We start from the raw sequence: 56,551 nt of genomic DNA, 5'->3' as shown, positions 1-56,551 counted from the left end.
GCCCGCAGGTCACCGCCCTGAAACCCCCTTCACACGCACCTCGGCAGGGGGTGTCTTCGCCTCCCTGACCTCACCCCAGAAGGGATTCCGCATGTACCCCGAAACCCAACAGCGCGCGCCCGCGGAACGGGCCGTGACCGTCCACCAACCTACCCCGATCGTCCCGGCACAGGCTGCCCCGTTCGTGTCCGCCAACGGCCAGGTAGCGGCGGTGCAGTCCATCGTGCTGCCCGACGGCCGCGTGGTCACCGGGTATGCCATCGAGCTCGCCAAACCCGAACCCGCCGCCGCCAAACCGGTCGTCTCGCGGACAGCGGTGAACCTCGCGCTCGGAGGCATCGGGTTCGGCGCCGTCTGCGGCGGCCTGCTCCTGCTCACCACGTTCATCGCCGCACTCACCGCGCTGATCACACATCTCATCATCCTGGCCGCCGTTATCTTTGGCGGCTGGATCGCCGTCCAGATCCTCGGCCACGACGGGGGCGGCAACACCTTCCACATCCGCAAGGCCGGCATCAAGCGAAACCACTTCCACGGCTGATAGTCGGACGGAGGCGTCACGCGCTCAGGGGGAGTTACCCGACGGTGGTGTACGAGGTGCATCGCTGATACCTAGATCCGCGCGCATGGCACCCCGCATCGCATCCCAACGCTCCCAGAGCCAGTTCAGGTACACCTCGATTTCTTCGAAAGATCCGTCTGATTCTGGGTGACCCTCTTCCAGATTCTTCGTCCTGCGGTAGCTCTGCCCGAGAGCAATAGCCAGCTCATCTAGATAGCTCAAAACCGAGGCGGAAGCAATCATCTGGGCCTCGGCGAAAGCCGTGTGATGCGCTTGACGTGCTGCTTCAAGTTCCTGGCTGGCTTCTTCGGTCACCTGGCCACGGTGGACGAAGTACAGGAAGTTCATCAACTGAACCCGATACCTGCGGAAAGCAGCGTTCGTGTCCACGTAGCAAGTGCGCCGTTGCTCTAACCCCTCACGCTCCTGCTCGCGCCGCCATTGGGTTCGGTCCGCTTGCTGGTGTCTCTCAAAATCCGCTTCTAAAGCTCTGGCTTGCGAACCCTGGGAGAGGACCGGAGCTAGCAGCGTTCCCATCACACCGCACACCGCAACAACCAGAGCAATCACTGCACTATTCATAGCCCCCCTGACTCCCCCGACGGGGGCAACCGCCTTCTCGCCAAAGTCCGCGGCTGCCCCCCTATCCCAGCTCACGGGAACTGGAGAACCCAAGCATGACCCAACCCACGGACAACCCGCGAGACCCTTCCCCAAGCCGCCTGCAAGACGCTGCCCTGGAGGCCGCCGCTCGCGGCTGGCACGTCTTTCCCCTCCGTCCCGGCACCAAGCGCCCCGCCCTGCACGGCGAAGCCGCCTGCCCCCGCACCGGAGTCTGTGTTAGCGGGCACCGCAAGTGGGAGCAGCGCGCCACCACCGACGCGGACCGTATCCGCGCCGCCTGGTCGCACGGCGAGTTCAACGTCGGTATCGCCACCGGCCCTTCCAGGCTGCTGGTCATAGATCTCGACATGCCCAAGGACAGCAGCAATGGGGACACGCCTTGCCGCGTGACGACCTTCAAGGCGCTCTGCGAGCGCACCGGCCACACCGTCCCCGACACCTGCCGGACGCGGACTGCGAGCGGCGGTCAGCACCTGTACTTCGCTGCTCCACCCGGCGGACGGCTGACCAACACCGCAGGCACGATCGCCCCGTTGGTCGACACCCGCGCATGTGGCGGCTACGTCGTCGCAGCGGGCAGCACCCACCCCCGCCGGACCCTACGAAGCCGTAGGCGGCTCTGTGGCGACCTCACTGCCCGGATGGCTGTGAGCATCCTCAAGCCCGCCCCAGGGCGTCACTGGCTCCTTCAGTGGCCGAAACGGCACAATCCCGCTGATACGCTGACATCGCGCTCGCCAACGAGACTCGCAACGTCGCCGGATCTCAACACCGGGAGCGCGAGGCGAAGTTGTTCACGGCGGCGCGCGCCCTGGGGCGGTTCATCGCGTGGGGCGACCTCCCCCGATCGACGGTCGAGGATGCTCTTCAGGGAGCAGGCGAGGCGGCCGGACTGCCGACGTCTCAGTGCCGCGCGACCCTGCGCAGTGCACTGAACTGGTCCATCGCCCACAACCAGCGTCGCCAGGTAGCGGCATGAGCACCCCTCGCCGCCCCTCACTGAAGAGCATCACCCCCACCCCGACCGTCCCGTGCATCGCCGACCAGGCCGCGCCCCGGACGGCCGTGGGCGAGCCGAAAGACGTCTCGCCGAAGGCGTCCCCCCATTGCTGTTCGCCCTGACCCGCCACGCGGCGACGGACGGTCCCCCGTGGCATGGCTCCACATCGTGGCACCCAAGGGCGCCGTCCCCACCGCCAACAGCCAGTGCGAGTGCGGCAGGAACCGCAGCGCCGTCGGCAAGCCTCGCGTCCTGGCCTTGATCGAGGACCACACCGCCCACCGCGACCAATGCCTGTTGCGTACTCCCCAGGAAGGAAGGACGGCCGCATGACCGCCGAAGAACTACCCGCCCCGTCCAACCCGATGGCCGTCGCCCGCAGGGTAATCCCCGACTGGCAGGACCCGAACGGCAACCTGCTGTGCCGCCGCTGGCGCGGCTCCTGGATGCGCTGGACCGGCACGTGCTGGCGTGAGCTGGATGAGCACCAGATGCGCGCGTCCATGTACAAGCGGCTGGAGCACGCCACCTTCAAAGGCGGCGCAGACCGCGAGGGGCAGCCGGAAATCCGCGACTGGGCACCAACCAAACAGAAGATCAGCAACCTTCTCGATGCGCTCGGAGCCATCACGCTGCTGCCCACCGAGGCGGACGCACCTTCCTGGATCGAGACCAACGCGGACAGCGGTGACCGCATCCCGATCGTGGCGTGCGAGAACGGCCTGCTGCGGATCCGGGACCGGGCTCTGTTGCCGCACTCGCCAGGCTTTTTCAACCTGGTCTCGGTCCCTTTCGCCTACGACCCGCAAGCCAGTGCGCCGAGCTGGGAACGCTTCCTGCGGCAGATCTGGCCGGACGACCCGGCAGCCATCGCAGCGTTGCAGGAGTGGTTCGGTTACATCCTGTCCGGCCGCACCGACCAGCAAAAGATTCTCCTGATCAAAGGACCCCTCCCGCTCCGGGAAAGGCACCATCGCCCGCGTCCTTAAAGAGTTGGTCGGCCGGGAGAACCTCGCCGGGCCACCCTGGCCGGGCTCGGTAGCAACTTCGGTCTGTCGTCCCTGATCGGCAAGCCACTCGCGGTCATCTCCGATGCGCGCCTGTCCGGCAAGGACGGCGGGCAGGTCGTCGAACGGCTGCTGACCATTTCCGGGGAAGACACCATCGACATCGACCGAAAGTTCCGCGACCCGTGGACGGGCAAGCTGCCCACGCGCCTGATGGTGCTGCCCAACGAGCTGCCGAACTTCGGGGACTCATCCGGGTCATTGCCCGCCGCTTCGTGGTGCTGAGCATGACCGTCTCCTGGCTCGGCAAGGAGGACACCGGCCTGACCGACAAGCTCGCCGAGGAGACGCCCGGCATCCTCAACTGGGCTCTGGATGGCCTCGCCCGCTTGGAGCGTGGCGGACGCATCACCGATGTCTGAGTCGTCGCGGGAATCGGTCGTCATCATGCAGGACACCGCCTCGCCTACAAGCGCGTTCGTGCGCGAGTGCTGCATCACCGGGGCCGACACCACGGTGCCAGTCGACACCCTGTGGGCGGTATAGCGGGAGTGGGCCGAGGACAACGGCGTTCGCGCCGTCGGCACGAAGCAGATGTTCGGCCGCAACCTGCAATCCGTCGTCCCCCAGCTCCACCGGGCCCGCCCCCGCGACCAATTCGGCCGGCAGGTGCCCACCTACACCGGGATCACGCTCAACCTGTCTGACCTGCGATTGGCCGGGTCCGACCCTGGTTCCTCTGCATTTCCCCCGGGAAGTTCTCCGGGCTTCGCTATGCAGTGAGCACCAGCGCGGGAACAATGCTCCCATGGGCGTTTGGGGGACGTTGCTCGCGACAGCCGTCGGCGCTGCCATCGCGCTACTGGGGCAACGCCTCATGAAGCGTGCCGAGGACAGGGTGCGCCTGTCGGAGTTGCTCATGGAGCAATGCGCCTTGATCGCTGCCTCAGTAACAGACTTCGAGGATCGCATTTGGGAGGAGCGGGTCCTCGGCATGGACGATCGCGTCAGTGGCTACGACCTCCCCGCCCACGTGCTGGCGTCTGTTCGGCTACGGATCCTCACTCGGGACGCCGCCTTGCTTGCGGCACTTGCGGAGTTGAACACGGCCGGCAAGGAACTGGGGAGCTACTGGAGGCAGGGCCACGTGGACGATGAGTCGTACGCCCGGCTGTGGGAGCGGCACCACAAAGCCATACCAGCGTTCATCAACGCGAGCGGCGAGGCGGTCCGCCGCCGCCTCGCATCGGCCTAGCTCCACACCCTCCCACGGCCCAGGCACGGCCCAGCAAGCAGCAATTGGCCCCCTATCAGCGGCAAACGCACTGGTAGGGGGCCAATTCTCGTCTCTGACCTGCCAGTTCTCCGGGTACAGGCATGGTGATTCCAGTGTCTCAGACGGCGGGGGCCCGGCCAGGTCACGGCCGCTGCTTCGGCCCCACGTCGGCGTGGAGCAGGCTGTGGTCCGAGTACGGGGTGGGATGCACTCCGTGTTCGAGCCGGTCGAAGCCCCGCAGGAAGACGTAGTCGAACTTGGTGTGCCAATCGGTGGTCGTCTTGCAGATGCCGGTGGCCGCGGGTCCGCACTCGGGGTCCACGTCCGCGGCCAGGCCCCACATCCCCGTGAGCTCAGCGGCAGTCGGCACCGCGTTGAAGTCGCCGAGAACGATCGCGCGGTCGTGCCGGGCGACCTCCGCCGCCAGTACGCCGACCTGTGCGGCCCGGACCGCTTCTTGGTGGCGATGGGCCAGGTGCGTGTTGAAGACCCGGACGGGCCGGCCGTCCACGAGGGTGGTGACGGCCATGTACCCGCGGTCCTCGGATCCGCCGTCGGGATATTCCACGCTCGTACGGTCCGTCATCGGCGCCGCCGAGAGGACCGCCTGGCCAAAGGCGCCCGGACTCCACGGCAGTCCCCCGCAGCGGCCCCAGTTGCGCAGAACCGACCCATATTCGACGTGGTAGACCAGCCCGTACTGGTACTGCAGATGATCCCGGATGCTCTCGACGTCCCGGACACACGCTTCCTGCAGGCCGACGACCTGGGGCGCGTACGTCGCGATCTCCGCCGCCCGGCCGACGTTCTGCCCGCTCGCGTTGCAGGGGTTGCAGATGTTCCACGTCATGACCCGGTTCGGCACGACCTCTTCGGGACTGCCGGCCGGCAGTGGCTTGGCGATGTGCGCACCGTTCGGGGCACTGGGGCCGAGGAGCGCCGCGCAGGTCACGATCATGGCGCCCGCGAGTAACCGCGCCCCGGTTCCGCTCACCATCGCCTCCTCAGAGTGGAGACACAGACAGCATGTGAGGTCTCCTGAAACGAGGCTATGCCAGGACTGCGACCAAACCGCTGTCATGACCCTGCCATTGATCACTACAGTCTCCCCTGACAACATCAACTCCGCTGGAGGTAATCAGCACGTGTTGAATCAAACGGGGAAGGCGCTTCTGATCGGCGCCACCGCAGCGCTCGCCGTCACGACCGCCGCACCGGCCAACGCCCAGACCGGGGCCCAGGCCAAGGCCGCTGCGAGCGTGAGCAAGCACCAAGAGGTGCGCTGCGTGAAGCAGAGCGGCAGGACCTGCGTGTACTCGGTCCCTTCTTCTACTGGAACAAGAAGGGGTCCACCAAGCGTGGCCTGAACTATGTCCAGACAGCCAGGTCTCCGTACAAGGCCGGCAAGGCACGCTGGCTGTACAAGCAGCCGGGCGGCTCGACCCACGTCGGCAAGAGCTGGCGCCCGGCCCACTCGGTTCCGCACGGCAACGCCGCCGAGGTCGAGCGGGGCAAGACCGGGACCACCACGGGGCGCAAGTTCCGCAAGGGCACGCTGGTCTGCGTGCAGTGGAAGAACCTCTCGCAGAAGGCGTGCCACAAGCTGAAGTAAGTGGCGTACGAAAGCTGAAGAGGGCGTACGAAAAGGGGCTCGCCGTCCAGTGACGGCGAGCCCCTCTCGTACACAGACGCGGGTCAGCCGGAACCCACAAAGATGACGAGCAGCAGCCAGACGACCGGGGCCGTCGGCAGCAGCGAGTCGAGGCGGTCCATGATGCCGCCGTGGCCCGGGAGCAGCGTGCCCATGTCCTTGATCCCGAGGTCCCGCTTGATCATCGACTCGCCCAGGTCACCGAGCGTCGCGCTCGCGGCGACCGCGAGGCCGATGAGCAGCCCCTGCCACCAGGTGCCGTCGTCGATCAGGAACTCCATGCACAGCGCGCCGGCCGCCATCGCGAACGTCACCGCGCCCAGCAGGCCCTCGCGGGTCTTGCCGGGGCTGATGCGCGGCGCCAGCTTGTGCTTGCCGAAGCGCCAGCCGATCGCGTACGCCCCGGTGTCGCTGACCACGGTCAGGAGCAGGAACGTGAGCACCCGCTGCGGGCCGTCGTCCGCGGTGAGCATCAGCGCCACGAACGTGGCGAGGAACGGGACGTAGAACGCGGCGAAGACCCCCGCGGTGACGTCCTTCAGATAGCCCTCGGGCGGCTCGGTCATGCGCCAGACGAGCACCGCGAGCGCGGTGAGCGCCATCGCGACCCAGGCACCCTCGGCCCCGCGGACGTACCCGGCGACGACCATCGCCGCGCCGCCCACCGCGAGCGGCACGAGCGGCGCCTTGATGCCCTTGCGCTCCTCGAGCCGCGAGGTGAGCTCCCAGAGGCCGACCACCACGGCGACCGCTATGACGCCGATGAAGACGGCCTTCACGATGAAGAGCGACGCGACGATCACCGCGCCGAGCCCGACACCGACTCCTATGGCCGCCCCGAGGTCACGGCCCGCGCTCTTCTTCTGCGGCGCTTGAGGCGCACGAGGCGCTTCGGGGGCGGGCTGTGGTGCGCTGGACATGGGCTCCTGGGGTGCGTCAGGCACGTCGGGCACGATGGGCATGGGCTGCGTCTCTGCTGGATACAGGGCGTCATGCGCATCGTACGCGGGACCTGCCGGGGCAGCCCCTTGAGCAGGGCCCTGGTCGGGCGGCCCCCAGTACCCGGTGCTGGGAGGCGCCCCCCAGGAAGAGTCGTTCACGGATCGGATTCCTCAGTCCTCAGACCCGAGCACTCAGACCTCGAGCAGCTCGGCTTCCTTGTGCTTGAGCAGCTCGTCCACCTGGGCGACGTACTTCGCGGTGGTGTCGTCGAGCTCCTTCTCCGCGCGACGGCCCTCGTCCTCGCCGATGTCGCCGTCCTTGATCGCCTTGTCGATCGCTTCCTTGGCCTTGCGGCGGATGGAGCGGATCGAGATCTTGGAGTCCTCGGCCTTGGTCTTGGCGACCTTGATGTACTCCTTGCGGCGGTCCTGCGTCAGCTCGGGGAACGTCACTCGAATGATGTTGCCGTCATTGCTCGGGTTGACGCCGAGGTCGGAGTCGCGGATCGCCTGCTCGATGTTGCGCAGCGCGCTCTTGTCGAACGGGGTCACCACGGCCATCCGCGGCTCGGGCACCGAGAACGAGGCCAGTTGATTGATCGGCGTCAGGGCGCCGTAGTAGTCGGCCACGATCTTGTTGAACATCGCCGGGTGCGCACGGCCTGTGCGAATCGCGGCGAAGTCCTCCTTGGCGACCACGACGGCCTTCTCCATCTTCTCCTCGGCCTCGAGGAGGGTCTCTTCGATCACCACTTGCTCCTGCGTTTGTGAGTGGGCTGGGGGCGCCCCCACACGGTGAAGTAGGGGGAGTCCATGGGGCGTCGGCTGCGTCGCGTCTCTTTCCCTGCACCGTGTCCGACAGGCAGGGCTTTGTCCATCCCTCGGGGGACGTGCCTGGGTCAGACCCGGGTGCCGTGGTCACCCACGAGCGTGCCGATCTTCTCACCCTTGACGGCGCGCGCGATATTGCCTGCGGAGAGCAACTCGAAGACGAGGATGGGCAACTTGTTGTCCCGGCACAGCGTGATCGCGGTCATGTCGGCGACCTTCAGGTCGCGGGTGATGACCTCGCCGTAGCCGAGCGCGTCGTACTTCACCGCGTCCGGGTTGGTCTTCGGGTCGGAGTCGTAGACCCCGTCGACGCCGTTCTTGCCCATGAGCAGGGCCTCGGCGTCGATCTCCAGGGCGCGCTGCGCGGCCGTGGTGTCGGTGGAGAAGTACGGCATGCCCATACCGGCGCCGAAGATGACGACACGGCCCTTCTCCAGGTGCCGGACGGCGCGCAGCGGGATGTACGGCTCCGCGACCTGCCCCATCGTGATGGCGGTCTGCACGCGGCAGTCGATGCCTTCCTTCTCCAGGAAGTCCTGCAGGGCAAGGCAGTTCATGACCGTGCCGAGCATGCCCATGTAGTCGGAACGGGCCCGGTCCATGCCGCGCTGCTGCAGCTCGGCGCCGCGGAAGAAGTTGCCGCCGCCGATGACGGCAGCGATCTGGGCTCCGTCGCGCACGACGGCCGCGATCTCCTTGGCGATGGCGTGCACGACATCGGGGTCGACGCCAAGGCCTCCCCCGCCGGCGAATGCCTCGCCGGAGAGCTTCAGCAGGAAACGACCGGCGACTTTGCCGTCGTCGCTCTTCGTGTCGGCCTTGGTGGTCATGGAGTTCTCGCTTCTTTTTGCTCGGCGCACATACGAAGAAGGCCACTGCCGGTGGGGTGTTGTTCGCATCCCATGCTCGGCAATGGCCTCCTCGTCAGATCTGCGGTCGTACGTCGCGTACTGCGTGGGGTACGCGGGCGACCGCTGTCGACCCTAGCGGGGTCTACCGTCGATCGCGGTACGGACTCAGATGCCGACCTTGATGCGCGAGAAGCGCTTCAGGGTGACACCGGCCTCGTCCAGAACCTTCTGGACGGACTTCTTGTTGTCGAGCGCGTACGGCTGACCGAGGAGGGTGGCCTCCTTGAAGAAGCCGTTGACGCGACCCTCGACGATCTTGGGCAGCGCGGCCTCGGGCTTGCCCTCGGCGCGGGTGGTCTCCTCGGCGACGCGGCGCTCGGACTCGACGACCTCGGCCGGAACGTCCTCGCGGGAGAGGTACTTCGGCGCGAAGGCGGCGATGTGCTGGGCGATGCCCTTGGCCAGGTCGGCGTCGGCCTTGTCCAGCTCGACCAGAACACCGATCTGCGGGGGCAGGTCGGGCATGGTGCGGTGCATGTACGCGGTGACGAAGGCGCCCGAGAACTGCGCGAAGCGGTCCAGGACGATCTTCTCGCCGAGGTTGGCGTTGGCCTCGTCGACGTACGCCTGGACGGTCTTGCCGGCCTCGATCTCGGAGGCGAGCAGCGCCTCGATGTCGGCCGGGGACGTCTTGGCGATGTGCGCGGCCAGCGAGTTCGCGACGGCCTGGAACTTCTCGCCCTTGGCGACGAAGTCCGTCTCGCACTTCAGCTCGACGATCACGCCGGAGGTGTTGTCGTCGGCGATGAGGGAGACCACGGCGCCGTTCTCGGCGGAGCGGCCCTCGCGCTTGGCGACGCCCTTCTGGCCCTTGATGCGCAGGGCCTCGACGGCCTTGTCGACGCTGCCGTCGGCCTCGTCGAGCGCCTTCTTGCAGTCCATCATGCCGGCGCCCGTGAGCTCACGGAGCTTCTTGACGTCAGCGGCGGTGTAGTTCGCCATGATCGAAAATTTCTCTTTCGGAGTCTGAAAGATCTACGAAGGTCTACGGGTGAACGGCGGGGGCCGATCGGGCCCCCGCCGTCAACTACCGAACCGGTGAAGGCCAGGCCTTACCGAACCGGTGAAGGTCAGGCCTGCTCGGCGTCCGCGGCCGGAGCCTCGGCCGCGGCCTCGGCGGCCGGAACCTCGGCCTGCTCGGCGTCGGCGACCTTCTCCGTCTCGGCGGAGGTCTGGACCTCGGCCTCAGCGGCCTTCTCGTCCTTCTTGTCACCCTCGAGCAGGTCGCGCTCCCACTCGGCGAGCGGCTCGCCCTGGGCCTTCTCGCCCGGCTTCGAGTCACCGGTGGCGACACCGGAACGGGCGATGAGGCCCTCGGCGACGGCGTCGGCGATCACGCGGGTGAGCAGCGTGACGGAGCGGATCGCGTCGTCGTTGCCGGGGATCTTGTAGTCGACCTCGTCGGGGTCACAGTTCGTGTCGAGGATCGCGACGACCGGGATGTTGAGCTTCCGGGCCTCGCCGACAGCGATGTGCTCCTTCTTGGTGTCCACGATCCAGACGGCGCTGGGCACCTTGGACATCTCGCGGATACCGCCGAGGGTCTTCTCCAGCTTGGCCTTCTCGCGCGACAGCACGAGAAGCTCCTTCTTGGTGAGACCGGACGCGGCGACGTCCTCGAAGTCGATCTGCTCGAGCTCCTTGAGGCGCTGCAGACGCTTGTAGACGGTCGAGAAGTTGGTGAGCATGCCGCCCAGCCAGCGCTGGTTCACGTAGGGCATGCCGACGCGGGTCGCCTGCTCGGCGATGGCCTCCTGCGCCTGCTTCTTCGTGCCGACGAACATGACCGTGCCGCCGTGGGCGACGGTCTCCTTGACGAACTCGTAGGCGCGGTCGATGTACGACAGCGACTGGAGCAGGTCGATGATGTAGATGCCGTTGCGCTCCGTGAAGATGAAGCGCTTCATCTTCGGGTTCCAACGACGGGTCTGGTGACCGAAGTGGACGCCGCTTTCCAGCAGCTCCCGCATCGTGACGACGGCCATGGCCGTACTCCTTGGTGTTCTCGGTTGTGCCGCGTCCGCCGGACGGCGGTCGCGCCTGACGCCCGCGATGCGCCGTGCCGCAAAGGACCGAGAGGCGCTGGCACCTGGCTTTTCATGGCCTGGTGTCGGGGCGTGCGAAGTCGACCCGGTGACCCGGATCGCCACAAGAAGTGTACGGGACCCGCGAGGTAGCGGGTGACGCCGCTGTCCACAACCGGCTGGTAGTCCACAGATCCGGTCCAAGATCCCCGCGGAGGGGCCCGGCGCGGGACGGTTCTCGTATGTCTCACATGCGACGAGAGATGCGCCTGGTGGCGCTGTTGGCGGTACTGATCATGGCGGCGGCGCTCCCGGCCGCCGCCGGTGAGCCGGGCGGCAGCTGGCCCGTGGGAGTGCACCCCTTGGTGGTACGCGGCTGGGAGCCCCCGGCGACTGAGTACGGCCCGGGCCACCGGGGCGTGGACCTCGCCGCACCACCGGGGGCGGTGGTCCGCGCGGCAGCTTCGGGAACGGTGTCCTTCGCCGGGCGGGTGGCAGGCCGGGGCGTGATCTCGGTGGACCTGAAAGCCACGGGCGATCCCCCACTGCGTACGACCTATGAACCCGTACGGGCCAAGGTCAAAAAGGGCGACTCCATCACCACGGGCACCCCTCTGGGCACCCTGGAACTCCCAACGAACCACTGCCCCCAGAGCTGCCTGCACTGGGGCTTACGCAGAGGCGAGACCTACTTGAACCCACTGGGCCTACTGCCACCGTGGCTACTGGGAAGAGCTCCGTCGCGCTTGCTGCCGGTACTCCCGCAGCTACCGCTGCTGTCTCTGCGGGCAGGCGCTCCACCGGACGGCACCCCACCCGGGCCGCCCGCGTTGTGGGCAGGCGCTCCACGAGGCGGCACGCCACTCAGGCCGCCCGCGTTGTGGGTAAGCGCTCCATCGGGCAGCACCTCACCCGGGCCGCTCGCGTTGCGAGCAGGCACTCCACCGGGCGGCACACCACCCAGGCTGCCCCCGCTCTGAGCTGGCGCTCCACCAGGCAGCGCCCCACCCAGGCCGTCCCCGCTGTGGACAGCCGCTCCACCGGGCGCCATCCCGCCCAGGCCGCCCCCGTTGTGGGCAGGCGTTCCGCACGGCGGAACGGGTGGGCACAACGCACCGCTGCCGGGTCCCGATGACGCCGCGGTGCCCACCGGCACGCTGCCGGGTGCCGAGAAACCGGGCCTCAGCCCCGCACGCCCCGCAGGGCCATGGCGACCGCCGCCTCAGTGATGGCCGAGGGATCCTCCGCGGCGCCCAGCTCAATCCGCCGGACAGCCGCGTCCACCACACCCTGGAGCAGCATCGCCGCAAGCCGAGGCTCCGCATGCCCCAGCGAGGCCAACGCCTCGCCGATCATGGTGACAAGCCCGCCGTGCGCAGCACGGATCTTCTCCCGCGCCCCGGCGTCCAGCTCGGCAGCGGAGATCGCCACAACGGCCCGGTGCCGACGGTCCCCGACCAGATCCAGCTGCCGCCGCACATACGCCTCGACCTTGCCCTCGGCCGACTCCGCCCGCTCCATCGCCGCCGAAACTTCCGCCGCCCAGACGGGAAAGTCGACCTCGCAGAGCTCTTCGACGACCGCGGCCCGCGACCGGAAGTACTCGTACACGGAGGACCGGGCGAGCCCGGTGCGCTCGGCGAGGGCGGGGAAGGTCAACGCCTCCGTACCGCCTTCGGACAGCAGGGACCGCGCAGCGTCCAGCAGGGCGCCGCGCTGCATCGACCGGTGCTCGGCCACAGAGGCCGCTCGAATCCTTGGCACACGTCCACTCTACGGACGCGATCGCCGACACGGGAGTCGATACGCCCCCGAGCGCCCACCGCACGCCCCGCCCGGCGCAGCCGACGGCAGGACCGATTCAGCGGGCTCAGCGGCCAAAACTCGCCAGCTTCGCCCGCAGCTGCAGCACTGACTTCGTGTGGATCTGGCTCACCCGGCTCTCCGTCACGCCGAGCACATTGCCGATCTCCGCGAGGGTGAGCCCCTCGTAGTAGTAGAGCGTGACGACGGTCTTCTCCCGCTCCGGCAGCGTGTTGATCGCCCGCGCGAGAAGGCGCCGCAGCTCTCGGTCCTCCGCGACCTCGACGGGGTTGTCGGCCGCGGTGTCCTCGAGCGTGTCCATCAGGCTCAGCCGGTTGCCGCCCTCGCCGCCCACATGCAGCAGCTCTTCCAGGGCCACCACGTTCGCCAACGACAACTGGCTGAAAACCGCGTGCAGTTCCTCCAGCGCGATCCCCATCTCATGGGCGACTTCGCTCTCCGACGGCGTACGCCGCAACTGCGCCTCGAGCGTGGCGTAGGCCCGCTCGACATTGCGCGCCTTCTGCCGCACTGACCGGGGAATCCAGTCGAGCGCCCGGAGTTCGTCGATCATCGCGCCACGGATCCGCGTGATCGCGTACGTCTCGAACTTGATGGACCGCTCGATGTCGAACTTCTCGATCGCGTCGATGAGCCCGAACACCCCGGACGAGACGAAGTCCGCCTGCTCGACATTGGGCGGAAGCCCCACACTCACCCGACCCGCGACGTACTTCACCAGGGGTGAGTAGTGCAGGATCAGTTGCTCGCGCAGCCGGCCGTCCCCCGTCGCCTTGTACGACCGCCACAGCTCGTCCAGCGACGAGGGTGCGGGAGGCCGCTCCCGCTCGCCGCTACGGGCGGCGGGGGGAGCTGCCGCCCGGTCGGACCCTGAGGTGTGCTGGGGCATTCGTCGCCTTGAGCCGTTCTGCCGTGTACTGGTGGAGTCACTCGGACCCGTGAGGTGAACTTGCGTGAAGTGAATGAGGTTGTCCGTCTGATTGCCTGTCCGCGCCGGAATCCTTGTGAGCGTAGCGTGACTGGAGTGTTGCAGTGTGCGAAGAGTATGGGATCGCGCGTACGCAGATACGTTCCGCTTGACGCCCCGGAGAGTCCCCCTCATCGCAATGCGTGACGACCCCGGAGCGCCAACTGCGTGAATTCCCAAGGCCATCGGGGATTCATCCGGACGGCCGAACACGTTCCGTCACGACCCCCCTCTCTTCGAGAAGACCGACAGAATCGCCTGGCGTGTCAACTGCCAGCCATCGCCGTGTCGTTCGACGAACCCCAGTGAGCGCAACTCGTACAGCCGACCGACAACCTCGTCCACCGCCGTGCCTGCCCCCAGCGCGATCTCCCGCGCCCCCGCGCTCCCGCGGGCGGGCAGCGCGGCCAGGACGCGCGCGGCCTGAGGGGCGAGCAGATCGCGCGGCACCACCGGGCCTCGCCGCTGCGGCGCCACGTCGCCCATGTCCCCCACCAGCTCGACGACTTCCGCGGCGTCGGTCACCAGAACACCCTCGCCGCGCAGGAGTTCATGCACGCCCGCCGAGAGGCCGCTGGTGGCGGGGCCCGGCACCCCCATCGTGTAGCGGCCGAGGTCCTGGGCGCAGCGCGCCGTGACGAGCGCGCCGCTGCGGTACGCCGCTTCGACGACGACGCTGCCCCGGGTGAGCGCGGCGATCACTCGGTTCCGGAGGATGAATCTGCTCGGCGTCGGATGGTCCCCGGGCGGCAACTCCCCGACCACAAGCCCCTGTTCCGCGATCCGCCCGATCAACTCGGCGTGCCCGCGCGGATAGGGCCGGTCGACCCCGCACGCGAGCACCGCCACCGTGGCACCGCCCGCCCCGAGCGCACCCCGATGCGCCGCACCGTCCACCCCGTAGGCCCCGCCCGAGACGACGACCCAGCCCCGCTCGGCGAGCCCCGCGCCGAGGCCTGCCGCCATGTGCGCGCCGTACTCCGTGCAGGCCCGCGCGCCGACCACGGCCACCGACCGCAGCGCCCATATCCGCAGGCTGGGCCGCCCCCGCACCCACAGCCCGACCGGTCTGGCGTCCCCGAGGTCGTCCAACTGCACGGGCCACTCCGGCTCCCCGGGACAGACGAACCGCACCCCGGCATCCCGCGCCACCGCCAGGTCCCGGGCCGGTCTCGCCCGCTCCGCACGGGCCCGCAGCCCTTCCCACCGCGCGGGTGTCACACCGTCGAGACGCTCCTCCCCCTCGACGAGCCGCCGCACCACTTCGAGGGCCCCGGCCTCCCGCAGCCACCGCCCGCCCACCTCGTCCCCCGGTTCGAGGATCCGGGTCAGGGCGGCCCTGGCCAGGCGCTCCTCGTCCGAGGCGGATCCGGACGTCATGTCAGCGCCCCGATCGCCATCGGCACGCCCCGCGACACCCCCGTACGCAGCTGCAGCGCCAGGCCCACGTCCTGGGCGCAGGGCCGATCGCGGCCCGCGAGGTCCGCGACGGTCCAGGCGACCCGCAGCACACGGTCGAGCCCCCGTGCGGTCAGGAAGCCGCGCTCCAGGTCCACTTCGGCCGCGTCCAGGGCGCCCGGTTCGGCTGGCCACCGCGTACGCAGCGCATGTCCGGGGACCTCGCTGTTCGTCCGCCAGCCGGTGTCGGCGAGCCGGGCCGCCGCTCTCTCCCGGGCGGTGCGCACCCGGTCCGCGACGGTCTGTGTGGAGTCGCCCCGCGTGCCGTACCCGGACAGTTCGGATCGCGTGACGGGCTCCACCTCGACCTTCAGGTCGATCCGGTCCAGCAGCGGCCCCGAAAGCCGCGCCTGGTAGCGGCGGACCGCGGACGCAGGGCATTCGCAGCCGTCGCCCAGCAGGGTGTGCCTGCCGCACGGGCAAGGGTTGGCCGCAAGGACCATCAGGAACTTCGCGGGCAGCCGCACCACTCCCGCGCTGCGGGCGATCACCACATGGCCCGCTTCGAGGGGCTGGCGCAAGGAGTCCAGTGTCTGGCTGCTGAATTCCGGCGCCTCGTCGAGGAAGAGCACGCCACGGTGAGCCAATGAGACCGCCCCCGGCCGTGCCAGCCCCTTGCCGCCGCCCACGAGGGACTGCATCGTCGCGGAGTGGTACGGCGCGACGTCCACCAGCGGCTTGCCCGGTGGCAGCATGCCCGCCACCGAGTGGACGGCGGTCACCTCCAAGGACTCCTCGCGGGTGAGCCGGGGCAGGATCGCCGGCAGCCGCTCGGCGAGCATCGTTTTTCCGGCGCCCGGCGGCCCCTGCAGGAAGAGGTGGTGCGCCCCCGCGGCGGCCACCTCCACTGCGGTCCGCGCCGACACCTGCCCGACCACGTCCGCCAGGTCCAGCGCGTGGGCGTCGTCAAAGCCGCCGCTGAGCCCCGTCCCGACCCCCGTTCCGGGGACACAGAGCCCGGCGAGCAGCGGGTCGGGGCGCCCCGGCTCGTCCGGCTCCTCCACCGGCACCGGCTCATCGGTGAGCACCGCGATCAGCTGCCGCAGGCTGCGCACCCCGAGCACCGAGATGCCCGGCACCAGGGCCGCCTCGGCCGCCGTGCAGTCCGGGACGACGACCTGCTCATAGCCCGCGTCGGCCGCCGCGAGGACCGCCGGAAGGACCCCGCGGACCGGCCGCACCCGCCCGTCGAGCCCCAGCTCGCCGATCATCACGATGTCGGCGAGCACCCGTGGATCGATCCGCTCCGCGGCCCCGAGCACCGCACAGGCCACAGCCAAGTCGAATCCGCTGCCGCCCTTCGGCACCGAAGCCGGGCTGAGCCCCACCGTGAGCTTCTTCTGGGGCCACTCACCCCCAGAATTGACCACGGCGGCCCTGACCCGGTCCTTGCTCTCCGTCAGGCTCTTGTCGGGGAGCCCGACCAGCGTGAACGCGGCGACGCCCGGCTCCAGATCGGCCTGCACCTCGACGACGACGCCCTCGACGCCCACCAGCGCCACCGAACACGTACGCGCGAACCCCATCAGGCCACCCCCCGCGCGTGCTCCACGACGGGGGCGCCACGCCGCGGGATCAGCACGCCGACGAGGTCGATCCGGACTCCACCCGGCGGTGGACCGCCGCGCTCCTCGATCCAGCGCTCGGCCAAGCGCCGCAGCCGCTCCGCCTTGGCGCGACCCACGGCCTCCATCGGATGCTGATAGATCGCCGAGCCCGTCAGGCCCGCCCTGCGCGTCTTGACCTCGCAGACGACGAGCGCTTCGCCGTCCATGGCCACGATGTCGATCTCACCGGTCCTGCCGCCGCGCCAGTTGCGCGCCAGAACCGTCATTCCGGCTTCACCGAGCCGCCGCGCGGCCAGTTCTTCGCCGTACCGCCCGAGTGCCCCCCGTGCGTTCATGTCGGCACCACCTCCGACACCCACATTGAGGCTCGGTCCCGGGCCTTGTGGATCTTGGTGGACGACTCACGCGTTGTGGATAACCCGCTCACCCGATGCGGTGAACTCAGCCTCCCGGCAGCTCGAGATCGCTCTTGTTGAGCTCCTCGATGTTCACGTCCTTGAACGTGAGCACCCGCACCTGCTTCACAAAACGTGCGGGCCTGTACATGTCCCACACCCAGGCATCCGCCATGGATACCTCAAAGAAAACCTCACCCTGGACCGAGTGCACCTGCATCTCGTAGTCATTGGTGAGGTAGAAGCGCCGTTCGGTCTCGATCACATATTTGAACAGACCGACGACATCGCGGTACTCCCGGTAGAGCTTCAGCTCCATCTCGGTCTCGTACTTCTCGAGGTCCTCGGCGCTCATGGCATGTTCCCCTTCAGCCTTGCGTCCCCCTATTGTGCGTCAGCCCCCTGAGCCCCTACACGATTTCCGTGTCGAGGATCTCGGGCCTGCCCGGAGGACCCTCGTCGAGCAGCCTGCGAAGCAACTCGGCGAGCCTGGTCGGATACACCGTCTCATGTGCCTCGGTCAGTTCCTGGCACGTCCACCAACGCGCTCCGGCCACACTCCGCTGTTCAAGCTCCGTCAACCCTGTGGGCCTGGTCGCCGTCTGTGACGTACGAGCCAGGAAGTACCGCTCGTCCTGGTCCCAGCGCCGTCCGGCGAAGGGGAAGGAGCAGATCCGCTGCCACAGGGCGGGGCCGAGCTCGACCTCGGTGATGCCCGTCTCTTCCATCAGTTCACGCAGCGCGGCCTGTTCATGCGTCTCGTCGCCCTCCAGACCGCCGCCGGGCGTGAACCACCAGTCGTCCGCCGGATTCCCCGGCTCGTACCCGTGCAGCAGCAGGATCCGGTCCTGCGGGTCGAGGAGAACGACCCTGGCGACCTTGCGCAGTGGCCGCGCCGTCCGCTCAGCCGACATGGGCTGCCTCTCCCGAACGGCCACGGCTGCGCGCCCGCTCACGCCCGCGGCCAAGACGCTTGGCCACCGGACCATAGGCGGCACCGCCCAGGACGAGGACCGCTCCGGACACCACGGCGGTCACCATCAGCTGCAGCGGGCCCGGATCGGAGATGCCGCCCGACATGTCCGCGAAGCCGTCGGGGCGCTCCAGCATCCCGAACTTGCCCATCGGCCAGGCAACCGCGTCGACCCGCCCCTCGACCGCGCCGCGCGGCACGGAGCCGTGCTCGCCGTCGCCCAGGTGCACGCTGGAGTCCAGGGAGCCGCTGCGCTCGTCGCCGAGCAGGAAGAGCCGGCCCTTGGGCACGGTCGTGGCGGGGATCCCGGTGGCCGCGACCCCCGCGCCATCGGGGAGATACGGTTCTGCGACCTGCTTGCCGTTGACCACCAGCTTGCCGTCCGTGCAGCAGGAGATCCGGTCGCCGCCGACGCCGACCACGCGCTTGACCATCGGCAGGTCGCCCCAGCTCGCCTGCCGGAAGACGACGACGTCACCGCGGCGCACCTCGCTCCCGTCGATCCGCTGGGCGAGGACCCGGTCCCCCGCGCCGATCGTCGGCGTCATCGACCCGGTGGGCACGGTGTAGGGCTGGTACACGACGGCGCCCCACACGAAGCCGCCGAGGAAGAGCACACAGCCGAGGGCCACGGCCAGTCCCGACAGCACGCTGCCGAGCCGCCCGCGGCCCTCGTCCGTACGTTGTGTCCTGCTCATCCCAGTGCTCCCCCATGTCGGAGACGACCTCGCGCCCCAACGAACAGGGGTACGGAAGATCAGCGATCTGGGACGGCACCCTACCCGGCGGTACCTCCGCCAGAAACCCTCGTGCTCCCGGCCGCGGCCGCCGTGAGACGGCGCCTGCGCCACAGCACGACCGGCACGGCACCCGCGAGCCCGAGGGCACCCGGTGCGGCGCTCAGCGCGGCGCTGATGCCCGGCTGGTCGAAGGTGTCCGGCTTGGGCAGCGTCGCCCAGCGGGTGGGCGGCCAGGCGATCACGATGGCACGGCCCACGACATTGTCCACGGGGACGGCGCCGCCGCCCGGCTGGTTCTGGTGGTAGCGGGAGTCCAGCGAGTTCTGCCGGTGGTCGCCCATGACCCAGATCTTGCCCGCGGGCACGGTGACCTTGAACTGACCGCCCTGGTCGTCGACGCTGCACGGGGTGTTGCCCTCGAAGACGTACGGCTCGTTCAGCGCCTTGCCGTTGACCTTCACCGGTCCCGTGCCCTTGCACTCAACCGTGTCGCCGCCGACCGCGATGACCCGCTTGATCAGGTCCTTCTCGTCGGCGGACGGCATCAGGCCGACCCAGCCGAGGACCCGCTGGATCGCGTTCGGGTCGGGGGTCGGTTCGCCGTCCAGCCAGTGACCGGGGTCCCTGAAGACGACGACCTCGCCGCGCTCGGGCTCCGAGCCGAACCACGGTGTCAGCTTGTCGACCAGGACCCGGTCGCCCTGCTGCAGGGTGTTCTGCATCGAGTCCGACGGAATCGAGAACGCCTGCACCAGGAAGGTCTTGATCACCAGCGCCAGGATCAGCGCGATACCGATGAGGAGCGGCAGCTCCTTCCAGAAGGAGCGGGGCTTCTTCGCGCCCTTGGCCGGCTTCCCGTCCGGCTCAGCGGGTGCGGGCTCGTCGCCCGCGGTGTCACTTCCGGGGCTCACGCCGTCCGCTGCGGCCTCGACCTCCGGCTCGTCTGATCGCCCTGGCTGCTCCTCGGGCCCACCGTGTCCGGACCGTGCGCCGACCGCCACATCCCCCACATCCACTCCTCAGTCCGTGCCGCTGCCTGCCCCATATGCGATGCAGGCCCACCACTCCCATAACGAGCGGGAGTTCCGCAGGGGTCGGGAGTCCGGTCAATCCGTATCGATGACCAGGAGCCACCCTATGCGACGGTCCGAGGGCGACGTCCGATCCCGCTGGCGCGTCGGGCACCGACGCGTACGTATCCGGTTCCTCCAGCTTGCGCCAGTGGTCGAAGGGCCAGGCGATGACGAGTGCGCGCCCGACCACGCTGTCCTCGGAGACGGTGCCGCTGAACTTCTCGGTGCGGTGGAAGCGGGAGTCGGCCGAGTCGGAGCGGTGGTCACCCATCACGAAGAGGCGCCCCTCAGGGACCTTCACCTTGAACTCGAAGGACGACGGCTCGTCCTTGTCCTCGGGGTGGATGTACGGCTCGGTGAGCGGCACACCGTTGACGGTGACCTTGCCGTCCTTGTCACAGCACTTCACGGTGTCGCCGCCGACGCCGACCACGCGCTTGATCAGGTCCCGTTCGTTGTCGGAGGGCAGCAGACCGATGAAGGTCAGGCCCTCCTTGAGCTGCTTGACGCCTACGGGGTCGTCCTTTTTCTTGCCCTTCTCGTCCTCGAGCCAGCCTCCGGGGTCCTCGAAGACGACGACGTCGCCGCGCTCCGGCTTGGCGCCGAACCACGGGGTGAGCTTGTCGACGAGTACGCGGTCGCCGATCTTGATCGTCTGCTCCATCGAGCCCGACGGGATCACGAAGGCCTGCACCAGGAAGGTCTTCAGGACCAGGGCTATGAGGAGCGCGACGCCTATGAGGAGGGGTATCTCCTTGATCGCCGAGCGCTGCCTGCGCCGCTTGACCTTCTTGGCGAGCTTGCGCCGCTCGGCCCTTCCGGGCAGTACGGGTCCGCTGGTGGGCCGGGATCCGGTGGGCAGCCGGGTGTCGGCGCGATGGCTGGCGCGTGTGCGTCCGCGGTTACCCATGCGCGCCGCCTGGTGCCGGCACGCGTGCGTAGCCGCCGGGACGCTCCAGGGAGGTCCAGCGTCCGATGGGCCAGGCGATCCAGTCGGCTCTGCCGATGACGGAGTCGACGGGGATCATTCCGCCGCCCGGCTGCCCCAAGTGGTCGCGGGAGTCACGGGAGTCGCTGCGGTGGTCCCCGAGCAGGAACAGGCTGCCTTCGGGTACGACGACGTCGAAGGGCACCTTGGAGGGGGCGTCCCCCGGGTACAGGTAGGGCTCGTCGACGGGTTCGCCGTTCACCTTGATCCTCCCCCGCTTGTCGCAGCAGACCACGCGGTCTCCCCCCACTCCTGCGACCCGCTTGATGTAGTCGGCATCTCCGAAGTAACCGCTGCCGTCGAAGACGACAGCGTCACCCCGCTGCGGCTCGGAACCGAAACGGTACGCCAACTTGTTGACGAGTACCCGGTCTCCGACCCGGAACGCGGGCTCCATCGAGCGGCTGGGGATCTGGAACGGCTGCACCACAAAGGTGCTGACCAGCAGCAGGAACACCGTGCAGATGAGCAGGGTGAGGGTGGCTCTGCCACCGGGCAGCCATGCGACGAACGACATAAAAGCGGAGCGCGACCGATCCTCCGCCCCCGCGGACTCCCCGACGCGCTCGGCGTCCTGGGAATCGGTGGGTGGGGAGGAGCGGTCGCGCTCCGTGTGCTGTGCTTCGGTGTCCATCGGAGCCAGATGCTATCCGGCTCCGATGTGAACCAGTGCGCTAGCTCAGCTGTCGCGCTTCTCCTTGATCTTCGCGGCCTTGCCGCGCAGGTCACGGAGGTAGTACAGCTTCGCGCGACGCACGTCACCGCGGGTGACGAGCTCGATCTTCTCGACGATCGGGGTGTGCACCGGGAAGGTGCGCTCGACGCCGACGGAGAAGGAGACCTTGCGGACCGTGAAGGTCTCGCGCACGCCGGCACCCTGGCGACGGATGACTACGCCCTTGAACTGCTGCACACGGGAGCGGTTGCCCTCGATGACGCGCACGTGGACGTTGACGGTGTCACCCGGGCGGAAGGCCGGGACGTCGGTGCGCAGCGAAGCGCTGTCGACGGAGTCGAGCAGGTTAGCCATGATCGTCTGCTTTCTTCACTGATGCCACAGGTCATCAGCGGGAGATTCGTGATGAGGATTCGATAGCTGATCGCGTCGGGCGAGCGTCGTTCCCCCTGTGGCAGGGGCGCACGCTGGACGTACAGCAGCGGCCTATTCTTCCACGGCCTCGGGGTGTCGCCCAAATCGGCCGTCGGGACCGGGCCGCCAGCCCAGGATGCTGAGCATTTCGCGGTCCTTCTTGTCGAAGACAGCGGGATCGCAACGCTCGATGAGATCGGGCCTGTTGCGGGTCGTGCGACGCAGCGCCTCGTCCCTGCGCCAGCGCGCGATCTTGCCGTGGTGGCCGCTGAGCAGCACGTCCGGAATGCCCTGGCCGCGCCACTCGGGGGGCTTCGTGTAGACGGGCCCTTCGAGGAGGTTCGCCATCGCTCCGGGGGCGAAGGAGTCGTCGCGGTGGGACTCGGCGTTGCCCAGGACACCGGGCAGGAGCCGGGCCACGGCCTCGGTCACGACCAGGACGGCCGCCTCGCCGCCCGCCAGGACGTAGTCGCCGATCGACACCTCGTAGACGGGCATCCGGGTCGCGTACTCGTCGATGACGCGGCGGTCGATGCCCTCGTAGCGTGCGGGCGTGAAGACCAGCCAGGGCCGCTCGGAGAGCTCGACGGCCAGTTCCTGGGTGAAGGGGCGGCCGCTGGGCGTGGGGACGACCAGGACCGGCCCGTGGGCGCCCGCTTCGTACCCGTCGGCGAGCGCGTCGTCGAGGGCCGCGCCCCAGGGCTCGGTCTTCATGACCATGCCGGGACCGCCGCCGTAGGGGGTGTCGTCGACCGTGTTGTGCCGGTCGTACGTCCACTCCCTGAGGTCGTGCACGTTCACGTCCAGCTGTCCACGCGCGCGTGCCTTGCCGACGAGGGAGACGTTCAGGGGTTCCAGGTACTCGGGGAAGATCGTGACGACGTCGAGCCGCATCAGGCGTCGCCCTCCGGGGCGGCTTCGGCGTCGCGCGTGGAGACGATCTCCGCGCGGTCGTCGATCAGGCCGGGCGGCGGGTCGATGATCGCCCGCTGCTCCTCCAGGTCGATCTCCGTGACGATCTCCTCCACGAAGGGGATCATCACTTCGCTGCCGTCGGGGCGCTCGACGATGAAGAGGTCCTGCGAGGGCAGGTGCGAGATCTCGGTGATCCGGCCGACCTCGAGCCCGTCCTTGGTGACGATGTCGAGGTCCATCAGCTGGTGGTCGTAGTACTCGTCCTCGTCCTCCGGAAGCTCCTCCGGATCGACCTCGGCGATCAGCAGCGTGTTGCGCAGCGCCTCGGCGCCCGTGCGGTCGCGTACGCCCTCGAAGCGCAGCAGCAGACGGCCGCTGTGCACCCGGCCGGTCTCGATGGTCAGCGGCCCCGTGGAAGCGGGGTCGGTGGCCAGGACGGCGCCGGGCCCGAGCCGCAGTTCCGGCTCGTCCGTGCGCACCTCGACGGTGACCTCACCCTTGATGCCGTGGGCGCGTCCGATCCGCGCGACTACCAGCTGCACTGCTCTCTCTCCTGTCGTGTGCCCACGGCGTTCCTCCGTCGGCGGCTACAAACGACTACGGGCCGGGGAAGGCCCAGAAGCCCTCCCCGGCCCGTGCCGGTGCTGCGTGCGGTTCAGTGAACCTGGTCCACGTCGACGAGGTCGACGCGGACACCGCGGCCGCCGATGGCGCCCACGACGGTCCGCAGAGCCCGCGCGGTGCGGCCGTTACGGCCGATCACCTTGCCGAGGTCGTCGGGGTGTACCCGGACCTCCAGAACGCGCCCACGACGCAGGTTGCGCGAGGCGACCTGCACGTCGTCGGGGTTGTCGACGATGCCCTTCACGAGGTGCTCGAGAGCCTCCTCGAGCATGCTCAGGCCTCGGTCGACTCGGTGGACGCAGCCTTGTCGGCCTCGTCCGCCTTCTTGTCAGCCTTCTTGGCCTTCTGGGTGATGGCCTCACCCTTGGCGTCGTCGCCCTCGAGGCCCTTGGTGAAGGCCTCGAACGCGGCGCGCTTGTCCTTGGGCTCGGCGACGAGCAGCGGCGCCGGGGCCGGCAGGCCCTTGTGCTTCTGCCAGTCACCGGTGAGCTTCAGGATCGCCATGACCGGCTCGGTCGGCTGAGCGCCGACGGAGAGCCAGTACTGCGCGCGCTCCGAGTCGACCTCGATGCGCGAGGGGTTCTGCACCGGGTGGTACAGGCCGATCTCCTCGATGGCCCGGCCGTCACGGCGGGTACGGGAGTCGGCGACGACGATGCGGTAGTGAGGCGAACGGATCTTGCCCAGACGCTTCAGCTTGATCTTGACTGCCACTGGAGTGGTGTCTCCTGGTCTTGACGTGGTTGGGCACAACGAGATGCCACGTGGGGTTGCGGTACTCGGGGTGCCCGATGGACGCGTCAGCCGGAGGCGAGAGGGTTCCTATGCGGCTGTCGAGTACAGCTAGCCATTGTGCCATACGCCTCCGGGACGACCGAACCTGGTCGGTCGTCCCGGTCCAGCTCAGCCGTGTCAGCCGGCGGCGGCGCCGACCACTTCCGGGATGCGGAAGGGCTTGCCGCAACCGCCGCAGACGATGGGAGCCTGGGCGAGCACCGACGGGACCACGCGCACGTTGCGCCCGCAGTCGCAGACCGCCTTGACGCGGACTCCGCCCCCGGAGGAACCGTGCCGGGCGGCCGGGCCCCGGAAGCTGCGCGCCGTGTCGGCGGCCGTCGCCGCGGTGTGCGCCTTGAGGGCACGCTGCAGGCGCTCGATCGTCGGGCGGTAGCGCTTGCGCGCCTCGGGGTTGAGCGTGACCAGTGAGAAGCCGCTGCTCGGGTGCGGCTCCTCGGGATGGTCAAGGCCCATCTCCTCGGCGATCGCGAGGAATCTGCGGTTGTGATAGCGGCCCGCGCGTGAGGTGTCGCGTACGCCGCGTGAGGCGGCGATGCCATGGACTGCCTCATGGAGCAGTCGCTCGAAGGAGAGCTCGGCGCCGCAGGCGGACGACGATTCTCCGATCAGGGATTCGGGCGCGGCAAGGTCTGGCAGCTCGGGGTGGTGCCGCTGAATGTCGGCCCACGCCTGTGCCAGCTCTGCGGCGAGAACAGGTGGTGTCGTGCTCACGTCGTGAACAACGAGCCGGGGTGCCCAGGGGTTCCATTCCGGGGCATCCCAAATAATTTGCACGTACCCGTCAGTTGCCATTGATGCGTCCGGACGAGGGCGGGTGCGCTGATCTGCGGAGAAGCCTCGCAGCTCACAACAAGCCGGTACGTAGTAGCGCGTACGTCCTACCGGCTCCCGTGGGGCCCGTGTCGCCTGAAGAGGCGTACGGCCGGAATCGCGCACTCAGTAGGCGCGGGCCACGACAGCGACGTTACCGCGGGTCTCATCGGCGTCCGGCACCGACCCGTCCTCCGCGACCAGACACCGTACGGAGACGGAGTGCTCGGCGAGCGCCGCCTCACCCTCCGGGCCCAGCGCGGCCCACGGGATGCGGGCCCAGCCGCCGGCGGCAGCGGCCTCCACTGCCTGGTCGATGGTGGTGACGTCCGAGGTGCGGGACTCGCGGCGCTCGCGGGCCTGTGCCAGGAGCAGCTTCTGGTCCTCTTCGAGGACGGTGGGCAGCAGCGCGGTCAGGGAGTCGATCGCGACCGGTTCCTTGCCGCCCGGGATGCGCCGGGCCACCATCGCCGTGCCGTTCTCCAGGTCGCGCGGGCCGACCTCGACGCGGACCGGCACCCCCTTGAGCTCCCAGTCGACGGCACGGCGCCCGAAGGGTGTGTCCGTGCGGTCGTCGACCTGGACGCGTACGCCCGCCGCCTTGAGGCGGTCGCCGATCTCGCGGACCTTCGCGAGCACCGCCTCGTCGCCCTTGATGGCGAGGACGACGACCTGGACGGGCGCGAGGCGCGGCGGCACCCGCAGGCCGTTGTCGTCGCCGTGCATCATCACCAGGGCGCCGACCATCCGTGTCGTACTGCCCCAGGAGGTCTGCCAGACGAGCTCCTGCTTGCCCTCCTTGGACAGGTACTGGGTGTGGAAGGCCTTGGCGAAGTTCTGGCCGAGCTCATGGCTCGTGCCGAGCTGGAGGGCTTTCCCGTCGCCCATCATGCCTTCGAGGGTGAGCGTGTTGATGGCGCCCGCGAAGCGCTCCCGGGCGGTCTTGCGGCCCAGGACGAAGTCCATCGCCAGGACCTCGCGCATGAAGTCTCCGTAGACGTGCTCGTGGATGCGGGCCGCGAAGTCGCGTGCTTCCTCCCGCGTCGCGTGGGCGGTGTGGCCCTCCTGCCAGAGGAACTCCGACGTGCGCAGGAAGAGGCGGGGCCGCAGCTCCCAACGGACCACGTTCGCCCACTGGTTGATCAACAGCGGCAGGTCGCGGTAGCTCTGCACCCACTTGGAGAAGTACTCGTTGACGATCGTCTCGGAGGTGGGGCGGACGACGACCGGCTCCTCCAGCTCCTTGCCGCCGCCGTGCGTGACGACGGCCAGTTCGGGGGCGAAGCCTTCGACGTGCTGGGCCTCCCGGGTCAGATACGACTGGGGGATGAAGAGCGGGAAGTACGCGTTCTGGGTACCCGTCTCCTTGATGCGGGCGTCCAAGTCCTGCTGCATCCGCTCCCACAGGCCGTAGCCGTACGGTCGGATCACCATGGTGCCGCGCACCGGCCCGTTGTCGGCCAGCTCGGCCTTGTTGATCAGATCCTGGTACCAGCGCGGAAAGTCTTCCGCCCGGGGCGTGAGAACGGGTGCTTTGGCCATGGCGCGCATGGTACGGCGGAGCCTCACGCAGGGCGCGGAATTTACGCCTCCAGGGGGCGCACAACGGTGGCACGCAAGCATTGCCACACAACCCCTGGACGCCACGACGGATGCGGAGTTCTCTGGCATACGGGGGGAGTGCGAGCGCACTGCACGGGGGCGGACGAACCGTTGGAATACGACACTCCAGTAACTCTCGGCGGATTGGGGCGCTTTCGATGACACCTACACTCGCGCAGCCGCGCCGTCCCCGCGCGGGCACGACCCCCCGCGTGGACCGGCGCGCACGCGCGCGTGACTGGGCGGAGATCCAGGAACGGATGCTGGTTCCGCTCTATGAAGCGGTGTACGAACGACTCGAAGTGGGCGGCGCGACCCGGCTCCTCGGCCTCGGCTGCGGCTCCGGACTCGCCCTCCTGATGGCTGCCTCACGCGGTGCGGCCGTCACCGGTGTCGACCCGTCCGCGCCCGAGCGGCTCGCCCTCGCGCGCGAACGCCTGCTGCCCGACGCGGCCTTGGGCACACGCCCGCGCGGCGACACCCGTCTCGTCGAGGGTGGTCCCGCCGACGTGGCGGGGCCGGACGTACCCGCGTACAACCTGGTGACCGCGTTCCAGCCGATCGGCTGCATGGCGGGCGACTCCGAGGGCCTCTCCGCCCTTCTGGAGGCCGCCGCACCGCTCGCCGGGCGCGGCACGCCCGTGGTGCTCGCCGGCTGGGGTCCGCCGGAGCGCTGCACGACCTCTTCGGTACTGAAGGTGGCGACCAAGCTCGCCGACCCTCTCCGTAGTACGGGGAGTTGGCGCCCCGCGCTCCGGGACGACCTGGAGGAGGTGGCCCAGCGGGCCGGGCTCAAGCCGGACGGGTCGGGCCGTGTGGCGTGCCCCTTCGGATACGCGGACACCGAGAGCGCGGTCCGCGGCCTCCTTTCGACGGGCCTGTTCGACGCCGCGGTGGGCGCGACGGATCAGGCGCAGGTCGAGAAGGAGGTGACGGAGGCGCTGCATCCGCATCAGCGGCGGGACGGGACGCTGTGGATGCCCAACGTGTTCCGGTACCTGATCGCGCGTACGCCCTAGCCCAGAGCCTCCTGGAGCCGCTCCAGGAGGGCCCTGGCCGCAGGGCCCGCAGGCCCGTCCGTGCGCCAGGCCAGCGCGATCCGGCCCCGCGGCCGCGGATCCGTGATCTCCAGGGTGCGCAGCCCGTACGCGGCCGCCGTACGGGGTTCGAGCGCCGGCAGCACGGCCACACCCAGGCCACGGACGACGAGTTGGACGAGCACCTGCGGTGCCGCCGCCTCGAAGGCGATGCGGGGCCGGACGCCGGCCTGCGCGCAGGCCCGGTCGAGCACCCCGCGCAGGCCGGTCCCCCGCGGCAGGCTGATCAGCGGTCGGTCCCGGAGCTCCGCCAGCGGAACGGTCGTACGGCCCGCGGGGGTGAGCAGCGGGTCGCCCGGGAGCACGACGGCGACCAGGGGTTCGTCGATCACGAGCCGGAGGGAGACGCCCGGCGGCGGCTCCTCGTCCGCGAGGCCCAGCAGGGCGATGTCGAGTTCCCCGCGGCGCAGCGCGGCGAGCATCCGGTCCGATGTGTCCTCGGTGAGGGCGATCTCGACATCCGGGTGGGCGTCGTGGAAGTCGGCGAGCACGGAGACCACGTCGAACTCGTGGGTGGCCGCGCCGGACACGAGGCCGAGCGTGACCTGGCCGCGCAGCAGTCCGGTGAACGCGTCCGCGGTGTGCCGCATCCCATCGGCGGCGGCGAGCGCGGCCCGTGCGTAGGGCAGGACGGCCGCCCCCACCTCCGTGAGGGTCACCGACCGTCCCGAGCGGTCCAGGAGGGGCTGGCCGAGCTCCCGTTCCAGTTGCCGGATCTGGGCGCTCACCCCCGGCTGGGCCAGATGCAGACGGGCCGCGGCGCGGGTGAAGTTGGCCTCCTCGACCACGGCTACGAAGTACTGCAGCTGCCGGAGTTCCATAACTGGGCATGCTAGCCGCGAGAAGATCCAGCTCTTGGACTTATGGCCGAGCGCTCGCGACCCTGGAGGCGTGGACATCAGAACCGCCATCGCCGCCGAACGCCGAGACCTCGCCGACCTGCTCGACGGCCTGCCGTCACCGCAGTGGGACGCGCCGACCCTGTGCGCGGGGTGGCGGGTGCGGGAGGTCGCGGCGCACATGTCGCTGGGTTTCCGGTACTCGCTCCCCAGGACCCTGGCCGAGCTCGTCAGGGCGCGCGGCAGCCTGCACCGGATGACCGACCGCTGCGCCCGCAGGGACGCCGCCGCCTCCTCCCCCAGGGAGCTCGCCGCGTTCCTGAGGGACAACGCGGAGCACCCCTGGCAGCCGCCCACCGCCGGAATCGAGGGGGCGCTGGGGCACGACGTGGTCCACGGCCTCGACATCTCGGTCGCCCTGGGGCTCGACCGCAGGGTTCCCCTGGACCGCGTACGCATCCTTCTTAAGAAGGTCACGCCCAAGAGCACCAAGTTCTTCGGGGCGGACGTCGGCGGGGTCGAACTGCGCGCCGACGACCTCGACTGGAGCTACGGCAGCGGCACACCGCTGACCGGCGCCGCGCAGGACCTGCTGCTGGTCCTGTACGGCAGGAAGCTCCCCCCGGGGCATCTCCGGGGGGAGCTCGGGTCCCGCTTCGCCACCGAACCGGCTGCCTAGTCGGCGTCCTTGGTGAACCGGGTGATGCCGGCGACACGGTAGGCGGCCGCCTCCTCCAGGGTCTCGTTCGCGAGCAGCGCCTCGGCCAGGTCGTCCAGTTGGCCGCGGTGGTCCCGGAGTTGGCGGCACGCGCTCTCGTAGCACTCGTCGACGATGCGGCGCATCTCGTGGTCGATCGCGTCGAGGGTGCCCGGGGCCGCCGCGAGTCCATAGGGCTGCTGGCCGTCGTTCGGCAGAGCGGAGAGACGCCCCACACGCTCGCTCATGCCCCAGCGGGCGACCATGCCGCGGGCGATGTTGGTGACCTGTTCGAGGTCGCTCTCGGCGCCCGTCGTGATGACACCGAAGACGACGTGCTCGGCCGCCATGCCACCCAGCGCGCCGACGATGCGGCCGCGCAGATACTCCTCCGTGTACGCGTACTTGTCGGCGTCCGGGGTCGACAGGGTGACGCCGAGTGCGCGCCCCCGGGGCACGATCGTGATCTTCCGTACCGGGTCGGCGCCCGGCTGCAGCATGCCCAGGAGCGCGTGGCCGCTCTCGTGGTACGCCGTGCGCCGCCGCTCCTCGTCGGGCATGACCAGCGGCCGCTCGGCCCCGAGCTGCACCTTCTCCAGGGCCTCGGAGAGATCCGACTGGGTGACCTTCTTCTGCTGGCGCTTGACGGCGAGCAGGGCGGCTTCGTTGGCGAGGTTGGCGAGCTCCGCGCCGGTCATCCCCGGTGTCGTACGGGCGACTTGGGCCAGGTCGGCGTCGTCCGCGAGCGGGATCTCGCGCGTGTGGATCTTGAGGATGGCCTCGCGGCCGCCGCGGTCGGGCGGGCTGACGGTGACGACCCGGTCGAAGCGGCCCGGCCGGGTCAGGGCGGGGTCGAGGATGTCGGCACGGTTGGTGGCCGCGAGGACGATCACGCCCTCGGAGCCCGAGAAACCATCCATCTCGGTGAGGATCTGGTTCAGCGTCTGCTCGCGCTCGTCGTGACCGCCCATGCCGCTGCCGCCGCCGCGCGCCCGCCCGATGGTGTCGATCTCGTCGATGAAGATGATGGACGGCGCGACTTTCCGGGCCTCGGCGAAGAGTTCGCGTACGCGTGAGGCGCCGACGCCCACGATCATCTCGATGAACTCCGAGGCGGACGCCGAGAAGAAGGGCACCCCCGCCTCACCGGCCACGGCCCGCGCGAGGAGCGTCTTGCCGGTGCCCGGAAGACCCGCGAGCAGCACGCCGCGCGGCATCTTCGCGCCCATGGTGCGATAGGCCTCGGGGTTCTTCAGGAAGTCGACGACATCGCTGAGCTCGCCCTGGACCTCGTCGATGCCCGCCACGTCGTCGAAGGTGGTGCGCTGCTCGCCGGGTTCGAGCTCCACCGGCTTCGGCGGCGCCTTCCGCCCGAGCATGCCGCCCGCGCCGCCCATCCCCGAGCGCATCCGCCGCGCGATGAAGATCCACAGGACGACGAGCAGCAGCATCGGGGCGAGCGAGATGAGCAGGTTCGCAAGGAAGCTGCGCTCCTGGACGACGGGCTCGGCGGTGACGGTGACGGCGTGCTCGGTCAGCTCGTCCCAGAGCTTGTCGTCGGCGAAGGCGGGCCGCTGGGTGGTGAACTTGGTGTACGTCCCCTTCTCGTCGCCCGGCTTCTCCTGCTCCTTCTTGAGCTGCCCCTGGATCGCGTCGCCCTTGGCGTAGATCTTCGTGACGTTCCCGGAGTCGACCTGCTTGCTGAACTCCGTGTACGAGATCGTCGGCTCGTCGCCCTCGTTGAAGAAGGAGAGGACGAGGTTGGCGATGAGATAGACGATGAGCGCCGTGAGGATGAGCCCGCCCCACCCGCCCGGCATCTTCTTCTTGGGCGGCGGCTTGGGCTCGGGCGGGGGCGCGCCCTCGGAGCGCCAGGGCTTGTCGGGCGCCCGGCGCGGTGGCACAGGGTTGCTCATATCCGGACGTTACGACACAAACACCTGCCGGGCACTCGCTCCGAAAACGCCTGAGGCGCCCCTCTCCGGAGAGGGGCGCCTCAGGCGGCGTACGACATACGAGGCGTCAGCCCATGAACTTCTTGAACTCGTCGGGAAGCTCGAAGTCCTTGTCCTGCTGCCCCGCGGGGAGACCGAAGGCGCCGCCTTCCTGAGCCGCCTGCTCGCGGCGGGCGGCGTCCTCCAGCTCCTGCTGCTTGCGCTTCATCGGGTTGCCGGAGCGCTGCTTGCCCTTGGCCTGCTTCTGCTTCTTCTTCTGCTTGCCGGGGCCGCCACCCATGCCCGGCATCCCGGGCATACCCGGCATGCCGCCGCCCTGGGCCATCCGCGACATCATCTTGCGGGCCTCGAAGAACCGCTCGACCAGGTTCTTGACGGCGCTGACCTCGACGCCGGAACCCTTGGCGATACGGGCACGGCGCGAGCCGTTGATGATCGTCGCGTCCTGCCGCTCGGCGGGCGTCATGGACTTGATGATCGCGGCGGTCCGGTCGACGTCCCGCTCGTCCAGATTGTTGATCTGGTCCTTGATCTGCCCCATGCCGGGCATCATGCCGAGCAGCTTGCTGATGCTGCCCATCTTCCGGACCTGCTCCATCTGGGCCAGGAAGTCGTCGAGCGTGAAGTCCTTGCCCTTGCTGCTCGCCAGCTTGGAGGCCATCTTCTCGGCCTCTTGCTGCGAGAAGGTCTGCTCGGCCTTCTCGATGAGCGTGAGCATGTCGCCCATGCCGAGGATGCGGGACGCCATGCGGTCCGGGTGGAACGCGTCGAAGTCGTCCAGCTTCTCGCCGTTCGAGGCGAACATGATCTGGCGCCCGGTGACCTGCGCGATCGAAAGCGCGGCACCACCACGGGCGTCACCGTCGAGCTTCGAGAGCACGACACCGTCGAAGCCGACGCCGTCACGGAAGGCCTCCGCCGTGTTGACGGCGTCCTGGCCGATCATCGCGTCGACGACGAAGAGGACCTCGTCGGGGCTGACGGCGTCGCGGATGTCCGCGGCCTGCACCATCAGCTCCTGGTCGATGCCGAGGCGTCCCGCGGTGTCGACGATGACCACGTCGTACTGCTTGGACGTGGCGAACTCGACGGAGTCCTTGGCGACCTGGACCGGGTCGCCCACGCCGTTGCCCGGCTGGGGCGCGTAGACGCCGACGCCGGCGCGCTCGGCGACGACGGACAGCTGGTTCACGGCGTTGGGCCGCTGCAGGTCACAGGCGACGAGCAGCGGGGAGTGGCCCTGGCTCTTCAGCCAGAGGCCGAGCTTTCCGGCGAGGGTGGTCTTACCGGCACCCTGCAGACCCGCGAGCATGATCACCGTGGGCGGGTTCTTGGCGAACCGCAGGCGTCGCGTCTCGCCACCCAGGATGCCAATGAGCTCCTCATTGACGATCTTGATGACCTGCTGGGCGGGGTTGAGCGCCTGGGAGACCTCGGCTCCGGCGGCGCGCTCCTTGACCTGCTTGATGAAGGCACGGACGACGGGCAGCGCGACATCCGCCTCGAGCAGGGCGATGCGGATCTCGCGGGCCGTGGCGTCGATGTCCGCCTCGGACAGGCGGCCCTTGCCCCGGAGGTTCTTGAATGTCGCTGCGAGGCGGTCGGAGAGAGTATCGAACACGGCGGTCGCGAATCCTCGGGTCGAAGGGGACAGGTCGCCCTCCAGGGTATCTGCTGGGCGCTGGAGGGTACCCCGCCCCTTCGGGTCTGCGCTTTTACCCCTTTTCCGGGCACTCAGAGCGGACCTACCCCCGCAACGCCTCCTCCACGGCCCGCGCCACCCCCGCGGCCCGATCCCCCGACAGCGGGGCCCGCGGCCGCCCCTCTCCCCCCGTCACATAGAACGCGTCCACCGCGTTCGCCCCCAGCGTCGACACATGCGCACTGCGCACCACCACCCCGGCGGACTCCAGCGCCCGCCCGATCCGGTGCAGCAGGCCCGGCGCGTCCTGGGCCCGTACCTCGATGACCGTGGCGAGCCGCGACCCCGCCGACGCCACCGTCACCCGGGGCGGCGGAGCCACCGTCCCGCGCCGCCGCGGATACGCCGCGTCCCGTTCGGCGAGGCGGCCCGCGATGTCCAGGGAGCCGTCGAGCGCCCGCACCAGGTCCGCCCGCAGCCGTGCCGCCTGCGGCAGGGACCCGTACTCCGCAGCGACCCGCCAGTTCAGCAGGAGCACGGAGTCCTCGCCCCCGGTCGGCAGACCCACCGCGCGGAACTCCGCGGTCCGCACCGCGAGCCGATGCATGGCGAGCACTCCCGCGACGGCGGGCAGCACCCCGGCCTGCTCCGGCACCGCGATGACGAGCTCCACCCCCAGCGGCTCCGGATCACCCCCTGGCTCGGCCGACTCCCCCTCCGTCTGCGCCCGCAGCGACAGCACCGGCCCACCCGTACGGAACGCCTCCACCGCAAGCCGCTCCTGCTCGGCCGTGGGCGCCGCGTCCTCGGCCGGCGCCCCCGCGGGCTCATCCCCCGAGAGGACCCCCGCGACCCGCTTCACCAGGTCGGCGACGAGCGACCCCCGCCACGCCGACCAGGCCGCGGGCCCCGTGGCCAGCGCGTCCGCCTCCGTCAGCGCGTGCAGCAGCTCCAGAGTCCCCGTCGAGCCGACCGCCTCGGCCACCGAACGCACGGTCGCCGGATCGTCGAGGTCCCGCCGCGTGGCCGTCTCGACAAGCAGCAGGTGATGCCGCACCAGCGTCGCGAGCACCGCCACATCCGCCCGGTCGAACCCGATCCGGGCGGCGACATCCCGGGCGATGATCTCCCCGGCCACCGAGTGGTCCCCCGGCCACCCCTTGCCGATGTCGTGCAGAAGGCCCGCGACAAGGAGCAGGTCGGGCCGCCCCACCCGACGCGTCAGATCGGCGGCCCGCACGGCGGTCTCCACCAGATGCCGGTCGACGGTCCACGTGTGCACGGCGTTCCGCTGCGGCCTGCACCGCACCCGCTCCCAGTCCGGAAGCAGCCTCGTGATCAGCCCCTCGGCCTCCAGCGCCTCCCACACCTCGACGGTCGGCCGCCCCGCGCCGAGCAGCGTCACCAGCTGCTCCCGCGCCTCGGCGGGCCACGGCGTGGGCAGCGGCCGCACCGTGGCGGCCATCCGGCGCACCGCGTGCAGCGACAACGGAAGACCGGCCTGCGCCGCGGCCGCCGCCGCCCGCAGCGGAAGCACCGGGTCACGCTCGGGCCGGGCGGCCCGCGCGAGCACGACCTCCCCGTCCTGCTCGACGACCCCCTCGGCCAGCGGCGACCGCTCGGCGGCCGCCGCCCCCTTGCCGCCCCCGAGCATGGCCCGCAGCCGCGGCCGCACGGACCGGGACCGCAGCACGCGCCCCACCTCGCGCCACGTCACATCACTGGCGTACGAAACGGTGCGCGCGGCCTCGTACACCTGCCGCAGCAAGGTGTCGGCGTCCAACAGGCCCAATTCCGCCGCGACTTGATCCTGCTCCTGCAGGGCGAGCCGGTCCGTGGCCCGCCCCGTGGTCAGATGCAGCGCGTCGCGCACGTCGAGCAGCCGCCGCCGCGCGTCGGCAAGCCCTTCCCGGGGTGCGTCCGCCAGCCACGACGCGGCGACGGCCCGCAGCGCGGTCGCGTCGCGCAGGCCGCCCCTGGCCTCCTTCAGGTCCGGCTCCAGGAGATAGCTCAACTCCCCCTGCCGCTCGGCCCGTTCCTCGCACAGCTCGCGCAGCTCCGGCAGCCGCTTGGGCGCGAGGTTGCGCCAGTCGGCGAGCACGGCCGTGCGAAGGCCGGCCGTCAGACCCAGGTCACCCGCGATGTGCCGCGCGTCGAGCAGCCCCAGCTGCACCTTCAGGTCCTCGCCCGCTGTCTTGCGGGCCTCCACCGGCGTACGCACGGAGTGATCGAGCGCGAGCCCGAGGTCCCAGACCGGGTACCAGATGCGGTCCGCGAGGGACGCCACCTCGCCGGGGTCCGCGCTGCCGTCGTGCAGGAGCAGCAGATCGAGATCGCTGCGCGGCGAGAGCTCTCCTCGCCCGTAGCCGCCCACGGCGACCAGGGACGCGCCCTTCGGGGCGTCCGCTGCCGTGAAGAGCCCGGTCAGCCAGTCGTCCGTGAGGTCGGCGAGGGCCGAACGGCGCGGCGGCCCGGACTGCGCCTCTCCTTGGAGGAGGCGCAGCCGGGCCGCCGCATAGCCGCTGGGGCCGGAGTCTTCCGAATCCGATTCGGTTCGTACGTCCACACTCGTCACCCAGCAGCTCCTGTCAGTCCCGCTCAGTTCCGCTCAGTCGGCCGGTTTGCGTCACAGCGCGTCGGGTCCGCGCTCGCCGGTCCGCACGCGGACCGCCGTCTCGACCGGGATGCTCCAGACCTTGCCGTCCCCGATCTTGCCGGTTCGGGCGGCCTTCACCACGACATCCACGAGCTGTTCGGCGTCGTCGTCCTCCACGAGGACCTCGATCCGGATCTTCGGTACGAGATCGACGGTGTACTCCGCGCCGCGGTAGACCTCGGTGTGACCGCGCTGGCGGCCGTAGCCGCTGGCCTCGGTGACCGTGAGTCCCTGCACTCCGAAGGCCTGGAGGGCTTCCTTGATCTCGTCGAGCCGGTGCGGCTTGACGACCGCGGTGATGAGCTTCATGCGTCCACCTTCTTGTTCTTCTCGGTCGCAGCCTTGGCCTCCTGGACCGCGGTCGGCACGGCAGCGCTGCGGGTGGCGGTGCCGCCGCCCGCGCCGCTGAAGTCGTACGCGGTCTCGGCGTGCTGCACCTGGTCGATGCCGGAGACTTCCTCGTCCTCGCTGACCCGCATCCCGATGGTCTTGTCGACCAGGAAGGCGAGGATCGCGGAGGCGATCAGGGAGTACGCGAGGACGGCGCCGACACCCGCGGCCTGCTTGCCGAGCTGCTCGAAGCCGCCGCCGTAGAAGAGGCCCTGAGCCTTGGACTGGACGCCACCGGTGGCGAAGAAGCCGACCAGTAGCGAGCCCGCGACACCGCCGACGAGGTGGACACCGACGACGTCGAGGGAGTCGTCGTAGCCGAACTTGAACTTGAGGCCGACGGCCATGGCGCAGAGCAGACCGGCGATGGCACCGATGGCGATCGCGCCGAGCGGCGAGCAGGAGCCGCCGGACGGGGTGATGGCGACGAGACCGGCGACGGCACCCGAAGCGGCGCCGAGCGTGGTGAACGCGCCGTGCCGGATCTTCTCGTAGGCGAGCCAGGCCAGCATGGCGGCGGCGGTGGCGACCTGCGTGTTCAGGAACATCATCGCGCCGACGCCGTCGTCGTTGCCCAGCCACGATCCGGCGTTGAAGCCGAACCAGCCGAACCACAGCAGACCGGCGCCGAGCATGACGAGCGGCAGGCTGTGCGGCCGCATCGGGTCCTTCTTGAAGCCGACGCGCTTGCCGATGACGAGGATCACGCCGAGCGCGGCGGCACCGGCGTTGATGTGCACGGCCGTACCACCGGCGAAGTCGATGACGCCGAGCTCGAAGGCCCAGCCGCCCGTGCCCCACACCCAGTGCGCGACCGGGAAGTAGACGACCGTGGCCCACAGGGCGACGAACAGCGCCCAGGCGGTGAACTTCACGCGGTCCGCGAGCGCACCGCTGATCAGCGCGGGCGTGATGATCGCGAACATCAGCTGGAAGACCGCGAAGACGAAGACGGGGATGGTGTAGCCGTCCCACAGCTCGTTGAGCCCTATGCCGCTCAGTCCGACGTAGTCGGACGACCAGCCGAAGAGGCTGCCGTGGTCGGTGCCGAACGCGATGGAGAAGCCGTACAGCACCCAGAGGATCGTGACGATCCCCAGGCTGATGAAGCTCATCATCAGCATGTTCAGGGTGCTCTTGACGCGGACCATGCCTCCGTAGAAGAAGGCGAGGGCCGGCGTCATGAGCATCACCAGGGCGGAACAGATGAGCATGAACCCGGTGTTGGCGGCAGACAGTTCGTCTGCGGCGATCGTGATGCCTGGGGGCATCGGCGTCTCCTCGTCGTCGTATGCGGCCCGTGCGGGAGGGCGGTACGGGGTGGGCCGTTATGCGCCACGAGATTGGCGCAGCGCCGTTTCGTGGGGCGCCCCTCGATGTTTCGCACCGGTGACGAAGAGGTCGTGCGTGTTACGCGTCCATGAACTGCCGGGTGGCGCGGGACGCGGACTCATACCCTGCGACAACGCACAGAACCGGCCGCGACGGCCATCCGGTTGACCTGGCGTAGGGGAGCCGAGTCGGGCTGTTCGGGATGGTCCTGCCGCGGCCGGAGCCTTGCGGGCGCCGTCAGACCGCCTCCGCGGTTTCCGGCATGTCCACGGCGAGCCGCTCGGTCAGGCGTACGACCTCGGTGACGTCCCCGAAGTCCCGCACGGCGGTGTCCACGGTCTTGCGAAGGCGGGTGTTGACCCGCTCGGAGCGGACCTTCTTGGCGATGTCCAGGGCCTGCGCCGCAAGCATCGTGCTCCGCTCGGGCTCGCGCTGGAGCAGGTGGACCGTGGCCATGCCGATCAGGTTCAGGGCGTACGAACGCTGGTGCTCGGCGTCCTTGCCGAAGAGGTCGACGGCACGCTCCATGACGGGCTCGGCGAGCGAGGCGTAGGTGGGGCTGCGGCCCGCGACATAGGCCAGGTCGCGGAACGAGTGGGCGTTCTCGCCGTTCAGCTCGGCCTCGGAGAAGAAGCGGATCCAGTCCGCCTCGGGCTCGTCGAACTCCTCGGCGTCGGCGAAGGTGTCCTCGGCCATCCGCACGGCCCGCTTGCACTTGCCGGGCTGGCCCATGCTGGCGTAGGCGCGGGCCTCCATCGCATACAGCATCGCCTGGGTGCGCGGGCTCGCGCAGTCACGGCTGCCGTACTGCGCGAGATGGATGAGTTCGAGCGCGTCGTCGGGCCGGCCGAGGTGGATCATCTGGCGGCTCATGCTGGAGAGGATGTACGAACCGAGCGGCTTCTCGCCCGCTTCCTTGGCGGCGTGCAGTGCGAGCACGAAGTACTTCTGGGCGGTGGGCTGCAGCCCCACGTCGTAGCTCATCCACCCGGCGAGTTCGGCCAGCTCGCCCGCGACCTTGAAGAGCCGCTTGGCGGTGGCTTCGGGCTGGGGCTCCTGCAACAGGTCCGTCACCTCGTGCAGTTGGCCGACGACGGCCTTGCGCCGGAGCCCTCCCCCGCACTGGGCGTCCCACTGGCGGAACATCACCGTCGTGGACTCGAGGAGATCGAGCTCAGGTTTGGAGAGCCGCCCTGGCCTGCGCGTCGGCGCGGCCGGCTCGGGGTCGCCGGACGGCATGGTCGGCCCGGGGACCAGCCAGCGCTGCATGGGCTCGATGAGGGCGGGGCCCGCGGAGAGCGCGAGCGAGGTGCCGAGGAAGCCGCGCCGGGCCAGCATCAGGTCGCTGCGCGAGAACTCGCTGATCAGCGCGACGGTCTGGGGCCCCGTCCAGGGCAGGTCCACGCCGGACACGGAGGGCGACTGGTGCGCGGCGCGCAGACCCAGGTCCTCGACCGCCACCACACAGCCGAACCGCTCAGAGAACAGCTCGGAGAGGATGCGCGGAATGGGCTCGCGGGGATTCTCGCCGTCCAGCCAGCGGCGCACCCGTGAGGTGTCGGTGGAGATGTGATGGGCGCCCAACTGGCGTGCTCTGCGGTTCACTTGGCGCGCGAGCTCGCCCTTCGACCAGCCGCTGCGCACGAACCAGGAGTTGAGCAGTTCGTTTGGGCGCTTCTCAGCGTTCGCACCACTTCCGCCATTGCCGCCCACTGGAACGCCCCCATTCCTCAAGACACTTGCACGGCCCACGCCAAGCCCTACCAGAATGCCGCGCGATGCGGCTCTCCGTCCGGAGAACGTCACCCATCGAACAGGGAACCGACTTGCCTCCGGCATACCCACGAGTGCACGAGTCTCAGGGCTTGTGCACTGAAAGTAATCCTACGATCACCCCTCCGGCGAGGGCGATCGCGGAAACGCCACCATTCGCCACCCCTTCGAATGAACTCCCCGCCCGCTACAAGCGATTGACTTGACAGTGGACGACCGACAGTGGGCGGAGCGGAGCACTCAGGGGCGCGAATGACCGAGCACACAACCCTCTGACCATCGAGCGCCACCCGAAAACAGAGGGTCACGATCCGATTCCGTCACGTAACCGCGCTGCGCTCGACCCGTTGGAGGGGGCATGGGCTTCACGATCGGCGGCATCCGGGGGACCAGAGAACCCCGCACCGGTTCACGGCGGCGCGGCCGCGCGTCGGACTGCACCGCGGTGGCCGAGTACACCGGACTCTGGGGCTGGGCCGCGGTCCCCGGAGCGCGCGCACTGGACGGCCGCTGCTCCTGCGGCGCGGCCGACTGCCCTTCCCCCGGCGCCCATCCGCTCGCCTTCGCCCCCGAGGTCCCGGCCGGGGCGCGGCTCGACGAAGTGGCGGAGGCCTGGGGCCAGTTCCCCGGCGCCGCCGTGCTGCTGCCCGTGGGGCGCGCCTTCGACGTGATCGAGGTGGCCGAGACGGCGGGCCGCCGTGCCCTTGTCCGCCTGGAGCGCATGGGGCTCCCGCTCGGCCCGGTGTCGGCCACACCGGACGGCCGCGCGCACTTCTTCGTGGCCCCCGGCGCCGCCGCCGAACTCCCCCAGCTGCTCTACCGCATGGGGTGGGACGACGCCGGCATCGACCTGCACGGCCGGGGCCCCGGCAGCCACATCACGGCCCCACCGTCCGACCACGCGGGCCTCGGCCCGGTCCGCTGGCTGCGCGCCCCGGACCTGGACTCGGCAACGCATCCACCGCAGGCGCGACTGGTCTTGGGGACGCTCGCGTACGTCGCCCATCGCTCCCCGGCCTAGAGGCGCCCGCACACGGAAATGCCCACCCCGGCTGCACCCCGGGGTGGGCATTTCTTCACGTACGGTGCGGGAGCGCCCCGAAGGGGCGCGGGGAACTGCGCGACCAGCCACGACGCACCCGCAGCAGAAGGCGGCCCGCCAGGCAGTGCGCTACTCCCCGATCAACGCATCCACAAAGGCCTCAGGCTCAAACGGCGCAAGATCATCCGCACCTTCACCAAGCCCCACCAACTTCACCGGCACACCCAGCTCCCGCTGAACGGCAACAACGATTCCGCCCTTGGCGGTGCCATCCAGCTTCGTCAGGACGATGCCGGTGATGTCGACGACCTCGGCGAAGACCCGCGCCTGCACCAAGCCGTTCTGCCCGGTCGTGGCGTCGAGCACGAGCAGCACCTCGTCCAGCGGCGCGTGCTTCTCGACGACGCGCTTGACCTTGCCGAGCTCGTCCATCAGGCCCGTCTTGGTGTGCAGCCGGCCCGCGGTGTCGATGAGGACGACATCGGCGCCCTCCGCGATGCCTTCCTTGACCGCGTCGAAGGCGATCGACGCCGGGTCGCCACCCTCGGGGCCGCGCACCGTGCGGGCGCCGACGCGCTCGCCCCAGGTCTGCAGCTGGTCCGCGGCGGCCGCGCGGAAGGTGTCCGCCGCGCCGAGGACGACCGAGCGGCCGTCGGCGACCAGGACGCGGGCGAGCTTGCCGGTGGTGGTGGTCTTGCCGGTGCCGTTGACGCCGACGACCATCACGATGCCGGGCGTCTCCAGGCCCGACTCGGTCTTCACGGCGCGGTCGAAGTCCGTGCCCTCGCGCGTGCCGAGCAGGGCGATGAGCTCCTCGCGCAGCAGCGCGCGGAGCTCGTCCGGGGTGCGGGTGCCGAGCACCCGGACGCGCTCACGGAGCCGCTCGACCAGTTCCTGGGTGGGGGCGACGCCGACGTCGGCGGTGAGGAGCGTGTCCTCGATCTCCTCCCAGGTGTCCTCGTCCAGGTTGTCGCGGGAGAGGAGCGTGAGCAGCCCCTTGCCGAGCGCGTTCTGCGAGCGGGAGAGCCGGGTGCGCAGGCGGACCAGGCGTCCTGCGGTGGGCTCCGGGGTCTCGATCTCCGGGGCGGCCTCGGGGGCCTCCTCGGTGACCACCGGCGCCTCGGCTCCGGCGCCCGGGAGTTCCACCTCCTCGATCGTGCGGCGCGGTTCGTCGCGCGGCGTCTCGGCCTCGTCGCCAACCTGCGGTTCGGCGGGAGGGGCGGTGATGGTGGGCGTGGTCGACGGCGCCTGCGGCGGCAGCTGCTTCTTCTTGCGGCTGCCGATCACGAGCCCGCCGAGCGCGCCGATCACGACCACGGCGATGACTACAGCAAGGATGACGATTTCCATAACCCACCCAGTATCAGTCATGGGTGCAACCCGAGCCCAGGCTGTAGCTTCCTCCAAAGAACAAAGGCCCATAGAGGGCACTACTCGGACTAAAGTACGATGGAGCTCTCCGCATCAACGCGCGTAGAGTCCTTGCGATCACCCCCACGGACGGCTCGCAGCGTTGCGATCCGAGCGAGAGGCACGGAACCACCCCCATGAGCACCACCGCCGAAAACGAAGGCGCCCTGGAGACACGCGGCCTCGAGCCCGTCCCCGACTCCGAGCGCACCGGCAGGACCCGCGAGCTGTTCCCCACATGGGTCGCGGCCAACATCAGCGTCCTGCTGCTCACCATGGGCGCGGGCCTCATCGTGACCAATGGCCTCAACTTCTGGCAGGCCCTGGTCGTCGCCCTCGTGTCCCCCGTTCTCAGCTACGGCATGGTCGGGCTGATCTCCATCGCGGGCAAGCGCGGCGGCTCGCCGGGCATGACGCTCTCGCGCGCGGTCTTCGGCCAGCGCGGCAACCTCTTCCCGGGCTCCCTGATCTGGATCGCCCGCTGGGGCTGGGAGACGATCAACGCGGTCACGGGCGCGTACGCGATCATCGTCGTCCTGGACATCTGCTTCGGCGTGAAGTCCAGCACCTGGCTGACGGTCGTCACGCTGGTCGCCTTCGTCGCCGGTACGTTCGTCATCAGTGGCCTCGGCCGCAAGGTGCTGCACATCTGCAACACCTGGGCGACGTACCTCTTCGGCGCGTTCAGCGTCCTCGTACTGGTCTACCTCATCGCCAACACCCCGTGGTCAGACGTCTTCTCCGAGTCGGCGGGCTCCACCGCGGCGATGGTCGCGGGCGTCGGCGTGATCGCCGCCGGTGGCATCAGCTGGGTCCCCACCGGACCGGACTTCACCCGCTACCTGCCGCGCACGGCCTCCAGCAAGGCCCTGGTGGGCAACGCGATCGGTGGCGCCGGCATCGTCGTCGTACCGATGGTCCTGATGGGCGCCGTCATGGCGGTCAGCACGCCGTCCCTGTCGTCGGCCGCCGACCCCGTCTCCTTCCTCGGCGAGCTGCTTCCGACGTGGATCGCGGTGCCGTACCTGGTGATGGCCCTGATCGGCATGCTGCTGATCAACTCGATGTCGATGTACTCCGCGGGCTTCACCGCGATGACGCTCGGCATCAAGGTCCCGCGCGCGTGGGCAGTGAGCATCAACGCCATCATCAGCCTGATCTTCGGCTACCTGCTGATGAACGTGGCCAGCAGCTTCATGGGTTCGTTCATCTCCTTCCTGACGCTGCTCGCGGTCGCGTTCTCCGCGTGGATCGGCGTCTTCGGCGTCGACATGCTGCGCCGCAAGACGTACGACGGCGAGGCGCTGATGGACACCAAGCGCACCAGCGCCTACTGGTACAAGGCCGGCTTCGCCTGGCAGGCCATGACCGCGTGGGCGGTCGCCCTGGTGATGGGTCTGCTCTTCACCAAGGTCGACTGGTTCAGCGGCCCCCTCGCCACGTCCTGGGTCGGCCGCAACGGCCTCGGCTGGCTGGCCACGATCGTCATCGCGGCCGTCCTGTACGCGGTCCTTCCGCGCACACCGGCCGTCGAAACGCCCGGCGGCAAGGGCGACGACACCGAGCTGGTCAGCGCCTGATCCGGAGCAACTCCCGCCGGACACTGTTCATCTGACACCACGTCAACTAACGTCCCCCTTCGCCGCCCATGGTGAAGGGGGACGTTCCGTATGCCCGTCACAGTCGTCCGTTTCAACCTCGTCGATCCCGCGGCCACACCCGGCTCGCTGAGTGAACGCTACAAAGCCGCCCTGGAGATGGCCGCTTACGCGGATGACCGGGGCATCTCCACCGTGCAGACCGAGGAGCACCACGGCGTCGGCAACAACTGGCTGCCCTCGCCCTTCACGTTCGCGGGCGCGGTGTTCGGCGCGACCCGGCGCATCGCCGTGACCGTCTCCGCGATCATCGGCCCGCTGCACGATCCGCTGCGGCTCGCCGAGGACATCGCCGTACTCGATCTGCTGAGCGGCGGGCGTCTGGTGACGGTGGCGGGGATCGGCTACCGGCCCGAGGAGTACGCGGCCTTCGGCGTCGAGTGGAAGCGGCGCGGCAAACTCCAGGACGAGCTGCTCGAAACGCTGCTGCAGGCCTGGACCGGCGAACCCTTCGAGTTCCGCGGCCGCACCGTGCGCGTCACCCCGCGTCCGCACACCCAGCCGCACCCGCTGCTCCTGGTCGGCGGCTCCTCACAGGCGGCGGCCCGGCGCGCGGCCCGGCTCGGCCTGCCGCTCTTCCCGAGCGCCCATCTGCCGGACCTGGAGGCGTACTACAACGAACGCCTCGCCGAGTACGGCACCGAGGGCTGGACGATGATGCCCGCCGCCGAGACCCCGCTCCTGCACATCGCCGACGACCCGGACCGCACCTGGGCCGAGCACGGCGAGCACTTCTTGCACGAGGCCCGCACCTATGCCTCCTGGCAGTCCAAGGACATCCGCTCGGCGGTGAAGTCCGCCGCCACGACGGTGGACGAGCTGCGCGCCGAGGGCGTCTACCGCGTGCTCACGCCCGACGAGTGCGTGACGTACGTACAGGGCGGCGCCGCCAATCTCGTACTGCATCCGCTGTCCGGCGGGATGCCGGTCGACGAGGGATGGCGCAGCCTGCACCACTTCTGCGAAAACGTACTGCCCCGGCTCAAGGAATAGGTCCTTGAACCGGGGCAGCTTCCTCAGAGGAGGGGCAGCGGGGATTAGCCCATCTCCTCCAGGGTCTTGCCCTTCGTCTCCTTGACGAACTTCATGACGAAGGGGATCGAGAGCGCGGCGAAGGCGCCGTAGATGATGTACGAGCCGGTCAGGCTCCACTCGGACATGCTCGGGAACGTCTTGGTGATCGCGAAGTTGGCGAGCCACTGGGCGGACGCTGCGACGCCGAGGGCGGCGGCGCGGATCCGGTTCGGGAAGATCTCGCCGAGCAGCACCCAGACCACCACGCCCCAGGAGAGCGCGAAGAAGAGCACGAAGAGGTTGGCGGCGATGATCGCGGTCAGACCCTGTGCGTCCGGCAGCGAGACGGTGTCGCCGGATCCGGTCCGGTACGAGAACGCCCAGGCCATGGTGAACAGCGCGAGAGCCATGCCGGCGGAGCCGATCAGGGCCAGCGGCTTGCGGCCGATCCGGTCGACGAAGATCATCGCGATGACGGTGCCGATGATGTTCACGATCGACGTCTCGAACGAGTACAGGAACGAGCTGCTCGGGTCGTGCCCGATCGACTGCCACAGCTGGTTCGAGTAGTAGAAGATCACGTTGATGCCGACGAGCTGCTGGAACACCGAGAGCCCGATGCCGACCCAGACGATCGGCAGGAAGCCGACCTTGCCGAGCAGGTCCTTGAACGAGGGCTTGTGCTCGCTGACCAGACCGTGGTGGATCTCGGCGACGCGCGCGTCCAGGTCGATCTTGTGGCCCTCGACCTCGCCGAGCACCTTCTTGGCCTCGACGTCACGGCCGACCTGGATCAGGAAGCGCGGCGACTCGGGGATGACGAAGGAGAGCAGGCCGTAGAGGACGGCCGGGATGACCATGACGCCGAGCATCAGCTGCCAGGCCTCAAGGCCCATCAGCTCACCGCGCTGGTCGTCGTCCGCCAGCTTCAGGATGCCGTAGTTGACCAGCTGCGAGACGGCGATGCCGATGACGATCGCGGCCTGCTGGAAGGAGGCGAGGCGGCCTCGGTACGCGGGCGGGGCGACCTCGGCGATGTAGGCCGGGCCGATGACGGAGGCCATGCCGATGCCGATGCCGCCGATGAAGCGCCACATCGTGAGGTCCCAGGCCGCGAACGGCAGGGCGGAACCGACGGCGCTCGCCGCGAAGAGGACGGCGGCGATCTGCATGCAGCGGATGCGGCCGATGCGGTCGGCGATGCGTCCGGCGACCGCGGCACCGACGGCACAGCCGAGCAGCGCGGTGGCGATGATCCAGCCGAGCGTGTTCGCGTCGACGTCGAATCGGTCCTGGATGGCGACGGTCGCGCCGTTGATCACCGAGCTGTCGTAGCCGAAGAGGAAGCCACCCATCGCGGCTGCCGCCGTGATGAAGATGACGTGGCCGAGATGGTCCGGCTTGGCCTCTCTGCCTTCGGGCTGCGGCGCCTTCGTTGTGCTGGTCACATGGACTCCTCGGGCCACCGGCTGCATTGCCGGGGGTGGGGGCGAGCACTTCAAGTGGCGCACAACTTCACGCCGCCCACCACCTGAAGGTAAAAGCAACGTTGCAGAGACTATGCCTTCAAGTTTCGAAGTCAATACCTGGGTTCCTGTGAATTTCAGGCACGCGTGAGGTGAGGTTCGTTCAAGTCTTGAAGTAGTGACGACCCAGTGAAGAGAGTGCGCAGCGGGCTAGCGAAGCCGCTGGCTGATCACCTTGGATACGCCGTCGCCCTGCATGGACACGCCGTACAGCGCGTCCGCGACCTCCATCGTCCGCTTCTGGTGCGTGATCACGATGAGCTGCGAGGCCTCCTGCAGCTCCTCCATGATGCGGATGAGGCGCTGCAGGTTGGTGTCGTCGAGCGCGGCCTCGACCTCGTCCATCACATAGAAGGGACTGGGCCGCGCCTTGAAGATCGAAACGAGCAGCGCCACGGCGGTCAGCGACCGCTCACCACCGGAAAGCAGCGAGAGCCGCTTGACCTTCTTGCCCGGCGGGCGCGCCTCGACATCGACACCGGTGGCGAGCATGTTGTCGGGATCGGTGAGGATCAGGCGTCCCTCACCGCCCGGGAAGAGGCGCGAGAAGACCCCTTCGAACTCCCGGGCCGTGTCCCGGTAGGCCTCGGTGAAGACCTGCTCGACGCGCTCGTCGACCTCCTTCACCACCTGCAGGAGATCGGTGCGCGTCTTCTTCAGGTCCTCGAGCTGCTCGCTCAGGAACTTATGGCGTTCCTCCAACGCCGCGAACTCCTCAAGCGCCAGCGGGTTCACCTTCCCGAGCTGCTGATACGCCCGTTCGGCTGACTTCAGCCGCTTCTCCTGATCACCGCGGACGTACGGCACGGGCTTGTTGCGCGGGTGCTCCGGGTCGTCGGGCAGCTCCTCGCCCTCGGCGGGCGGCGAGGGCGGCACGAGCTGGTCGGGGCCGTAGTCGGCGACGAGGCCCGCCGGCTCGACGCCGAGCTCCTCGAGCGCCTTGGCCTCCAGCTGCTCGATCCGCATCCGCTTCTCGGCGCCGAGCACCTCGCCCCGGTGCACCGAGTCCGTCAGCTTGTCCAGCTCGGCCTTGAGATCACGGCCCTGATTCCGCTCGGCGACGAGGTCCCGCTCCCGGACCTCCTTGGCGCGCTCGGCGGCACCGCGCTCCGCATCGGCCCGTGCGAGAGAGACCTCGACGTGCGCGAGCAGCTGCCGGGCGCCGCGTGCGACGGCGTCGGCGACGGCCGCCTCGTGCCGCATCCTGGCCTTGCGCTGCTCGGCACGCGCGCGTGCCTCGCGTTCGCCGCGCGCGGCCCGGTCGAGCGAATCGGCCCGGCCCGCAAGCCCCTTGACCCGCTCCTCATGGGTACGGACCTGAAGCCTGGCCTCCATCTCGGTCTGCCGGGCATTGGCCCCGTCGGCGGCGAGCCGATCGCGCACGGCGGTGTCGGGCTCCTCCTCGGCCGGCGCCTCCTCGGCGACCAGCAGCCGTTCGGCCAGCTCCTCGGCCTCCTCGACCGCCTTGTCCAGCGCGTCCTGCGCCTTGGCCGCGGCGGCGGCACTGCGCTCGGCCTCACCGGCGGCGCCGCGCGCCTGCCCGGCGAGCGCGCCGAGCTGCTGGGCCACGGCCGACTTCTCCCGGTCGGCGGCGCGCCTGCGCTCGCCCAACTCCTCGACGAGATCGGCCACTTCCTTACGCCGCTCACCCGCGAGGTGCTGTTCATCGGCGAGCCGCTCGCAGGCCGTGCCGAGCTCGGCGAGTTCGGCCGCGGCCTCGTCGACGGATGCCTGCACCTCCAGGAGGCTGGGCGCACCCGCGGACCCGCCCTGCGCGAAGTGCGCCCCGAGCAGGTCACCTTCGGTGGTCACCGCGGTCAACTCGGGCCGTGCGTAGACGAGATCCTCGGCGTCCTCGAGCGTCCCCACCGCCACCACGCCCCGCAGCAGCCGCCGCACGGCGGGCATCAACTCATCGGGGCCGCGCACCAGTTCGGCGACGAAGGGCGGACCTTGGGCGGCTACGGACCGAGCACCATCGGGGCCACCGCCGGGCTGAGCGGACAGCGCCTGCACTCGGGCGCTGCTACCTGGAGCCTCCGGTCCACACTGCCCCGCACCCCCCGACTCCACGCCGCCCGACCCCGCACCATCCGACCCGACGCCACCCCCCAGCGCCTCTCCACTGCCACCGTCGACCTGCACACCGCCACCGGCCGCACCACGAGGACCCGCAGCGCCCGACTCCCCACCGCCCAACCCGACGCCACCACCCAGCGCCTCCGCACTGCCACCGCCGACCTGCACACCGCCACCGGACACCTCCACACCACGCGGGCCCGCACCACCCGACCCCGCACCATCCGACTCGACGCCATCACCAAGCGCCCCCGCGTCGCCACCGTCGGCCCGCACACCACCACCGGACACCCCCGCACCACGCCGGCCCGCACCCCCCGACTCCGCGCCGCGCGCGCCCGCCGAACCGCCGCGTCCTGCGTCCCACGCGTCCGGCGCCCCCGCCAGCAACAGCGCGGCCCGCCCGCCGTCCTGCTTCCGCAGCAGCCGGATCGCCTCCGCCGCCGATGCGGGGGTGCTCACCGCGATCGCGTCCGCCGCGGCACCGAAAGCCGCGGCGACCGCGACCTCGTACCCCGGAGCGATGGTGAGCAGCTCGGCCGCGGGCCCCAGGAGCCCGACGATCCGGTCCTTGGCGGCGAGCAGCGCTCCCGTGCCGTCCTTGCGGCGAAGCCCGAGCGCGAGCGCGTCGTGCCGGGCGGCGACCGCGGCCCGCTTGCGCTCGGCCCCGGTGGCCGCCTCCCGCGCGGCGGTGAGCGCGGCCTCGGCATCGGCGAGGGAACGCTTCGCCTCGTCGTGCCGCCCGGCGAGCTCCGCGTCCCCGGCGTCGAGCCCGTCGACCTCCGCCTTGAGCTGCTCGTACTCCTCCTGGGCGGCGACGGCGCGCTCCCCCGCCTCGTCACGGGCCACGGCGAGCCGGTCGATCTCGGCCTGCGCGGAGCCCGCCCGCGAGCGCGCCGCGTTGACCTGGCCGTTCAGCCGCGCGAGCCCCTCGCGCCGGTCCGCGATGGCCCGCGCCACGTCCTTGAGGCGGCGCTCCTCGACCGCCAGCTCCCGCTCAAGATCGGCACGGTGGCCGACCGTGTCCTCAAGCGCGTGCTCGGCAGCTTCGAGAGCGGCCTCCAGCTCCGCCTCCTGCTCGCGGATCCGCGCGGCCTCGCGCTCCATGTCCTCGGGGTCGCGGCCACGGCGCTCCTCCGGCGGCGCGGCGGTCGCGCTCTTGACCCGGGCGTCGGCGAGGGAGACGGTGCCGCGCACCCGCTCGGCCAGCTGCGACAGCTCGTACCACGTCTGCTGCGCCTGCTGGAGCCGCGGCGTGAGGCGGCGCACCTCGTCCTCGAGCTCGGCCTCGCGCTGCAGCGCCTTCTTCAGCTCGGCCTCGGCGGCGTCCTTGCGCTGCTTGAGCGCCGCCTCGTCCGCCACTTCGGTCTGCAGCGCCGCTCTGAGTCGTACGAGATCGTCGGCGAGGAGCCGCAGCCGGGCATCGCGCAGATCGGCCTGGATGACGGCGGCCCGCCGGGCGACGGCTGCCTGCCGCCCGAGGGGCTTGAGCTGGCGCCGCAGTTCGTCGGTGAGGTCCTGGACGCGGGCGAGGTTGGCCTGCATCGCGTCGAGCTTGCGCAGCGCCTTCTCTTTGCGCTTGCGGTGCTTGAGGACGCCCGCGGCCTCCTCGATGAAGGCCCTGCGCCCCATCGGGTCGGCGTGCAGCACCCCGTCGAGCTGGCCCTGCCCGACGATGACGTGCATCTCGCGGCCGATGCCGGAGTCGGAGAGCAGTTCCTGGATGTCGAGGAGCCGGCAGGTGTCCCCATTGATCTGGTACTCGCTGCCGCCGTTGCGGAACATGATCCGCGTGATGGTGACTTCCGCGTACTCGATGGGAAGCGCACCGTCGGAGTTGTCAATGGTGAGGGACACCTCGGCCCGGCCCAGCGGCGGCCGCCCGGTGGTGCCGGCGAAGATGACGTCCTCCATCTTGCCGCCGCGCAGCGACTTGGCACCCTGCTCGCCCATGACCCAGCTGAGCGCATCCACGACATTGGACTTGCCGGAGCCGTTGGGTCCGACGACGCAGGTGATGCCCGGCTCGAACTTCAGCGTCGTGGCCGACGCGAAGGATTTGAAACCGCGCAGGGTGAGGGCCTTGAGGTGCACGCCGCTGGACTCTACCTTTCACTGACCGTTTCACCCATGAAGATGCAGGGCACATCAGACGGTAAAGGAACCGGGCGACACGGGGGCAAGAAAGAAGGGACGCCGAAGCGTCCCTTGCAGATCTGGACAATCGATCTGGACAAGCGGCTGACATGGGCAGCCCGACCACGTGCGTTAGCAGGCAACTCACAAGGCGGAAAGCGCGTGACGCACAATGATCATTACGCCAATGATCGTTACGCAGCACCTTGCGAGGACAGACGCCTTTACTGAGGTGGCAGTGGTCAGGTGAGCGCAGGCTCCGCCTGGGGTACGTCGATGCTCTCCAGGAGCGATTCGTGAGAAGCGGCAGCCGCGAGCGCATCGTTCTCGGCCTGGATCTTCACGAGCTCAGATTCCAGGTCCTGGACGCGCTGCTGGAGCCGTCGCATCTCGGCGAGAAGTCGCGGGTCGGAACCGCCGACGTAACCGAGAAGCGCCTTTGCCATGATGGATGGTCCTCCACAATGAGTGACCGACCGAAGCGGTGTGGGTCGTGAGGGAATCGCACCCGCGGTGCTTGGCACTCGTTGTTCCTGCTGGTCTTGCTGGCCGTTCTCACATGCCAAACAGCTAAGGTGCGCGGGGCTTCCAGAGTCTCACCAAAAAGTTTGACGGTCAACACGATCACGCCCCGTATTGGCGGGCAACCCGGGGGCGTCGCGCCGTCAAAACTGCGGCGCGGCCTCTGCTGCGGGGCCCTGGGGGCGTGTCGATCATCTTTACCTGCGGAGCCTGCCACGCCAAGGGGTTCTTGGCAACCACCAGGTCTTTCCTGCCCGAGGCAGTTGCCTTGGGCACTCCTGTGCGGGCCCGCACTTCCAGTCTCCGTCAGCGAATCGCGAACGTCTCGTAGATGCCGCGCGGGGTGTCCCAGATCTCAGTGACTCCGTCGACGCGGCCGGGAGTGTCGCCGTCCCGCAGCCAGTCGAGAAGCTCCTGGGCGCCCGCTCGCGGACCCTCGGCGACCACTTGTACGCGGCCGTCCTCCAAATTGAGAGCAAAACCACTCAGGCCGCCGATCTCCAGCGCCCTCGCCCGCGTGAACCAGCGGAAACCCACGCCCTGCACCCGGCCGCGAACCCAGGCGGTGAGTCTGACTTCTTCGTTCATGGGTGCACGCTAACCGGCCAATTGCTCTCGGAGCACTTCGCCCCCATGCGCCATCGCGTACAGTCCCGACTCGATGAGCCTCACTCGTATGGGTGAGTCACGTTGACCGCTAGGACGAGGAAGGCCAGAGATGGGACGCCACCGACGCTCCGGCGCAGGGGGAGCCGCCACCGGCCGCGCCACTGGGGCACCCGCCCCGTACGCCGATGACTACGCGGGCGCCCCCGAGCCCCGCACCGCCGCCGTGTCGCACCGCCGCAAGGGCCGTGTCGCCGCACCGGTGCGCACCGGCCTGCTCGGCGTGTCCGCCGCCGTCGCGATGGGCGCCGTGGCGATCGCCTCCGGCCTGGTCCCCGGCTCCGACAACTACTCGCTGGGCGGAGGCGGCGACTCCAACAAGGTGCGTTCCGCGAGCTCCCCCACCGGTGTGGCGCCGCAGGGCGGCGCGGACACCGATGCCGACGCCGGCCGCGAGTCGGCCACGCCGAGCCGTGGCACGGACCGCACCGAAGCACCGGACCCGTCCCCCTCGCAGTCCACCGAGACGCCCTCGCGGAAGCCGTCCGAGAAGCCCTCGTCCCAGGCACCGAAGCCCAAGCCGGAGCCGGAAGAGACGACGAAGGCGCCGAGCCCCTCGCGCACCGCCCCGCAGAAGCCGAAGGCACCCCCGGCGTCGGCGCCGAGCTCGAAGTCACCGTCCGCGGAGGCCACGGCCGAGGCCGCGGTGCTCACCCTCGTCAATGAGGAGCGGGCCAAGGTGGGCTGCTCCCCCGTGCGCGCGGACGACTCGCTGGCCTCGCTGGCCGGTGACTTCAGCTCGGACATGGCCACCCGCGACTTCTTCGACCACACCGACCTGGACGGCGCGACCCCGTGGGACCGCGCAGAGAAGGCCGGGATAGCGAATCTGGGCGGCGAGAACATCGCGCGCGGCCAGGCCAACGCCCAGTCCGTGATGGACGCCTGGATGAACAGCCCCGGCCACCGCGCCAACATCCTCAACTGCGACTACAAGACCCTGGGCGTCGGTGCGCACTTCGCGCCGGGCGGCCCTTGGTGGACGCAGGACTTCGGCTTCTAGGACGAGTCCGCCGGTCGGAAGCGCTAACTTTTTGTTAGCGCAGCCCATGAGTCAGCGCTGTGCACGAGTATGCTGTCCGCATGGACGCGACCACCCGGACCGAAGACGCCACGACCCCGGACCTGGCGTACGACGTGTTCTCCAGGCAGTGCCCGTCGCGCGGCACGCTGGAGCACGTCACGGGACGCTGGGGCGCGCTCACCCTGGGCGCGCTGCACGACGGCACGTTCCGTTTCAACGAACTGCGCCGCCGTGTCGACGGCGTGAGCGAGAAGATGCTGTCCCAGACGCTGCACGCGCTGGAGCGCGACGGCCTGGTGCACCGCGAGGCGCAGCCCACCAACCCGCCCCGCGTGGACTATGAACTCACCCCGTTGGGACGGGAGTTCGCGCAGCGCCTGATGACCCTCGTGCACTACATGGAGGGCCGGATGGACGACGTACTGGTGGCGCGGGAGCGTTACGACGCGGAGCGCGGGGGCCGCTGACAGCGCGGGCAGAAGTAGCTGGAACGGTTCATCCAGGGGCGCCGACGCATGGTCGTGCCACAGCGGCGGCACGGCTCGTCTTCCCGGCCGTAGGCGTCGAGCGACCGCTCGAAGTAGCCGGACTCGCCGTTCACATTCACGTACAGACTGTCGAAGCTGGTGCCGCCGACGGCGAGCGCCGCGTTCATCACGTCCCGTACGTGGCCGAGGAGTTCGGCCGTGCGGGGGCGGGTGAACGTGGCGGTGGGGCGTTCGTAGTGCAGCTTCGCGCGCCAAAGCGCCTCGTCCGCATAGATGTTGCCGACTCCGCTGATCAACGACTGGTCGAGCAGGGCGCGTTTGATCGTCGTACGACGTCGGCGCAGTGCGTCGTGGAAGGCCGCGTCGTCGAAGAGCGGGTCCAGCGGGTCGCGGGCGATGTGCGCGATGACGTCCGGGAGTCCGTCGGGGGTGTTCTCGTGCAGCGAGAGGCCGCCGAAAGTGCGCTGGTCGACGAAGCGCAGCTCGGTGCCGAGGGTGTCCTCGAAGCCCATCCGGATCCTCAAGTGCTTCTCGTCCGGGGCCTCTTGGGGCTGGACGAGCAGCTGCCCGCTCATGCCGAGATGGGCGAGGATCGAGGTGCCGCTGTCCTCGAGGGGCAGCCAGAGATACTTGCCGCGCCGCATCGCCGTACCGACACGCTGCCCCTTGAGCCGGTGCGCGAAGTCCGCTCCGCCCGCGAGATGCCGCCGCACGGCACGCGGGTGCAGCACCTCGACCTCGATGACGGTCCGATGCGCGACCCAGCGCTCAAGCCCTCGCCGGACGACTTCGACTTCGGGCAGCTCGGGCATGACGCTTGTCCATTTCGGGATAACGGGCGGGTGGGCGGGAAAAGCTGGTGCCGGCCACCCAAGAGGCGACCGGCACCAAAAAACGGTGGAACAGAGCTCAGACGGAGGGTGCGTCCGCAACCCCGTCAGCCGAGGCGGCAGCCGCCTCCGCAGCCTTGATCCGCTCATCCGCAGCGGAGCGAATCTCGCGCCACGCGGACTCCGCGGCCTGCTGCTCCGCTTCCTTTTTGCTGCGGCCGGTGCCGGTGCCGTACGAGACGCCTCCGACGCGGGCGGCAGCAGTAAAGGTCTTCTCGTGGTCCGGGCCGCTCTCCGTGACGAGGTACTCGGGCACGCCGAGGCTCTCGGTCGCGGTGAGCTCCTGGAGGCTGGTTTTCCAGTCCAGGCCCGCGCCCAGGTTCGAGGACTTCTCGATCAGCGGGTCGAAGAGCCGGTGCACCAGCTCGCCCGCCGCGTCCAGACCCTGGTCCAGATAGACCGCACCGATCACCGCTTCAAGGGTGTCGGCGAGGATGGATGCCTTGTCCCGGCCACCCGTGCCCTCTTCGCCCCGGCCGAGCCGGATGAAGGAGCCGAGGTCGAGGCCGCGACTGACCTCCGCAAGCGCACGCGAATTGACCACCGCGGCCCGCAACTTGGCCAGCTGGCCTTCGGGCAGGTCGGGGTGGGTGCGATAGAGCGTGTCCGTGACGACGAGGCCGAGCACCGAGTCCCCGAGGAACTCGAGCCGCTCGTTCGTCGGCAGGCCGCCGTTCTCGTACGCGTACGAACGGTGGGTCAGCGCACGCACCAGAAGGGCGGACTCGAGTTGGTACCCGAGCCGCCCTTCCAAAAGCGTGTGGGACGAGGCCGTGTTCTCCGCCTGCTTCTTGGCGTTTTCCGCCTTGGCGTCATCCGCCGTTTTGTGGCTAGACACGGTGCCTCTCACCAGCCGCTCAGACCTCGAGGACCTGGCGCTTGTTGTACGTGCCGCAGCTCGGGCACGCAATGTGCTGCAGCTTCGGCTCCTGGCAACGCTCACACGAAACCAGGGTGGGGACCGCAGCCTTCCACTGCGACCGGCGGTGGCGCGTGTTGCTGCGCGACATCTTCCGCTTCGGAACAGCCACGGCTACTTCTCCTGCTTCTCGTCGACGCCAGCTTCGGCGCCGCTCATCTCGTCCTTCTCGCCGTCCTGGATGGTCCCGGCGAGTCCCTGCAGTGCCGCCCAACGGATGTCGACGGCGTCATGGTGGTGGTCCGGGTCGTCCGCGAGCCGCGCTCCGCACTGGGAACACAGGCCCGGACAGTCGTCCTGGCACACCGGCTGCATCGGCAGTGCGAGCACTACCGCATCACGCAGCACAGGCTCGAGGTCGAACATGCCGTCCTCGAGATAGAGCCTGTCCTCATCTTCCTCGGCGTCGTCGGCCGGTTCCGCGGTGCGGCTCCGGTCGTCGGCGTCAGGGTACGAGAACATCTCCTGGAAATCCGCGTCGACCTCAAGCGTCAGCGGCTCCAGACACCTTACGCACTCCCCCTCGGCCGATGCACGGGCGGTGCCTGTGACAAGCACCCCTTCCATGACCGACTCCAGGCGGATCTTCAGCTCGACCGGGGCGCCCTGCGGCACTCCGATGACCCCTTCGATGCCGAAGGTCGCCGGCGAACCGGGTGCTTCGACGGAACGGGTCAGCCGCTGCAGCGCACCGGGACGCCGACCCAGCTCGTGTGTGTCGAACACGAGAGGGTTTCGGTGGTCAAGGCGAGCACTCAGGGCTTTTCCTGCTTTCAGATCCTGGAAGTTCAAGGAGGCCACCCCGCCATGAGTGAGAACTAGGTGCTCTCTCACAAGCCGGGCAGCCTGGATCGCGGACGTACGCGCGACCGAAGAGCCAGGATACTGGACCATTCGCTCTCGGCCCAATCCGGTACTAGCGACCCTGTTCGTACTGGCGCAGCTGCTCCGCGGTGATCATGCCGGTGTCGAAGAGGCTGGCCTCCTCCAGCGCCGCGGGAGCCTCGTACTGAGGCTGTTCGTAGCCCTGCTGCTGGTAGCCGTACGGATCCTGCTGCTGGTAGCCGTACGGGTCCTGCTGGGCGTACTGCTGCTGGTACGCGTACTGGTCCTGCTGCTGGTAGGCGTACGGGTCCGGCTCCTGCTGGGCGGCCGGGGCGTAGGGCTGCTGGGCCGGGATCTGCGGGGCCGCCGGGGGCTGCTGCGGGGCGGCGGGCGCTGCGGCGGCCATGGGTCCCGCGAGGTCCGCCAGGTACTCGGCGTCGGTGGTGTGCGCCTGGGAGGAGCCGTCGCCCTGGGCCAGGCCCGCGAGGTCGTCGGCGGGGGCCCTGCCGTGCAGCGTCTGGCGGCCGCGGCCGACCGCCTCCAGGGTCTTGGCCAGGACCGCCTCGAAGGCGCCGAGCTTGGCGTCCACGTACGCGTCGGCGTCCCGGCGCAGTGTCTCCGGGTCGTGGCTGCGCTCCGGGGCGTCCTCGTCCTCGTAACCCTGCTCGTCGAGGCCGGGTCCCGTGCCGAGGAGCTTCTCGCGGCCGCGGCCGACGGAGCCGAGGGTCTTGGTGAGGACGACCTCGAAGTTGGCGAGCTTGCTGTCCACGTAGTCGTCGGCCTCGACGCGGACCTCTTCGGCGGCCTGACGGGCCTCGGCGAGGATGCGGGCCGCCTCGCCCTGGGAGTTGCGGGCGACCTCCGTGTCGGAGATCAGCGAGCCGCGTTCGGCGTGCGCGGTCTCGATGATCCGCTCGGCCTCCTGGCGGGCCTGCTCGACCAGCTGCTCACGGCCGCCGATCAGCTCCTGGGCCTGGGCGAGGGAGCCGGGCAGGGCCTGGCGCACCTCTTCGAGCATCGAGAGCAGATCGGCGCGATTGACCACGCACGAGGCCGACATGGGCATGGACCGGGCGCTGCCGATCGCCTCGACGATCTCGTCGATCTTCTTCTGCACGTCCACCGTGTGCTCGCCACTCTCTACAGCTCGTTGGGAGACGGACGGGAAGACTGTAGCCCCTGATCAGCCTCTGGCGAGGCGCTTGTTGAGGGCTTCGAACACCAGCGGGGGCACCAGGTGCGCGACGTCGCCGCCCCACGCCGCGACCTCCTTGACGAGCGAGGAGGACAGGAAGCTGTAGGTGGGGTTGGTGGGCACG

At 69.6% G+C, this 56,551-nt stretch carries 56 protein-coding genes and 2 pseudogenes (1 of these 58 only partly in view); 15 read left to right on the top strand and 43 right to left on the bottom strand.

Annotation, left to right across the window (positions count from 1 at the left end):
- Positions 1–91 precede the first annotated feature (91 nt).
- Complete coding sequence (locus OG453_RS27195) at positions 92–541, top strand: hypothetical protein (RefSeq protein WP_266871138.1); 450 nt, start codon at positions 92–94, stop codon at positions 539–541.
- A gap of 24 nt (positions 542–565) precedes the next feature.
- On the opposite strand, the gene OG453_RS27190 is transcribed toward OG453_RS27195, so the two are convergent.
- Entirely contained in the window at positions 566–1,144 is a 579-nt protein-coding gene (locus OG453_RS27190) for a hypothetical protein (RefSeq protein WP_266871137.1), read from the bottom strand.
- A 95-nt stretch (positions 1,145–1,239) separates the two neighbouring features.
- Here OG453_RS27190 and OG453_RS27185 point away from each other — a divergent pair.
- From OG453_RS27185 to OG453_RS27165, 6 genes and pseudogenes are all read left to right on the top strand, one after another.
- Positions 1,240–2,165 (top strand): annotated as a pseudogene (locus OG453_RS27185) (bifunctional DNA primase/polymerase).
- A gap of 171 nt (positions 2,166–2,336) precedes the next feature.
- Complete coding sequence (locus tag OG453_RS27180) at positions 2,337–2,519, top strand: hypothetical protein (protein ID WP_266871136.1); 183 nt, start codon at positions 2,337–2,339, stop codon at positions 2,517–2,519.
- Positions 2,516–3,175, top strand: a complete 660-nt coding sequence (locus OG453_RS27175; protein ID WP_266871135.1) for a hypothetical protein — start codon at positions 2,516–2,518, stop codon at positions 3,173–3,175. The genes OG453_RS27180 and OG453_RS27175 overlap by 4 nt, the downstream gene beginning before the upstream one ends.
- Before the next feature lie 36 nt (positions 3,176–3,211).
- Entirely contained in the window at positions 3,212–3,478 is a 267-nt protein-coding gene (locus OG453_RS45170; RefSeq protein WP_323178715.1) for a primase-helicase family protein, read from the top strand.
- Between the two features lie 2 nt (positions 3,479–3,480).
- Positions 3,481–3,615 (top strand): hypothetical protein, encoded by a 135-nt coding sequence (locus OG453_RS27170; protein WP_266871134.1) that lies wholly within the window; start codon positions 3,481–3,483, stop codon positions 3,613–3,615.
- Between the two features lie 386 nt (positions 3,616–4,001).
- On the top strand, positions 4,002–4,448 hold the full coding sequence (locus OG453_RS27165) for a hypothetical protein (RefSeq protein WP_266871133.1): 447 nt from the start codon (positions 4,002–4,004) through the stop codon (positions 4,446–4,448).
- A 163-nt stretch (positions 4,449–4,611) separates the two neighbouring features.
- Here the strand turns inward: OG453_RS27165 and OG453_RS27160 are convergent, their stop codons facing one another.
- From OG453_RS27160 to rpsB, 6 genes are all read right to left on the bottom strand, one after another.
- Positions 4,612–5,466, bottom strand: coding sequence for an endonuclease/exonuclease/phosphatase family protein (locus OG453_RS27160; protein ID WP_266871132.1), 855 nt, complete (start codon positions 5,464–5,466; stop codon positions 4,612–4,614).
- Between the two features lie 698 nt (positions 5,467–6,164).
- Positions 6,165–7,220, bottom strand: coding sequence for a phosphatidate cytidylyltransferase (locus OG453_RS27155; RefSeq protein WP_266871131.1), 1,056 nt, complete (start codon positions 7,218–7,220; stop codon positions 6,165–6,167).
- 33 nt (positions 7,221–7,253) lie between these two features.
- Positions 7,254–7,811, bottom strand: coding sequence for a ribosome recycling factor (gene frr / locus OG453_RS27150; RefSeq protein ID WP_127829926.1), 558 nt, complete (start codon positions 7,809–7,811; stop codon positions 7,254–7,256).
- A 149-nt stretch (positions 7,812–7,960) separates the two neighbouring features.
- A complete protein-coding gene (pyrH, locus tag OG453_RS27145; protein ID WP_266871130.1) occupies positions 7,961–8,722 on the bottom strand; it encodes a UMP kinase in 762 nt (253 codons plus the stop codon).
- A gap of 186 nt (positions 8,723–8,908) precedes the next feature.
- The gene (gene tsf, locus OG453_RS27140) at positions 8,909–9,745 is read right to left on the bottom strand and encodes a translation elongation factor Ts (protein ID WP_266871129.1); all 837 of its coding nucleotides are present in this window, start codon (positions 9,743–9,745) and stop codon (positions 8,909–8,911) included.
- Positions 9,746–9,873: 128 nt separating this feature from the next.
- Complete coding sequence (gene rpsB, locus OG453_RS27135; protein WP_266871128.1) at positions 9,874–10,788, bottom strand: 30S ribosomal protein S2; 915 nt, start codon at positions 10,786–10,788, stop codon at positions 9,874–9,876.
- Between the two features lie 335 nt (positions 10,789–11,123).
- Here rpsB and OG453_RS27130 point away from each other — a divergent pair.
- Positions 11,124–11,588: pseudogene (locus OG453_RS27130) on the top strand (peptidoglycan DD-metalloendopeptidase family protein); the annotation flags it as partial.
- A gap of 421 nt (positions 11,589–12,009) precedes the next feature.
- Here OG453_RS27130 and OG453_RS27125 read toward each other — a convergent pair.
- The 18 genes from OG453_RS27125 to proS form a co-directional block, all read right to left on the bottom strand.
- On the bottom strand, positions 12,010–12,567 hold the full coding sequence (locus tag OG453_RS27125) for a TetR/AcrR family transcriptional regulator (RefSeq protein WP_266873145.1): 558 nt from the start codon (positions 12,565–12,567) through the stop codon (positions 12,010–12,012).
- Between the two features lie 130 nt (positions 12,568–12,697).
- Positions 12,698–13,540 (bottom strand): RNA polymerase sigma factor WhiG, encoded by an 843-nt coding sequence (gene whiG / locus OG453_RS27120; RefSeq protein WP_266871127.1) that lies wholly within the window; start codon positions 13,538–13,540, stop codon positions 12,698–12,700.
- Positions 13,541–13,837: 297 nt separating this feature from the next.
- Positions 13,838–14,998 (bottom strand): DNA-processing protein DprA, encoded by a 1,161-nt coding sequence (gene dprA, locus OG453_RS27115; protein WP_266871126.1) that lies wholly within the window; start codon positions 14,996–14,998, stop codon positions 13,838–13,840.
- On the bottom strand, positions 14,995–16,602 hold the full coding sequence (locus OG453_RS27110; RefSeq protein WP_266871125.1) for a YifB family Mg chelatase-like AAA ATPase: 1,608 nt from the start codon (positions 16,600–16,602) through the stop codon (positions 14,995–14,997). Before OG453_RS27110 ends, dprA begins: the two co-directional genes overlap by 4 nt.
- Positions 16,602–16,979, bottom strand: a complete 378-nt coding sequence (locus OG453_RS27105; protein WP_266871124.1) for a YraN family protein — start codon at positions 16,977–16,979, stop codon at positions 16,602–16,604. The genes OG453_RS27110 and OG453_RS27105 overlap by 1 nt, the downstream gene beginning before the upstream one ends.
- Positions 16,980–17,085: 106 nt before the next feature.
- On the bottom strand, positions 17,086–17,394 hold the full coding sequence (locus OG453_RS27100) for a DUF2469 domain-containing protein (protein WP_003965949.1): 309 nt from the start codon (positions 17,392–17,394) through the stop codon (positions 17,086–17,088).
- 55 nt (positions 17,395–17,449) lie between these two features.
- Positions 17,450–17,953: an NUDIX hydrolase gene (locus OG453_RS27095; protein WP_266871123.1), complete on the bottom strand. Its 504-nt coding sequence runs from the start codon at positions 17,951–17,953 to the stop codon at positions 17,450–17,452.
- Entirely contained in the window at positions 17,943–18,710 is a 768-nt protein-coding gene (gene lepB / locus OG453_RS27090; RefSeq protein ID WP_266871122.1) for a signal peptidase I, read from the bottom strand. Before lepB (OG453_RS27090) ends, OG453_RS27095 begins: the two co-directional genes overlap by 11 nt.
- An 80-nt stretch (positions 18,711–18,790) precedes the next feature.
- The gene (gene lepB / locus OG453_RS27085) at positions 18,791–19,762 is read right to left on the bottom strand and encodes a signal peptidase I (protein ID WP_266871121.1); all 972 of its coding nucleotides are present in this window, start codon (positions 19,760–19,762) and stop codon (positions 18,791–18,793) included.
- Entirely contained in the window at positions 19,647–20,735 is a 1,089-nt protein-coding gene (gene lepB / locus OG453_RS27080) for a signal peptidase I (protein WP_266871119.1), read from the bottom strand. The genes lepB (OG453_RS27085) and lepB (OG453_RS27080) overlap by 116 nt, the downstream gene beginning before the upstream one ends.
- A complete protein-coding gene (lepB, locus tag OG453_RS27075) occupies positions 20,728–21,447 on the bottom strand; it encodes a signal peptidase I (protein WP_266871118.1) in 720 nt (239 codons plus the stop codon). Before lepB (OG453_RS27075) ends, lepB (OG453_RS27080) begins: the two co-directional genes overlap by 8 nt.
- 45 nt (positions 21,448–21,492) lie before the next feature.
- A complete protein-coding gene (rplS, locus tag OG453_RS27070) occupies positions 21,493–21,843 on the bottom strand; it encodes a 50S ribosomal protein L19 (protein WP_135334711.1) in 351 nt (116 codons plus the stop codon).
- Positions 21,844–21,975: 132 nt separating this feature from the next.
- Positions 21,976–22,797: a tRNA (guanosine(37)-N1)-methyltransferase TrmD gene (gene trmD, locus OG453_RS27065; RefSeq protein ID WP_266871117.1), complete on the bottom strand. Its 822-nt coding sequence runs from the start codon at positions 22,795–22,797 to the stop codon at positions 21,976–21,978.
- On the bottom strand, positions 22,797–23,360 hold the full coding sequence (rimM, locus tag OG453_RS27060; RefSeq protein ID WP_266871116.1) for a ribosome maturation factor RimM: 564 nt from the start codon (positions 23,358–23,360) through the stop codon (positions 22,797–22,799). The genes trmD and rimM overlap by 1 nt, the downstream gene beginning before the upstream one ends.
- 113 nt (positions 23,361–23,473) lie before the next feature.
- Positions 23,474–23,713, bottom strand: a complete 240-nt coding sequence (locus tag OG453_RS27055; RefSeq protein ID WP_030361979.1) for an RNA-binding protein — start codon at positions 23,711–23,713, stop codon at positions 23,474–23,476.
- A 2-nt stretch (positions 23,714–23,715) separates the two neighbouring features.
- On the bottom strand, positions 23,716–24,156 hold the full coding sequence (gene rpsP, locus OG453_RS27050; protein ID WP_266871115.1) for a 30S ribosomal protein S16: 441 nt from the start codon (positions 24,154–24,156) through the stop codon (positions 23,716–23,718).
- Positions 24,157–24,354: 198 nt separating this feature from the next.
- Complete coding sequence (locus OG453_RS27045) at positions 24,355–24,951, bottom strand: hypothetical protein (RefSeq protein ID WP_266871114.1); 597 nt, start codon at positions 24,949–24,951, stop codon at positions 24,355–24,357.
- A gap of 225 nt (positions 24,952–25,176) precedes the next feature.
- Positions 25,177–26,592, bottom strand: a complete 1,416-nt coding sequence (gene proS, locus OG453_RS27040; protein ID WP_266871113.1) for a proline--tRNA ligase — start codon at positions 26,590–26,592, stop codon at positions 25,177–25,179.
- A 218-nt stretch (positions 26,593–26,810) separates the two neighbouring features.
- On the opposite strand from proS, the gene OG453_RS27035 reads away from it, so the two are divergent.
- Positions 26,811–27,671, top strand: coding sequence for an SAM-dependent methyltransferase (locus OG453_RS27035; protein ID WP_266871112.1), 861 nt, complete (start codon positions 26,811–26,813; stop codon positions 27,669–27,671).
- On the opposite strand, the gene OG453_RS27030 is transcribed toward OG453_RS27035, so the two are convergent.
- On the bottom strand, positions 27,668–28,570 hold the full coding sequence (locus OG453_RS27030; protein ID WP_266871111.1) for a LysR family transcriptional regulator: 903 nt from the start codon (positions 28,568–28,570) through the stop codon (positions 27,668–27,670). The two genes, OG453_RS27035 and OG453_RS27030, sit on opposite strands and share 4 nt — an antisense overlap.
- 70 nt (positions 28,571–28,640) lie before the next feature.
- Here OG453_RS27030 and OG453_RS27025 point away from each other — a divergent pair, with 70 nt between their 5' ends.
- Entirely contained in the window at positions 28,641–29,267 is a 627-nt protein-coding gene (locus OG453_RS27025; RefSeq protein WP_266871110.1) for a maleylpyruvate isomerase family mycothiol-dependent enzyme, read from the top strand.
- Here OG453_RS27025 and ftsH read toward each other — a convergent pair.
- From ftsH to OG453_RS26995, 6 genes are all read right to left on the bottom strand, one after another.
- On the bottom strand, positions 29,264–31,201 hold the full coding sequence (gene ftsH / locus OG453_RS27020; protein ID WP_266871109.1) for an ATP-dependent zinc metalloprotease FtsH: 1,938 nt from the start codon (positions 31,199–31,201) through the stop codon (positions 29,264–29,266). The two genes, OG453_RS27025 and ftsH, sit on opposite strands and share 4 nt — an antisense overlap.
- Positions 31,202–31,307: 106 nt before the next feature.
- Positions 31,308–32,861: a signal recognition particle protein gene (gene ffh / locus OG453_RS27015; protein ID WP_266871108.1), complete on the bottom strand. Its 1,554-nt coding sequence runs from the start codon at positions 32,859–32,861 to the stop codon at positions 31,308–31,310.
- A 124-nt stretch (positions 32,862–32,985) separates the two neighbouring features.
- Complete coding sequence (locus OG453_RS27010) at positions 32,986–35,457, bottom strand: [protein-PII] uridylyltransferase (RefSeq protein ID WP_266871107.1); 2,472 nt, start codon at positions 35,455–35,457, stop codon at positions 32,986–32,988.
- A 51-nt stretch (positions 35,458–35,508) separates the two neighbouring features.
- Entirely contained in the window at positions 35,509–35,847 is a 339-nt protein-coding gene (locus OG453_RS27005) for a P-II family nitrogen regulator (protein ID WP_135333252.1), read from the bottom strand.
- Positions 35,844–37,199 (bottom strand): ammonium transporter, encoded by a 1,356-nt coding sequence (locus OG453_RS27000; RefSeq protein ID WP_266871106.1) that lies wholly within the window; start codon positions 37,197–37,199, stop codon positions 35,844–35,846. The genes OG453_RS27005 and OG453_RS27000 overlap by 4 nt, the downstream gene beginning before the upstream one ends.
- Before the next feature lie 298 nt (positions 37,200–37,497).
- Positions 37,498–38,973: a hypothetical protein gene (locus OG453_RS26995; RefSeq protein WP_266871105.1), complete on the bottom strand. Its 1,476-nt coding sequence runs from the start codon at positions 38,971–38,973 to the stop codon at positions 37,498–37,500.
- A gap of 418 nt (positions 38,974–39,391) precedes the next feature.
- Here OG453_RS26995 and OG453_RS26990 point away from each other — a divergent pair, with 418 nt between their 5' ends.
- Complete coding sequence (locus tag OG453_RS26990; protein ID WP_266871104.1) at positions 39,392–40,054, top strand: bifunctional DNA primase/polymerase; 663 nt, start codon at positions 39,392–39,394, stop codon at positions 40,052–40,054.
- 150 nt (positions 40,055–40,204) lie between these two features.
- On the opposite strand, the gene ftsY is transcribed toward OG453_RS26990, so the two are convergent.
- Positions 40,205–41,425: a signal recognition particle-docking protein FtsY gene (gene ftsY / locus OG453_RS26985; RefSeq protein WP_266871103.1), complete on the bottom strand. Its 1,221-nt coding sequence runs from the start codon at positions 41,423–41,425 to the stop codon at positions 40,205–40,207.
- A 197-nt stretch (positions 41,426–41,622) separates the two neighbouring features.
- Between ftsY and OG453_RS26980 the strand changes: the two genes are divergently transcribed.
- Both OG453_RS26980 and OG453_RS26975 read left to right on the top strand, forming a co-directional pair.
- Positions 41,623–43,065, top strand: coding sequence for a cytosine permease (locus tag OG453_RS26980; RefSeq protein WP_266871102.1), 1,443 nt, complete (start codon positions 41,623–41,625; stop codon positions 43,063–43,065).
- Positions 43,066–43,155: 90 nt separating this feature from the next.
- A complete protein-coding gene (locus OG453_RS26975; protein WP_266871101.1) occupies positions 43,156–44,136 on the top strand; it encodes an LLM class flavin-dependent oxidoreductase in 981 nt (326 codons plus the stop codon).
- A gap of 44 nt (positions 44,137–44,180) precedes the next feature.
- On the opposite strand, the gene OG453_RS26970 is transcribed toward OG453_RS26975, so the two are convergent.
- The 4 genes from OG453_RS26970 to OG453_RS26955 all read right to left on the bottom strand — a co-directional run bounded on the left by OG453_RS26970 (position 44,181) and on the right by OG453_RS26955 (position 51,008).
- Entirely contained in the window at positions 44,181–45,605 is a 1,425-nt protein-coding gene (locus OG453_RS26970) for a sugar porter family MFS transporter (RefSeq protein WP_266871100.1), read from the bottom strand.
- A 228-nt stretch (positions 45,606–45,833) separates the two neighbouring features.
- Positions 45,834–49,856, bottom strand: coding sequence for an AAA family ATPase (locus OG453_RS26965; protein ID WP_266871099.1), 4,023 nt, complete (start codon positions 49,854–49,856; stop codon positions 45,834–45,836).
- Positions 49,857–50,140: 284 nt separating this feature from the next.
- The gene (locus OG453_RS26960) at positions 50,141–50,344 is read right to left on the bottom strand and encodes a hypothetical protein (protein ID WP_135333243.1); all 204 of its coding nucleotides are present in this window, start codon (positions 50,342–50,344) and stop codon (positions 50,141–50,143) included.
- Positions 50,345–50,726: 382 nt separating this feature from the next.
- Positions 50,727–51,008 (bottom strand): acylphosphatase, encoded by a 282-nt coding sequence (locus OG453_RS26955; RefSeq protein WP_266871097.1) that lies wholly within the window; start codon positions 51,006–51,008, stop codon positions 50,727–50,729.
- A gap of 130 nt (positions 51,009–51,138) precedes the next feature.
- Between OG453_RS26955 and OG453_RS26950 the strand changes: the two genes are divergently transcribed.
- Positions 51,139–52,089, top strand: coding sequence for a CAP domain-containing protein (locus OG453_RS26950; RefSeq protein WP_266871096.1), 951 nt, complete (start codon positions 51,139–51,141; stop codon positions 52,087–52,089).
- A gap of 80 nt (positions 52,090–52,169) precedes the next feature.
- A complete protein-coding gene (locus tag OG453_RS26945; protein WP_266871095.1) occupies positions 52,170–52,577 on the top strand; it encodes a helix-turn-helix domain-containing protein in 408 nt (135 codons plus the stop codon).
- Here the strand turns inward: OG453_RS26945 and mutM are convergent.
- The 6 genes from mutM to coaD all read right to left on the bottom strand — a co-directional run.
- Positions 52,550–53,410: a bifunctional DNA-formamidopyrimidine glycosylase/DNA-(apurinic or apyrimidinic site) lyase gene (gene mutM / locus OG453_RS26940; RefSeq protein ID WP_266871094.1), complete on the bottom strand. Its 861-nt coding sequence runs from the start codon at positions 53,408–53,410 to the stop codon at positions 52,550–52,552. The two genes, OG453_RS26945 and mutM, sit on opposite strands and share 28 nt — an antisense overlap.
- 97 nt (positions 53,411–53,507) lie before the next feature.
- Positions 53,508–54,338 carry a ribonuclease III gene (gene rnc, locus OG453_RS26935; protein WP_266871093.1) on the bottom strand — a complete coding sequence of 277 codons (831 nt, stop codon included), beginning with the start codon at positions 54,336–54,338 and terminating at the stop codon, positions 53,508–53,510.
- A gap of 7 nt (positions 54,339–54,345) precedes the next feature.
- A complete protein-coding gene (rpmF, locus tag OG453_RS26930; RefSeq protein ID WP_003965982.1) occupies positions 54,346–54,519 on the bottom strand; it encodes a 50S ribosomal protein L32 in 174 nt (57 codons plus the stop codon).
- Positions 54,520–54,521: 2 nt separating this feature from the next.
- Entirely contained in the window at positions 54,522–55,166 is a 645-nt protein-coding gene (locus OG453_RS26925; RefSeq protein ID WP_266873144.1) for a DUF177 domain-containing protein, read from the bottom strand.
- A gap of 157 nt (positions 55,167–55,323) precedes the next feature.
- Positions 55,324–56,355, bottom strand: coding sequence for a cell division initiation protein (locus OG453_RS26920; protein WP_266871092.1), 1,032 nt, complete (start codon positions 56,353–56,355; stop codon positions 55,324–55,326).
- A gap of 60 nt (positions 56,356–56,415) precedes the next feature.
- On the bottom strand, positions 56,416–56,551 hold the final stretch of the coding sequence (coaD, locus tag OG453_RS26915) for a pantetheine-phosphate adenylyltransferase (protein ID WP_266873143.1). 344 nt of this gene lie beyond the right edge of the window; 136 of the gene's 480 nt are visible here — the last part of the coding sequence; its start codon lies off the right edge, out of view — the gene reads right to left on this strand; it ends in the stop codon at positions 56,416–56,418.

The sequence above is a fragment of the Streptomyces sp. NBC_01381 genome (assembly GCF_026340305.1).
Lineage (GTDB): Bacteria > Actinomycetota > Actinomycetes > Streptomycetales > Streptomycetaceae > Streptomyces.
Note: the sequence above shows the minus strand (reverse complement) of the source record. Positions and strands in the feature narration are given on the sequence as shown.

Coding starts and splice junctions, on each gene's coding strand:
- OG453_RS27195 (WP_266871138.1), top strand. CDS start 92: ATGTACCCCGAAACCCAACAGCGCGCGCCCGCGGAACGGGCCGTGACC.
- OG453_RS27190 (WP_266871137.1), bottom strand. CDS start 1,144: ATGAATAGTGCAGTGATTGCTCTGGTTGTTGCGGTGTGCGGTGTGATG.
- OG453_RS27175 (WP_266871135.1), top strand. CDS start 2,516: ATGACCGCCGAAGAACTACCCGCCCCGTCCAACCCGATGGCCGTCGCC.
- OG453_RS27170 (WP_266871134.1), top strand. CDS start 3,481: ATGACCGTCTCCTGGCTCGGCAAGGAGGACACCGGCCTGACCGACAAG.
- OG453_RS27165 (WP_266871133.1), top strand. CDS start 4,002: ATGGGCGTTTGGGGGACGTTGCTCGCGACAGCCGTCGGCGCTGCCATC.
- OG453_RS27160 (WP_266871132.1), bottom strand. CDS start 5,466: ATGGTGAGCGGAACCGGGGCGCGGTTACTCGCGGGCGCCATGATCGTG.
- pyrH (WP_266871130.1), bottom strand. CDS start 8,722: ATGACCACCAAGGCCGACACGAAGAGCGACGACGGCAAAGTCGCCGGT.
- tsf (WP_266871129.1), bottom strand. CDS start 9,745: ATGGCGAACTACACCGCCGCTGACGTCAAGAAGCTCCGTGAGCTCACG.
- rpsB (WP_266871128.1), bottom strand. CDS start 10,788: ATGGCCGTCGTCACGATGCGGGAGCTGCTGGAAAGCGGCGTCCACTTC.
- whiG (WP_266871127.1), bottom strand. CDS start 13,540: ATGCCCCAGCACACCTCAGGGTCCGACCGGGCGGCAGCTCCCCCCGCC.
- dprA (WP_266871126.1), bottom strand. CDS start 14,998: ATGACGTCCGGATCCGCCTCGGACGAGGAGCGCCTGGCCAGGGCCGCC.
- OG453_RS27110 (WP_266871125.1), bottom strand. CDS start 16,602: ATGGGGTTCGCGCGTACGTGTTCGGTGGCGCTGGTGGGCGTCGAGGGC.
- OG453_RS27105 (WP_266871124.1), bottom strand. CDS start 16,979: ATGAACGCACGGGGGGCACTCGGGCGGTACGGCGAAGAACTGGCCGCG.
- OG453_RS27100 (WP_003965949.1), bottom strand. CDS start 17,394: ATGAGCGCCGAGGACCTCGAGAAGTACGAGACCGAGATGGAGCTGAAG.
- OG453_RS27095 (WP_266871123.1), bottom strand. CDS start 17,953: ATGTCGGCTGAGCGGACGGCGCGGCCACTGCGCAAGGTCGCCAGGGTC.
- lepB (WP_266871122.1), bottom strand. CDS start 18,710: ATGAGCAGGACACAACGTACGGACGAGGGCCGCGGGCGGCTCGGCAGC.
- lepB (WP_266871119.1), bottom strand. CDS start 20,735: ATGGGTAACCGCGGACGCACACGCGCCAGCCATCGCGCCGACACCCGG.
- lepB (WP_266871118.1), bottom strand. CDS start 21,447: ATGGACACCGAAGCACAGCACACGGAGCGCGACCGCTCCTCCCCACCC.
- rplS (WP_135334711.1), bottom strand. CDS start 21,843: ATGGCTAACCTGCTCGACTCCGTCGACAGCGCTTCGCTGCGCACCGAC.
- trmD (WP_266871117.1), bottom strand. CDS start 22,797: ATGCGGCTCGACGTCGTCACGATCTTCCCCGAGTACCTGGAACCCCTG.
- OG453_RS27055 (WP_030361979.1), bottom strand. CDS start 23,713: ATGCTCGAGGAGGCTCTCGAGCACCTCGTGAAGGGCATCGTCGACAAC.
- proS (WP_266871113.1), bottom strand. CDS start 26,592: ATGGCCAAAGCACCCGTTCTCACGCCCCGGGCGGAAGACTTTCCGCGC.
- OG453_RS27035 (WP_266871112.1), top strand. CDS start 26,811: ATGACACCTACACTCGCGCAGCCGCGCCGTCCCCGCGCGGGCACGACC.
- OG453_RS27030 (WP_266871111.1), bottom strand. CDS start 28,570: ATGGAACTCCGGCAGCTGCAGTACTTCGTAGCCGTGGTCGAGGAGGCC.
- ftsH (WP_266871109.1), bottom strand. CDS start 31,201: ATGAGCAACCCTGTGCCACCGCGCCGGGCGCCCGACAAGCCCTGGCGC.
- OG453_RS27005 (WP_135333252.1), bottom strand. CDS start 35,847: ATGAAGCTCATCACCGCGGTCGTCAAGCCGCACCGGCTCGACGAGATC.
- OG453_RS27000 (WP_266871106.1), bottom strand. CDS start 37,199: ATGCCCCCAGGCATCACGATCGCCGCAGACGAACTGTCTGCCGCCAAC.
- OG453_RS26990 (WP_266871104.1), top strand. CDS start 39,392: ATGGGCTTCACGATCGGCGGCATCCGGGGGACCAGAGAACCCCGCACC.
- ftsY (WP_266871103.1), bottom strand. CDS start 41,425: ATGGAAATCGTCATCCTTGCTGTAGTCATCGCCGTGGTCGTGATCGGC.
- OG453_RS26980 (WP_266871102.1), top strand. CDS start 41,623: ATGAGCACCACCGCCGAAAACGAAGGCGCCCTGGAGACACGCGGCCTC.
- OG453_RS26975 (WP_266871101.1), top strand. CDS start 43,156: ATGCCCGTCACAGTCGTCCGTTTCAACCTCGTCGATCCCGCGGCCACA.
- OG453_RS26960 (WP_135333243.1), bottom strand. CDS start 50,344: ATGGCAAAGGCGCTTCTCGGTTACGTCGGCGGTTCCGACCCGCGACTT.
- OG453_RS26955 (WP_266871097.1), bottom strand. CDS start 51,008: ATGAACGAAGAAGTCAGACTCACCGCCTGGGTTCGCGGCCGGGTGCAG.
- OG453_RS26950 (WP_266871096.1), top strand. CDS start 51,139: ATGGGACGCCACCGACGCTCCGGCGCAGGGGGAGCCGCCACCGGCCGC.
- OG453_RS26945 (WP_266871095.1), top strand. CDS start 52,170: ATGGACGCGACCACCCGGACCGAAGACGCCACGACCCCGGACCTGGCG.
- mutM (WP_266871094.1), bottom strand. CDS start 53,410: ATGCCCGAGCTGCCCGAAGTCGAAGTCGTCCGGCGAGGGCTTGAGCGC.